Origin of the sequence: Sphingomonas suaedae, from assembly GCF_007833215.1 — a bacterium.
Classification (GTDB): Bacteria; Pseudomonadota; Alphaproteobacteria; order Sphingomonadales; family Sphingomonadaceae; genus Sphingomonas; species Sphingomonas suaedae.
The window spans coordinates 2941759-2996763 of the sequence record NZ_CP042239.1 but is presented as its reverse complement, the minus strand read 5'-3'; the positions used below and the strand labels follow the sequence as shown (position 1 = coordinate 2996763).

Here is a 55005-nt window from a genome sequence, read left to right as displayed (position 1 = left end):
TGTCGCCCATCGTTATGGAAGGACCATGAGGGACATTATGGGTCAGGTGGAGTCAGAAAGGCCGCCACGAGGAGGGGATCGTGACGGCCTTTCCCCGCGATGGGGAGGTTCAGGGGGCGCAAACCTCCCCGCGCGGATCTAGCGCAGAGTCCTGGCGATGTTAGTCGCGAGGGACTGTGCTGGTGCTAAAGTCATTGCGCGCGCCCAAACCCTCAGAGAAAAGCTTGTCACGATCGCCTCGCCTTCGCGAACCCGCGATCGGTCGCCATGAACTGGGCGATCATCGGCACGATCAATTTGGCCGGACCCTGCGACGTCTGGTTAGTCGCTACAGCATGCGCCTCGGCATAGGCTGTCAGATCTCGATACACTTCCGCCGGAACGTCGATCGTCACCTTGACCGGCTTGTCGTCCGCGAGCGGCCCCAGCTTGAGCGTCATTTTACATCTCCTGCTGGCGTCATCACGATGTCGCGGGTCACGATCACGCGGAGCTGGAATCCGGGCCGGATTGTAAGCGTGGGCTGCACGCTCATCTGGCGGCGGACGAGATCCTGGCCGGTGCGGCCGATCGATTCCGAGGTGCCTTGGCGAAGCGCGCGGATGAGATCGTCGTCGTTGCCGTTGCCGACCTCGGTGCCGACATTGAGCAGTGTCGAAATCAACGCTGCACGGAGTATCCCGCCCCAATGCTGGTTTACTCGATCCTGCAGCCCAGAATACCCCGCGGCATCCGCGCCGGGTAGCCGGTCAAGCTGGATCGAGCGCCCATCGGGACGAATCAGACGATCCCAAGCGAGCAGAACGCGGCTCTGACCGAACGAGACCTGCGAATCATATTCGCCGATGAGCCGGCTGCCTTGCGGGATAAGCAGGTGGCGACCGGTGACGCTGTCATAGATGTTTTGGGTCACCTGCGCGGTAATGATGCCGGGCAGGTCGGAACGGATGCCGGTGATCAATGCGGCGGGAATGACGCTTCCCGCTTGCACCACATAGGGTGAGGTCGGCTGGGTCACCCGATGGCCGCTCTCGGTCGGCGCACCTTCATAAGCGCGCAGGAAATTGCGCTTGCCGCTCTGATCGGAATCGCCGCTGGAGGGTGCTGTCGGCGCTGCGACGGCACTCACGACTGCCGGCAGTTGCACCGGCGGAGCGGCTCCGGCGCCGGTCGAGGCGGCTGCACCTTCTCCCCCGACAAATACCTTGCTGGTGCGCGCGGCGTCCCGCTCCTGACGAACACGCTCGCGTGCGGCTTGTGCCGCGTTGGCGGCAGGACCAGCGGGGGTCGGCGGTGCGGTACCCATTGGCGGCGGCGGGACATCGACGCCGCGCTGCTGCGCCGAGAGGATCGGCCGGCCAAGATCGCCTGGCAGTGGCGGGCCAAGCTTGGGCACCTGCGAATAGTCCTTCGGTGCACCAGCAAGGGTGTCGGACGCCGCGCGATTGTCAGTCGCATAGAGCTCGGTCTGGCTCTTCGGCGCTGAGGACTGAAGAGCGTAGACCAGCGCTCCGCCAATGCCGGCGGTCGTCACCAACCCGACAATTGCGAGAGCCTTGCGCGAGAGGCGCATCACGCGGGGCGGATCGCCGCGCAGCCGAAGGTCGGGCGCGCCCGCTGAAGCGGGTTCAGCAGCGGCGTTCATTTCACCTTCTCCACCGGCATGGCGCCGTCACGAAGGATGCGCACGCGCTTCTCGGACTTGCCGGCGCCAAGCCGCAGCTCAGCGCCAGCGAACAAGCGATCGACCACCAGATAGCGCCCGCGGATGCGATAGTTGACGAGCTCGCCCTCGCCCTTGGCGCCGGCGACGAACAGCGGCGGAAGGTCGCTCTGGCCGATGTTCGACGGAAGGTCGATGAAGACCTGACGGCCATCATCGAAGGCGCGCAGGGGTCGCCAGGACGGACGATCGCCTTCGATCCGATAGCGAAAATTGAGCGCATCGATGTCGATGTTTGGCACGACGGGCGCCTCAGCGGCTGCTTCGCGGCTGCGGGCGGCAAGTGCGATCAACGCATCTTGCGGATAGGTCCAGGACACTGAGGCCATATAGGTCTCGGGCGTCGAGCGCAGCTCGAGATGATAGGTGCGTCGGTCGGTGTTGATCACGACGTTGGTGAAGAGGCCGGCCCTGGTCGGCTTGATCAGGATGTGGACGCGTTGCCCCGGACCAGAGCCACTGATCGTGTCGCCGATGATCCAGCGGACGGTATCGCCCGCTGCTACTGGGCCAGGTCCCACCAATTGCTCGCCTTCCTGCAGCGCGATATCGGTGACCTGACCGGGCGCGGTGTAGAGTTGATAGAGCGCACCTTCCGCCCAGGGGTAGAGCTGGATCGCATTGAGAAAGCCGTCGCGCACGGGCTGCATGCGCGCCGCCGCATTGGCGGTGCCGATCCGGGTCTTGGGGTCGGCGGGCTCCGGCACGGATGCTGCCGAGATCGGTTTCAACTGCCCCGGTAGAGGGAGCGGTTCGGGGACGCGGATGATCTCGACTGTCTTTGGCTGCTCCGGTTCGGGTGCGGCGGCAGGCGCGGCCTCGAATGTCAGGGACCGTGTCTGAGCATGGGACGCGCTGCATGCGGCAAGCGGCAAGGCCGCGAGCGTCAGCAGGGCCGGCAGGATCGCCGTGCGGATCGGGGTCATTGCGTGAGCTCCTTTGACCAGTTGAGGGCGTTGACGAACACGCCGAGGGGATTCTTGCGGAGCGCCTCGGGCGTGCGTGGGGTCTGGATCACGACCGTTGCGATCGCCGACCAGCGCTCGGTCGCGGTGAGGCTCCCGTCCTGGTAGCGCCGCTCGGTCCACGAGATGCGGAAGCTACTGTCCGACGCGCGGATCACGCTGGAGACGTCGACCGCGACCTGGAACTTGCCGACCTGCGCGAAGGGGTCGTTGTTGCGGGCATAGTCGTTGAGCGCGAGCGCCCCCTTGGCGGTCGTGAAGTCATAGGCCCGCAGCCAGCTTTGGCGGAGAACGACCGGGTCGGCTGGAATCCCCCGGAAATTCTCGACGAAACGTGCCAGATGGTACGCGATCTGCGGGTCGCTCGGGCGATAGTCGGCGTCGGCGGGTGCAATGGCCTGAGCCTCACCCATCTTGTCGATCTGGACGACCCAGGGGGTGATCGTGCCGCGCATGGCCATGCCGATCAGTCCGGCGATGGACAGCGCCAACAGCGCGAGCGCGGCGAAGCAGGCCAGCCGCCAGTTCCGGGCCTGAACCCGGCTAGAGCCGATACGGTCATCCCATGCCTGCCCGGCCCGCTGATAGGGGGTCTCGGGCTCGGGGGTCGCGCCGTAGCGCACGGTCGATCGTCGAAACATGGCAATTCACTCCTTGTCGGTGACGCTGACGGAGGCGCCGGGACCTCGGCTGTCACCGCCGCGCAGGGTGTGGGTGGCGCCGCTGGCGCCGTGGACGATCGCCTGATGGCGGCGCATCGACCGGGCCCAGGCGGGAGGTTCGCTGCGGGGAGCTTCGGGCGGTGGTGAAGCCGCATTCGATGCTGGCTCGGAGACGGCGGACGCTGAGGCGCCCGGAGACGCTTCGGACTGGGGTAGCGGAACGCCGCCGCTGTCACGCTCGACGGGGCCTGCGCCAGTTTGAGGCTTGGGCACGCCGCCCGAGTCCCGCTCGACAGCCGCCGCTGGGCCACCACCAACCCCGCCGCCGCCAGATCCACCACCGGGGCCGGCGCCCGCTCCAGCAGATCCGCTGGACGATCCGCCAGCCGCGCGCCGAAGCGGCGACATGGCGCTTTGGGTAGCGGTGCGGCCGACATTGCCCAGGCCCGATGCGACACCGGACATGCCCGACTTGCCTGCGGCTCCAGCACGATAGGCGCTGGTCGCGGTGCTGACGGTTCGGCCTGCGCCCGCGAGCGCGCCGCCGGCAGCGCCGAGCGCCGTGCCCCCGGCAGCCGCGCCGGCTGCGATCACGCCACCTGCCGCGAGTGCGGTGCCGGCCGCGGCGCCTGCGCCAAGCTGCGGGCCTCCGGAGACGATGCCGCTGGCGATGCCTGGACCAAAGATACCGAGGCCCAGCAGGCATAGCGAACCCAGCACGATTGCCATCGCGTCCTCGATCGTCGGCTGTGCGTTGCCGATCGCGCCGACAAATTCAGAGAAGAGCGTCGAGCCGATGCCGACGATCACCGCGAGCACCAGAACCTTGATGCCCGAGGAGACGACATTGCCCAGCACGCGCTCGGCCATGAACGCGGTCTTCCCGAACAGCCCGAACGGGATCAGCACGAAGCCGCACAGCACCGTCAGCTTGAATTCGATGAGCGTCGCGAACAGCTGCACGGCCAGCACGAAGAAGGCGAGCAGCACGATCACCCAGGCGAACAGCAGGACGACGATCTGGATGAAATTCTCGAAGAAGCTGATGTAGCCCATCAATCCGGAGATCGAGTCGAGGATGGGACGTCCTGCGTCGAGTCCGACCTGCGCGACGCGGCCCGGTTGCAGCAGCTCGGCGGCCGTAAATCCGGTGCCGGAGGCCTTCAGGCCAAGCCCGGCAAAGCTCTCGAAGACAATCCTCGCGAGCATGTTCCAGTTGCCGATGATGTAGGCGAAGATGCCGACGAACAGCGTCTTCTTGACCAGCCTGGCGATGATGTCGTCGCCCTCGCCCAAGGTCCAGAACAGCGCCGCGAGCGTCACGTCGATGACGATCAACGTGGTCGCCAGGAACGCAACTTCGCCCTGAAGCAGGCCGAATCCGGAATCGATGTACGAGGTGAAGACCTGGAGAAACCGGTCGATGACGCCAGTGCCGCCCATGTCACTGCTCCTGCTGGGTGTTGGTGATCGGATCGTCTGCAAAGATCGCCGGCTCGGAGGATTTGCCGGGCGCATCGTCCGCATCCGGCACAACTGGGGGTGATCGCGATTGCCCGAGGAAGCGCTGGCGGTTCTCGGCCCAGGCTGCGAGGCAGCCCGGGTCCGAGCCCGCCGCCTGCCCGGCCAACTGGCAGCTCCGAAGCTTTGCCTGGAGCGGGTCTGTGGGCAGGTCGGTCGAGAAATTTTGAGGCGGCGATGCCGGCTTCGGCTCCTCGCGCAAGGCGAGCAGACCCATTGCGAGTGCGACGCCGATGCACGCAAATGCACCGATGCGAGCCGGAAGCCGGAGGTTCATCACCCAAGCCTCAGCGGTGGAACATCTGCACCGGGGTCGGCCGATAATCGGTCCCGGGCGTGAGGAAGCGGCGCAACTGCTCGCGGGCCTGGTCCTGCGCGGCCGCGCGCTGCGAGGCTTCGAGTGCCTGAGCCCGGCCCTGCGCCGCCACCACCGCGGTCAGGTCGGCAAGCTGCTGCGCCTGGAGAGCGAGCAACTGATTGCCGGCCTGTGTGGCCTGGAGCGCGCCCGATGCCGACTGGCTGGAGCCGACGATTCGCTCCATCGCGTCGCGCGAGCCCTCGATGTTGCCGACGACGCCGGCCTGGACCTTGAGCGCATCCTCGAAGCCGGCGACAGTGTCTTCCCAGCGGGCGCGTGCGTTATCGACCAGCGCCTTGTCAGTCGCCGACATGGGGGAACCGCGATACCGGCTGTTGAAGGCCTGATCGATCGACTGAACCGAATAGGCGATGCGCTGCGCGTTGCTCAGCAGCTGCTGGGTCTGCCGAACCTGGGACTGAAGCTCGGCGAGCGCGGATGTCGGCAGCGATGCGAGATTCCTGGCGTCGTTGATCAGCGACTCAGCTTCGTTCTGAAGCGATTTGATCTGGTTGTTGATCTGCTCGAGCGTGCGGGCCGCAGTCAGCACGTTTTGCGAATAGTTGGTCGGGTCGTAGACGACCCCGCCGAACTGAGCGTGGGCCGGTGCCGCGGCGAAGGCGATCAGCAGGGCGGAGCCGCATGAAAGCGCGAGGCGGCGAAGCGATGAAGAACGCATGACAATTACTCCTGGGCAGTGAGGGGGAGAAGATCTGCGGCCCAATCGAGACCGCGGGCGCGCAGCCACGCGGCGGCGAAACCGGCGCGGCCATGGGCCTCGAGAAGTTCGGCGATGCGGCGGTGGTCGGTGCGCGACGAAGCGGCCGTGAAAGCGAGCGCGACCTCGCCCAGTCCGAGATCGAACAGGCGGTTGCCGCGGCGCGACTGGCAGTAATAGTCGCGCTTGGGGGTCGCCCTGGCGAGGATCTCAATCTGGCGTTCGTTCAGCCCGAACCGGCGATAAATGGCTGCGATCTGCGGCTCGAACGCCCGCTCGTTGGGAAGGAAGATGCGGGTCGGGCAACTTTCGACGATCGCTGGCGCGATTGCCGACGTCTCGATATCGGCGAGGCTCTGGGTCGCGAACACGACGCTCGCATTCTTCTTGCGCAGCGTCTTCAGCCATTCGCGCAGCTGGTTCGCGAACGCCGGGCTGTCGAGGACGAGCCAGCCTTCGTCGATGATGATCATCGTCGGGGCGCCGTCGAGATGGGCTTCGATCCGGTGGAACAGGTAGGAAAGCACCGCGGGCGCTGCGGCGCTCCCGATCAATCCCTCGGTCTCGAAGGCCTGGACGCGGGCGTCGCCAAGATGCTCGGACTCCGCGTCGAGCAACTGGCCGTGGGGGCCGCCGACACAATAGGGGCCGAGCGCCTGTTTGAGCTGTTGCGACTGGAGCAGCACCGCAAGTCCGGTGAGCGTCCGCTCCGACACCGGCGCGGATGCCAGCGAGTTCAACGCAGCCCAGAGATGCTCCTTGCCTTGGGGGTCGAGCACCACGCCTTCGGCGGCAAAGATCGCGGCGAGCCATTCGGCGGCCCAGCTGCGCTCGGCTAGGTCGTCGATTCTGGCCAGGGGCTGCAGCCGAACACCATGCGCGCTCTCATCCTGCGGCGTAGCCCCAAGATTCTGCCAGTCGCCGCCCATCGCCAGCGCCGCGGCCCGGATTGATCCGCCAAAGTCGAACGCGAAGATCTGCGCATTCTCGTAGCGGCGGAACTGCATCGCCATCAGCGCCAGCAGGACCGACTTGCCGGCACCGGTCGGCCCGACGATCAGCGTGTGGCCGACATCGCCGACGTGCAGCGAGAAGCGGAACGGAGTCGAGCCCTCGGTCCGCGCGAAAAAAAGCGGCGGCGCGTTGAAATGCTCATCGGCCACCGGCCCGGCCCAGACCGCCGACAGCGGCACCATATGCGCCAGATTGAGCGTCGAGATCGGAGGCTGCCTAACATTGGCGTAGACATGGCCGGGCAAGCTTCCGAGCCACGCCTCGACTGCGTTCATGCCTTCGGCGATCACCGTGAAGTCGCGACCCTGGACGACCTTCTCGACCAACCTAAGCTTCTCGGCAGCGAGCCCCGGATCGGCGTCCCAGACGCTGATTGTCGCGGTCACATAGGCCTGCCCGACCATGTCGCTGCCAAGCTCTTGGAGCGCGAGATCGGCGTCTGCCGCCTTGTTCGAGGCATCGCTGTCGACCAGCACGGACGCCTCGTTGGTCATCACCTCCTTGAGGATCGCCGCAATCGACTTGCGCTTGGCGAACCATTGGCGGCGGATGCGAGAGAGCAGCTTGGTGGCGTCCGTCTTGTCGAGCGTGATCGCGCGCGTCACCCACCGATACGGGAAGGCCAACCGGTTGAGATCGTCGAGCAAGCCGGGAAAGGTCACGCTCGGAAACCCGGTAACCGTCAGGGTCCGAAGATGCTGGCTGCCCAGCCGTGGTTCGAGGCCGCCGACCAGCGGCTCGTCGGCCAGGATCGCGTCGAGGTACATCGGCGTCTCGGGGACGCGGACGCGCTGACGCTTGGTCGAAATCGTCGAGTGGAGATAGGTGAGCGTTTCGCCATCATCGAGCCAGTGCGCCTCGGGCAGAAAGCCCTCGAGCAGATGCAACAGGCGAGTGCTCCGATCGGCGAAATTGGCGAGCAACTCATTCGGATCGACACCGCTTCGAGACCGGCCCTCGTACAGCCAGCCTTCGGCGCGCGCGGCGTCCTCGGCGGGCGGCATCCATTGGAGCGTCAGGAAATAGGCGCTTTCGAAATGCGCTCCTTCCTCGGCGAACTGCGCACGGCGCTCGCGCTCGACCAGGGCCGAGGCCGGATCTGGGAAGTCACTGTCGGGATAGTCGTGCGCCGGCACGCGCTGTGCTTCGACGAAGATGGCCCAACCGGAACCGAGCCGGCGAAGCGCGCTGTTGAGACGTCCGGCGGTCGCGACCAGCTCGGCGGGCGTCGCCGAGTCCAGGTCTGCACCGCGGATCGCGGCGGTACGCTGGAACGAGCCGTCCTTGTTAAGCACGAGGCCCGGCGCGACCAACGCTGCCCAGGGCAGGAAGTCGGTAAGACTCGAACCGCGCGCGCGGTATTCGCGAAGGGACATCATGGCCGACTCACGCGCGCAGGAAGGCGGGGTAGCGCATGTGCCGCCGACCGACTTCGAGAAATTGGGGATCCCGGCGCGCCGCCCAGACCGCAGCGGCATGGCCGACTGCCCAGATGACTAGGCCGACCAACCACAGCCGCAGGCCGAGCCCGACGGCGCCGGCGAGCGTGCCGTTGACGATCGCGACCGAACGCGGTGCGCCGCCGAGCAGGATCTGCTCGGTCAGCGCACGATGGACGGGCGCGAAGTAGCCGGGGATGGCAGCACCGGAGTCGAGATGTTCCATCAGATCAGCGCCCCGCCGCCGAAGCTGAAGAAGCTGAGGAAGAATGAGCTGGCGGCGAACGCGATGCTCAACCCGAACACGATCTGGATGAGGCGGCGAAACCCGCCCGAGGTCTCGCCGAATGCGAGGGTCAGGCCGGTGACGATGATGATGATCACCGCGATGATCTTCGCGACCGGGCCTTCGATGCTCTCCAGGATCGACTGGAGCGGGCTTTCCCAAGGCATCGAAGATCCCGACGCCTGTGCCGGACCGGCGGTCAGCGCGACGAAGGCGCTGGTGTAGAGTGCCGCCCCGCAGGTGCGGGCAGCGGAAAGTGAGACGTTCATTCGGACTCTCCGTTGGTGAGGAAGTGGAGGCGGTATTCTCCCGAGGGCTCGAGACCCTGGACGCGGGCGAGTTCGGCGAGGCGGCGGCCGGCGCTTTCGCGGACCAGCACCGCGATCAGACCGATGGTCTCGGCGATCAGCGGACGGGGCACGGTGGTGACGGCTTCCTGGATGAGCTGCTCGAGCCGGCGCAGTGCGCCGAGCGCAGTGCCGGCATGGATGGTGCCGAAGCCGCCCGGATGCCCGGTGCCCCAGGCCTTGAGGAGATCGAGCGCTTCGGCACCGCGAACTTCCCCGATCGGAATCCGGTCGGGTCGGAGGCGAAGCGAGGAGCGCACCAGATCGGAGAGCGTCGCCACCCCTTCCTTGGTCCGCATCGCGACGAGGTTGGGCGCGGTGCACTGAAGCTCGCGCGTGTCCTCGATCAGCACGATCCGATCGCGAGTGTCGGAGATCTCGGCGAGCAGCGCGTTGGTGAGCGTGGTCTTGCCGGTGCCCGTGCCGCCGGCGACCAGGATATTCTCGCGTCCGGTCACCGCTTCGCGGAGTGACGCGCATTGCCCGGCGGAGATGATGCCTGACGCGACATAGTCGTCGAGGGTGAATACGGCGACGGCAGGCTTGCGGATTGCAAAGGCGGGTGCGGTCACCACGGGCGGCAGCAGCCCCTCGAAGCGTTCGCCCGATTCCGGCAGCTCGGCGGACACGCGCGGCGAGCGGGCATGGACCTCGGTGCCAACGTGATGCGCGACCAGGCGAATGATGCGTTCACCGTCGGCCGCCGGCACGGTCATCCCGGTGTCCGCCAGCCCAGCACCAAGCCGATCAATCCAAAGCCGGCCATCGGGATTGAGCATGACCTCGACGATCTCGGGATCGTCCAGCCAGGCAGCGATCGAGGTGCCGAGCGCGGTCCGCAGCATGCGCGCGCCGCGGCGCGAAGCTTCTGAACGGATTGTAGCAGCACTCACTGATCGGCACCCTGTTCTCAGGCCGGTGCTAAGTTGCTCCGGCGACAGGGGTGACTAAGGAGGCACCAAATTCACTCTTGGCAACAGGATGTTGCGTCAGGCGTACCGTAGCGAAAAGACAGGAAGGATCGGCTATTCGCAGATCCGGCACTCGGCATTTCCGAGAGTAAAATTGACTTGGATACCGTGCCTTGGAGAGCGACTCGCATTGAGTCGGTGGCCTAGCTGCCGATGATGATCGGGATTCCCTGATTCTGGGCGGTGATGCGGTCGTGGACCAGACCGGACTGAATCAGATCGGATCGAATTTCGGTCACTACCTCGTAGAGGCTCGACGCCAGCTGGGCGACGCCCGACATGTCGGTCTCATGGGAGCCTTCCAACTCGTACGCATAGCGATGCTTAACGAACAGGTCGGCATATCCTGGCAAATCGTCGGCGAGGGTTTTGCCATGGCGCTGCTGGTAACGTTCGGCGATCGCCGCCTGGGTTTCCGCGGACAGGCGACCATAGAGATCGCCGTGATGATGACCATGAAGATCCTTGCCGGTCTTGCCTTCGGCCGCGAGGAGCGACTTGAGGTAGATTTCCACGACGAACGCCAGCAGCACCAGCGCTGGCGGGAACAGAAATGTCTGACCGTCCCCCCGAAGCTCGAGACAGCGCAACGCGCATTCATGATAGTGGCGGCCGTGCTGAAACATCTGGTCGACCAGCGGCACGGGGCCACGCACACGCACCCGCGATTCAATCCATGCGAGAATGTCGTCGGGAATTTCGGAGGGTCCTGTTGTCATGCCGCCCTTGCCATCGCACGGAGGGTAGAGTCGCTTCGAACGAACGCATAGCGCAAAGTCGAGGATGCTTGGTTGCGCCCGCAGGTCAGCATATGTTGGAGGCATGAATGTAGCCGATCAACTCCCGCGAATATTCCAGGCCAATATCGACCGCTTCTTTCAGCGGATCGTCGTGCCGGTGCTCGAACAACTCCCTATGCACGACCCGCTTGTTAGCGGACAGGCCAGCAGCATGGATGAATTATTGAACCGCTGCTCGGAGCAAGTCGACAATCACACGGCCTTCGAAGCTGCGAGGGCATTCGCGCTGACGATGGATGGGCTGTTCGAGCGCCAGCTTTGCCGGTGGGCCCATACCCATGGTAAAAAGGCCAGCAGCATGGAGACGGCGCTCCCGACATGCGCGGGGATCGCATCTTTCGATCTGGCAACGGCGGGGCTCGTCGATGACCTTAAAGAACTCCATCTGGTCGCCAACGTGGTTCGCCATGGCGAAGGCCGCTCGTGTAAGGAACTACAGGTACTGGCGCCCCAACTCTGGGATGAGGAAGCGTCAGACTATCATGACCTTGCGCCAGGCGCGGCTCCGGCAAGCGACCTGCTTCGGATCAGCGGCGAGGATCTGAGCCGGTATGCACGAGCGATCATACGCTTCTGGGGGCATGCCGACCCTCTTCCTGTGGCGGCGCTGAATCCGCCTTGAAGCCACAGACGGTACACCCGGCTTTGCTCATTGCCGCTTGCCCCCGGCTCCCGCCACGTCTTCCGAAATCTCATTTTTCAGCCGCGGCCCGAACTCCATCCGGCGATTGAGCGTTTCGATGAACCGCTCCCAGCGATCCTTCCCCATCGCCTGCGCGGCCGCGAGGGCGGTGTCCGGCAGCGGCGGATTGTTGACGAGCCAGAAGCGCACGAACAGGGCCAGCGTCTCGTTGCTGAGCTCGACATGCCATGCCAGCCGATCGGCCTGGCGCGATAACCGATCGAGCCGGCGGCTCAGCACCGCCTCAAGATGCTCGCTGCTGTCGCCGGACAGGAAGGACGAAAGCGCGGTCTCCACGACCAGCGCCTGCGTAACGCGCTTTCGCGCAGCGTAGTCCGCGAGCTGCGCCGACAAGTCAGGCGGCAGGCGAAACGTGTGCTTGATCCGCAGCTTGCTCATAGTTCGATCCCGTCGTTCGGATCCAGCGATGCCTGCCGAGCATTGCCGCGCATCGTGTCATTGAGGCGCCGCGCCGTGGCCGCATCGTCGCCGGCGCTATCATCAAACTCGAATTCGCCGGGCGGCGGTGGCGATGGCGGAACGATCTCCTGTTCCTTGGGCAATGCTGGTTCCCGGCGGATGCCGCCATTAGCCGCGTCATCCGACTCGCGTTGCGCTTCGGTTGCGGAATGGGTCCGTCCGGGTATCGGCAGGCCGGTCCAGTCGTTGGCGCGAGCGCCCCGCTTCACCGCCGCTGGCGGGTCGCTGATTCGGGCGGTCAGGCGCCGATCGGCATAATAGCGAGCCTTCATCGCCCGGACCGGATGGACGCCCGCCACCATCACGATCTCGTCGTCGGGCGGCAGCTGCATGATTTCGCCCGGGGTGAGCAACGCGCGCGCGGTCTCGGTGCGCGACACCATGAGGTGGCCAAGCCAGGGCGACAGCCGATGCCCGGCATAGTTCTTCATCGCGCGCATCTCGGTGGCGGTGCCGAGTGCATCGGAGATCCGCTTGGCGGTACGTTCATCGTTGGTCGCGAAGCTCACCCGGACGTGGCAATTGTCGAGGATCGCGTTGTTGGGGCCGTACGCCTTTTCGATCTGGTTGAGCGACTGGGCGATCAGGAACGCCTTCAACCCGTAGCCGGCCATGAAGGCGAGCGCGGACTCGAAGAAATCCAACCGCCCCAGCGCCGGAAACTCGTCGAGCATCAGCAGCACCTTGTGGCGTCTGGTGCTGGGTTTCAGCTCCTCGGTCAGCCGCCGCCCGATCTGATTGAGGAGCAGGCGGATCAGGGGCTTGGTCCGGCTGATGTCGGAGGGCGGCACAACCAGGTACAACGTCGCCGGGCGATCGGCTTCGACCAGATCCGCGATCCGCCACTCGGATCTGCTGGTGACCCGGGCGACAACCGGATCGCGGTAGAGGCCGAGGAACGACATCGCAGTCGAGAGCACGCCCGATCGCTCGTTCTCGGATTTGTTGAGCAGCTCCCGCGCCGCCGACGCGACCACGGGGTGGACGCCGGCCCCGCCCAGGTGCTTGGTCGACATCATCGCGGCGAGCGTCGCCTCGATCGGACGTCGCGGATCGGAAAGGAATGCGGCGACGCCGGCAAGCGTCTTGTCGGGCTCGGCATAAAGGACGTGGAGGATGGCACCGACCAGCAGTGCGTGGCTGGTCTTCTCCCAATGGTTGCGGCGCTCGAGCGAGCCTTCGGGGTCCACGAGCACATCGGCGACATTCTGCACGTCGCGCACTTCCCACTCGCCTTTGCGGACCTCGAGCAACGGATTGTAGGCGGCGGAGGCCGGGTTGGTCGGGTCGAACAGCAGCACCTTGCCGACCCGTGCGCGAAAACCTGCGGTCAGCGTCCAGTTCTCGCCCTTGATGTCGTGGACGATCGCCGAGCCATGCCAGGTCAGCAGTGACGGGATGACGAGGCCGACGCCTTTGCCCGAGCGCGTCGGCGCGAAGCAGAGCACATGCTCGGGTCCGTCATGACGGAGATAGGCGTTGTCGAGCCGGCCGAGCACGACGCCGTCGTCGCCGAGCAGGCCAGCCTGTTCGACTTCGCGTGACGTCGCCCAGCGGGCCGAACCATAGGTCTGCGCGACCTTGAGTTCGCGGGCGCGCCACACCGACATGGCGATCGCCACGACTACCGCCGCGATCCCACCCGAGGCCGCGATATAGGCACCGCGAACGAAGACTGCTGGCGCATAGGCGTCGAAGCTGAACCACCACCAGAAAAAGGCTGGCGGCGGATAGACCGGATAGCGGCGGATGACGAACCAGGGCGGACCGAGTTCGCTCTGATATCCCAGCGCGTCGGCGGTCCATTGCGTGGCGCCCCACACGGCGCCGAGCACGATCAGTAAGACGATCGTGACCTGGCCCCAGAGGATCTTGGTCGATTGCACTTCGGGGTCTCCTATAGGCCAAGGCCGCGGCTGCGGCCGAAGGTCCAGTCGATGCCGCCGCCCGCGGCCATGGTGCCGGTCACGCTCTGGCCGAGCTGGCGATCAAGCGCGGGACGCCAGGGCACGAGCTGAAAGCCGAGCCCGTCGTCGATCATTGCAAAGCGGCCCGAGGCGAGCGTCACTCTTTCCCGGTACGTGCCGGCCACGGCCGATCCCGGCATGGGTTCGTAGGGGGTGAGCCCGGTGCGCTGCGCGATCCGCGCAGCCGCTTCGCGCAGATCGGCTGCGCGCAGCGTATCGACCAGGTTCGGGGCAAGGGCTGCGCGGCCGTCGCGCCGGGATGCCAAACCCTCGGCGATCAAATGCTCTTCGCGCGCCGCCATCGCCTGGCGCACCTCGGCCCCGAAGCCCTGGTTGGCGGGCGCAAAGTCGCGGGCCAGCAGCTGGCGATCGAGCCAGGTCGCACCGCGCGCGGTGACCTGCTGGTCGAGAGGCAAGTCGCTGCGCACCGCAAGCGCGCTGCGCTTTGCACCGCCGCGGTCCTGCCAACTGCGGAGTTCGACGATGGCGCCGGGAGCGGCGTCGCCGGTGAGCTCGAGGTCGCCGAGGCGCAGATGGTGATGTCGGCCATCGACCCCGTCGACGATCGCATAGGCGGTGCCCGTCAGCTCGTCCTGCAGCCCGCGCGCGACCAGCCGACCGATTACCGGAGCGTTGTCGCCGGACGGATGGATTGCGAGCCGCCCCTCGCCGATTGCGTGCCCGGCTTCGCGCATCGCGCGGTGCATCGTCTTGATGATGTCGCCGCGGTCGCCGAGCTCGCGCAGCCTCGACTCGATATCCGGCTTGAGAATCCAGCACGCGGGTCCTGCAGGCGCGGCGACACCGAGCCGCTCCAGCTTCTGGGCGCGGCCAGTCAAAAGTTGCGTGCGGCGGTCAGGGGTAGCTCCCGCCTCTGGCCGCAGGTTGACGATCCCATCCTCGCCGGCGCGCGCGCGCAACGAGCGATCGAGGCTGGTCCAGCGGTCGGCCTCGACTTCGCGCGCCAGGGCCTGGTCGATTTCGCGCGTGCTGCGGGGACCGAGCTCGAGCGTCACGCGAGCTTCGGCGCGATCGCGCATCCCATGGGAAATATAGTCGCGGTCGATCACCAGGTCGGTGCCGTCTTCGGCAACGCCGCGAACCAGGACATGGACGTGCGGATTGTCGGTGTTCCAATGATCGACCGCGACCCAGTCGAGCCGCGTGCCGAGATCCTTCGAGACGTCGTCCATCAGTTCGCGCGTGAACGCCTTCAGCTCGGCAAGCTCGCCGGCATCCTCGGGCGAGACGATGAAGCGGAAATGGTGCCGATCGTCGGTGCAGCGCCCGGCGAACGCGTCGCCGCTCGCCTGGTCGGACCGCGCGTCGAACATCGACGCATCGCGGCCGTCGCGTGTCACGCCGTCGCGCTCGAGATAGGCGATGTGCCGGGCAAGCGGCGCCGAGCGGTATCGCGGCCCCGCGTGCCGCACGACCCGTGCCTTGATCACCACCCGGCGCGACATGGCTGAACGGCGCCCGGTGAGCGCAGCCGAACGGCCGCGCCCCAGTCGTCCGGTGCCGGCGCCACGACGCGCCGACCGCCGCGCGAAGCCGGCACGGGCGGCCGCGCGCCTGACCTGCGCGGCCAGGCTCTGCGGTTTGACGCTGCCCGACCCCCGGCTTCGTCCCTTTCCGGGTTTGACCCGAAAGTCGTCCTCGTCGGTCACGAGTGCACTCCCGGCGAGGCTGCCAGCGCCTCAAGCTCTGATTTTCCAAGAAAAAATCGAGGAGGCGACGGCAGCAGGTGGCAGGCGACGGCGCAAATTCTGCAACAGGAACAACCACATGCGCCCCAGCCGACGGCGGCGCTTTTATCTCGCCATCCCCAGCTACCCTTACCTGCTGCCTTCCGACTGCTTCCCTCGGCCCCTTTCCTGAACTGACCAAGGACATAGATGGCCGCAAACCAGCGGGTCATTTCGGAACTCCTGTCCGAGGCACGAAGATGGAATTTCGCGGCAGCTCGGACGGACGTAAGTCGGGCTTCCGCTGCGGTTCGGGAGACGAAGTTTCGCTTGGTTGATCCGACGATTCCGCTGCAGGTTTGGGCGCGCGAACGAACAGGTCTCCGCGCCGCCACGCGTCGGGATCTGGCAATGCGCGAACGGGAACTGGAGCCGTCCCGCCCATCATCCGCCCCGATAATGTGGCGACATAGGCGATGGTTTCGGGCGGCAGCGGACGGCCGCCGAGATAGGCTTCGTACCGCCCCGGCCCTGCATTATACGCCGCGAGAAAGCCGGGATCGCCGTAGCGGTCGAGCAGTTCGCGAAGATAAGCGGTGCCGGCAAAGATGTTGTCGCATGGGTCGAACGGATCGGCGCCGAGTCCATAGCGCTGGCGCAGCTCGGCCCAGGTTCCAGGCATCAGCTGCATCAATCCCATCGCGCCTTTGGGCGAGACCGCGAAGACTGCGCCGCCGCTTTCGACCGCGATCACCGCGCGAATGAGGGTATCGGGCAAGACAAAGCGTTGGGAAGCGCGTGCGATCGGCGCGTCGAGAGCCATCCCCGACGAACAGGCCGCCGCAGCGGGACGTGCGTGCCCGCCCGCCAGGGCAGCGCCGAGGCATGCCAGCACAGCCAGAAAGCGCTGCTGTCGATGGCCGATCGCACGACGCATTATTGCTGCTCGGTTTCGCGGCGGCGCTGATTGCGCTGCCAGAAGAGCAGATGCGGCTGCCCTTCGATCGAAGGACGGAACAGATTGGCGCGGATCGGGCGGGGGAAAGCGGGATCGTCGATGACGATCGCGACATAAGCTCCGGCCTTCTCGCCGGTGCGCTTCCAGCCCGCGCCGACCTCGGGTCCGTCGCCATTCTCACCGACATGAACGCGGTAGTCGGGCGCATTCCTGATGTCGCCCCGCGTGGCGGGAACGATTGTCAAAGCCGCCCCGATCGTGAAGGTTTCGAGGCGCCCGGCAAAGCCGTCGCCGCGCTCGTGAAATTCACCGATGTTGATCATGAAAGCCTCCGTGAGTGCTCGGTTCAGGGGAGATTTCGCGTCCATCGGACGCGCTTGCCGAGGCGGCTGCGCCGCCGCCGGGAAGCCAAAGTGGATCGAGCACTGCGACAATTCCGCGCGCTGGCACCGGTCCGAAATATCGTCCGTCGAAGCTGGCGTTGGACGCGGGATTGAGGAGGAAAACCTCGCAAGTGCGCAGCAGCCGGCAGCCGCTCCAGCTCGGCAGCGGACGGCCGATGCGGTCGCGCGGCCGTGCCTCGGCGATCCGTTTACCGTCGATCAGAATGGTAAGGCCGGAGCGGCAAACCGTCTGCCCGGCGACCGCTGCGACATGCTTCAGCATGGGCACGCGCAGGGGCAGATAATGGCGTTCCGCCATCAGCCGCGCGACCGGCGCAGGCGCATACGCCGCGACCAGATCGCCAAGTCTGGCGCTGGCCGCAGGCCGCGTCGAATAGAGGCCGATCGGCACACTGGCGCTGGCGTTCCAGACGAGGCGCGGTGCCGGGCGAAGGAACGCCGGGAGGACGACCGCGGCGATCGCGCAATAGCCGGTGAGCATGATACCAAAGCGAGTCATGCCGTGAGCTCACGGCGAAGCAGCCAGGCGCGATGACGCGCCAGCGAATAGGCGCGGGGCGTGTGGCCCGCGATCAGGCGATTATGCGCGTGCCGCCAATAATCGGGCGCGACAGCGCACGGATCGACACCAAGATCCTCGATTTCGTCGATCAATTCCAGGCACGCACGCACCTTCGGCCAGCCGCCGAGGTGAAGGAGCAGTTCGCCGCCGGGAGAGACGCACGGCAAGGTCGAATAGGCTTCGCCGGGGCCGACCGTTCGGACGATATCGAGCCGCGACAGCAAGGTCCCATAGTCGTTGGACGCCCAGCGGACGAACGCGAAAACGTTGTCCGCGGCGAACGAAAGCAGGCGGCGGCGCCGATCGACAACCTGGTCAAGCACCGGAACACCGAAGCGGATCCAGCGCTCGGTGGCTTGCTCGACCCATGTCAGCTCGACCGTGGTTGTCCCCGAAAAGGGAGAGCGTTGTGCTTCCGCAGGGATAGCGACGCGCGGCGGCGCGGAGACGGTGGCCGCGCTCATCGCCGCACCGCGCCCTTCTGGTCGAGCACGCTCGTATCGATGCGCTTGGCGGGGTGGACGGTGCCGGCGGTGGTGTCCGAGGTCGAGCGGCGAACGCCCTGATCGGCCCAGCTCAGCAGGTCCTCGACCGAATAGACGACGCGCCCGCCGAGCTTGCGATAGGCGGGTCCGGTTCCGTAGCAGCGATGCTTCTCAAGCGTGCGCGCCGACAGGCCGACGAGCAGCGCGGCATCGGGTGTTCGCAGCAGGCGCTGTGCGGGCTGGGTGTTCATTCAGGCTCTCCGGGCGTTGGCCCGGCAAGTGCTGAGGGCCCGTTCCAATCACGGGCATCCAATGGCGGCAGATGGTGGGGCCGAGGGAGCGGCCAAAAGCGCCTCCCGGAAAATGTCGCCCCTAGGCTTTGAGCAGCGCGCGATAACCCGACGCGGCAATGTCGCGGGCCTCCGCGACGAGCCGCTGCACACGCCGGCGTTCGCTCGTCGCTTTCCACGAAAGTGCATCGGTTCCGGCAAGCCAGGGATAGACGATGCGAATGCCGATCTCGCGGTTGCTGGCGCCCGCCAGCGACGCGTCGAGGACGCACAGGAGCAACGCCAGCCGCTGGCGCTGCAAGGCGCTCGGCCGCATCGCCTGCGCCGGCTCGGCGAGGCTCAAGCCCGCGAACATGCGGCGCACGGCCTCGCATGAGGCGGCGCCCAGCGGATCGCAAAGCGGCGGCAAAAGGATCGCAAGCGGCGCCCTCTCCTCTGCCGCGCAGACGTGTAACCGATGCCGCACGTCGGCCATGTCGAGCACGAGCTGACGCGTGTAGCCGTCATGAAACTCGGCCAATGGCGCGGCATCGGGGAGCGGCGCGGCGCCGGGGAAATCGCCAGGCACCTGCGCAAGCGAGACGATTTGCGAGGTGCAGTCGGCGCGCCAGATCGCCGGCGTGGACCGCACGGAACGGGCAGGATCGAACAATGTGGTCAGGCCCCAGCGCCGCGCTTGGTCCTGTACAATTCCCGCTGTTCCAGCCGACAACGCATCGCGCGAGGCCGTCCAGGTCGCGCGATAGCGGAGGTTTCGCCGCAGGAATTCCTGCGCGAAATCGGCGCGATCATGCTTCGCGAACCGTTCGGCGGGATGCGCCGGCAGAGGCGGGCGGATGGCGACGGTGCAGGCTCCGGCTCGGGGCTATTCCCGACGCCAGCCCGCCATTTTGCGTCAGCCGGTCGAAGGCCCGGCGACGTCGAGCCCTTCTCCCCCGAAGCGGCCAACGCCGAAAACCACCAGCGAATCCCAGACAAGCGAAAGGCGCCCCGCCGGTCCGGCGGGGCGCCTTGGCCTCGATCAGTCGTTGCTGGAGCGCCGAGGGCGCGACCAGATCAGGCTGTGGGCCTCACCGCCTTCGTCCTCGAAGAGGTTCGCGAAGATGGGCTGGGTGAAGCTGGGATCGTCGAGCTTGACCGAGAGATAGTCGCGCTGCTCGGCGGAAGTCTTGGCCCAGGCGGCGCCGATTTCCGCGCGGCCGACATAGACCCGGTGGGTGGGTGCGTTCTCGTTGGCGCGATTGTCCTCCGGAACGATGCGGACGCCCTTTGCCTGGACGCTGAGGGTCACGATCGAGCCCTGAAACTCTTCGCCGACCTTCTTGAAGTTGCCGATATTCGCCATGGTACTAGTCCTTGATTTTCGGGACCGCCCCATGCGGCCTCGATGGCGTCCAAGGGCCGGGTGCGCATGACGCCGCAGCTTTGCCCGAAGCGAAGCGAAGGACTGAGGAAACGGGCTTTCTTGTCTCGCGAGGAATGGGCACAGCCCAGGGGAAGAAAGTTTGGAGACGCAGTTGCGGCTAGTCAGGCGAGGCGCAGCCGTCGCCCGGCCAGACAGCCATCAACGAGGCCACAGGGGCGGCCTGGCAGCACTGGACGAACGTGGCGAACCCACGCACATCACGGCCGTCGGCAAGGGAGGGGCCGCCTTGTGATCCCACGCCGGCATGGGTCCGAACCCCCCGGAGAAACCGCCTGTAACGAGAGGCCCCCTCACGGTCTAAGCTCCGCCGCGCATTTCGGTGCCCCACGACAAACCAGCCCTCGAAGTGCCGATCCGATGGGCAGCGGACACCCGCCAACCGCCGCGTCGACAATCTCTTCGGTGTCTAGAGCGATGAGGCATATGCCAAATTGCCCTCGCCCGGCGCTCAGGTCCTGACAGTTGAGGCCAAGGCGCTCCGCCCGGCCGGCGGCGCCAATGGCAGGGGGACCGAGCGATCAGCGGACGCCAGTGCCGAATGGATGACTGCGCGGTTCGCCAGCTGCGTCTCGACGATATTCGGATCGACGCGCTCGATATCGACGCGGTGATAGTCCCGGCGGGCCGCCACGTTGCGCGGCCAGGTCTTGAAGGACTTCTGTTCCTTGAGATCGAACACGGACAGCCAGCCGTCCTTCGAGCGCGGCGTCGCAAAGCCCTTCAGATAATACTGCGGCACGAAATGATGATTTCGCGCACCGCCGCGCGGGCCCTTGTCCATGAAGCCGCATCGCCGGGAAACGGACGCCCGGCCACGCCATCAGTGCATGATCAGCGCGCGAAGGGATCGTATTCGCGGACGATCAGCGATGGGTCACCGTCGAACTCTTGGGCTTCGGCGACGCCGAACTTGCCGCCGTCGATCCGGAAAACCACGACGATGGTCATGAGGGTCCGCGCGAGGCTCCAGGCGTTTCTTTGGGCGAGGTTCAGCGGCATTTCGAAGCTCCTGTCTCGGAGCGAGGACCGTCCCCGCTCGACAGGCGCCCGAAGTGTCCGGCGCACGGCCGCAATCACCGCGCAACCGCAGGCAAGCGGCCGCATGCACAGCATAGCGGACCCTTTACGGGTTGATGGCGTCAGGCCGTTCGCCGGGCCAAGGAAGTGCCTCCAAGAGCGGGGACGCGTGCGGAGCGAACAGCGGTCGAGGTGGAATAGCCCATCCTCAGAGCAACGAGCGCGGCGCTAAGCTGAGCCGATTTCGCGGCCTCTGGCTTGGCTTTCGAGGAGTGTGGAATCACCCGGCGTCGTTGTCGTGCACGCGGGATAGTCGTCGATGCCCCTGCCGATGCACCGTATCGCATCGGCCTGAATGAGGCGGAAGAGTGCCATATCGACCGCGCCGCGGCTGCTAAAGTCGAGGAAGTGCCTCGGCGTGAACACTCAGCCGCGTTCGTTGTCGCGGATGCGCTTCATGATCCCATCGGCCAATGCAGACATGGGTACGCCCGTCCCCGTTAGATAACAGCGTGGCTATTGCTAACAAGATACCCCTCCAGTGTTAGGATTAAGGTACGGATTTCATACAGCTTATCGGCACCCATCTACCCCCAAAGCGCCCTAATGTTTACGCGTACCCACGAGCATCGGTTTCGCGACCAGCGGTGGCTGAGCGAATGCCCACTGGGATCAGGCGCCTCGAGATCTCGAAACAGGCGCCGACATCACCTGATCCCCGTCGCAGGCCAACAAAAAGCGCACTCTCGCGAAAGGCCGGCCGGCAGGACGGCGTGCGCGCGGGCCTGTGGGCCAGCCGCCGTCCTGACCTCCGGCCGCGCGAGCGTGCCACGCGGCAACAAAAAGGAATGCGAACCCTGGTGGCGCCAAAGGCGCCGCCAGTGCGCGCTCCGCTGGTCCCCGCGTTCCATAGACGTGACCGAAATTGGGCCATGAAGAGACGGTCAGGTTCCGGGTGGCCAACACTGGAGAGCCGCCGTTCCCGTTCGCATCCTGAATTGTGCCATCGCGGCGGGCCCGGACTTCCGGCAAGTACAGATAGGGCAAGCGTCCGCGTTCTGTGCCGAGGTCTGCAAAGTCCTGCCAGCGCAAATCATGCGTGCCCGAAACAGCTACCGGTTTGGTGCATCCCTTGGTCACGCCCGCCCCGCGGCCGACCCAGCCCCGGGGGCTCCGCTCGAACCGCGTCGTGACGCTGACAGAAACAAGCACTCGTTGACGACCGCTCGCGATTCCGCCGCCGCGAAGCGTGAGCAGTTTTCGACACAATCTCTCCGAAACGGATGCAATTCCCGACCGTTCGATCTTTGCCTCGCGATACGCCGACATGATAGCGCGCCAAAAGCAGTCGGTTCTTTCCAATAGCGCGTAAGTCAGCGTAGGCTGCACGGGTGGTGCAAGGGGGGCTGCGGCGATGGCGACGTTGGTTGAGGAGCAATCGCATCATGTGCACGACGGCGAGGCGGTACCTCCGCTGCGCCAGCGCGCGCTGAACGGCTGTTCGCTGGTGACCGATCGCGCCGGGCGCTTCCTGCTCGGCGCGCCTGACTTTGCCAAGCGGCTGCGCGACCGTCGGCCGAGTGCAGCCGACAAAGTGCTACTCGAGGCGCATGGCCTTTGGCCCCGTTCACAGCTTGAACAGCTTGCCGCGCGGTTCGCGGCGCAACGACGGCAATGCGCGGCTGGACCGCTCGACTATCTCATCCTGGTGCCGACGCTGCGCTGCAATCTGAGCTGCAGCTATTGCCAGGTGTCGCGCGCCGCGCTCGATGCGAGCGGCCATGACTGGACGCCCGATACACTCGCGCAGGTGCTCACGCTTGTGCGCGGACTCGAAGCACCAACGGTCAAGATCGAGTTTCAGGGAGGCGAGCCGACGCTTCGCCCCGATCTCATTCGCGCCGTCATGAACGCAGTGCCGGACGGGGTCGAGGCCAGTTTCGTCATCTGCACCAATCTGCAGCGGCTGGACGCGGATCTGCTCGCGCTGTTCGACCGGCCTGATGTCCAGATCAGCACGTCGCTCGACGGCGCAGCCGATGTGCACGCGCGGCAGCGGCATGGCGAGAGGGATGCGATCACCCCGTTTCTCGCCAATCTCGACCTGGTGCTGCGCCGCTACGGACCGGGCAAGGTCTCGGCGCTGCCGACAGTCGATCCGGTGGCGCCACCTGTGATCGAAACACTGGTCGAGGCGTTCGTGGCGCGCGGGTTCACCTCGATCTATCTCCGCCCGATCAATTATCAGGGTTTCGCGCGCAAGCGCCATCCGCGCGCGATCGAAGTCGGCGCGGCGTGGCGAGACTATCATACAGCGTTCATCCGCCACCTGATCGAGCGCAACTGGGCGGACCGTAGCCAGCTGATTGAAGAAAGTTATTTTAGCTTGCTGTTGCGCCGCATCTTCCGGCCAGGTGAGGATCGGCACGTCGATCTGCGCAGCCCGAACCCAATGGGCCGCGACTATATCGTGATCGACCATGATGGACTGGCCTATCCCTCCGACGAGGCGCGCATGCTGACGCGGGCGGGGGTGATCGATCTGGCGATCGGCACCGCGGCGAATTGGGACACGCCGGCACGCGCTGCCCTCGAGGCCGCCGCGACCAATGCCGACAATCCCGATTGCGAACACTGCGTCTACCAGCCTTTTTGCGGGCGCGACATCTTCGACGATCTGTCACGCTACGGTACGATAGCCCTGCCGCGGCCCGATACCGACTTTTGCCGCCGCCACCTCGATTTGTTCGACCTCGCGTTCGAGCTCATCCATGACACCGACCCGGTCGTGCAATATTCGCTGCGGCGCTGGCTGGGCCTGCCCGGCGATGATCTAACGCTTGGACACCCGGCATGATCGCGCTCGCGCTGCCGGCGCAAAGCGACGCACGCGCGCCGTTCGTAACGCGGCTTGCGGCCACGCGATCGGACCGCACGACCGACAGCTTTTGCCTGTCGAGCAGCGCCGAACACAGCCTGTGGTGTGGCGCCAACGGCTTGATGGAGATCGCGCACCCGCGCGCGGCGCTACTGGGCGACATCGTGCTGGTCGATCCTGCCGCGCGCCGCGTCGAGCGGCTCATCCGCGCGACCTCGCGGCACAATACGCTGCTCGTGACCGAGCGCTGCGACCAGCTTTGCGTGATGTGTTCGCAGCCACCCAGAAAAACCCATGTCGATCGCTTCGATCTGCTGACCCAGGCGTGCCTGCTTGCCCCGCACGGGATGACGATCGGGATCAGCGGGGGCGAACCGACGCTGTATCTCCCGCAGTTGCTCGCGTTGGTCGAAACCGTGCGCGCCGCGCGCGACGATGTTCAGTTTCATATCCTCAGCAATGGCCAGCATTTTACGCAAGCTCATGTCGAACGGCTGCGCTCGCCCGTCTATCGCGGCGTCACCTGGGGCATCCCGCTTTATGCCGCTCAGCCTTACGATCATGACTCGATCGTCGGCAAGCAGGGTGCATATGACCGGCTCGAACAATCGCTCGTGCATCTGCTGCGCGCCGGCGCGCGGATCGAGCTGCGCACGGTCGTGACCCGCGACACGCTGCCGGGCTTGCTTTCGCTTGCACGCGCGGTCACGCTCAACCTCGCCCATATCGAGCAATGGTCGATCATGGGGCTCGAAAATATCGGCTTTGCGCGCCAGCGATGGGATGCACTGCAGGTTGATCTGCGCACGGGCTTTGCGCCCCTGGCTGCTGCGATCGACCGGGCGATCCTGCACGGGGTACCGGTGCGGCTGTTCAACATGCCGCTTTGCCAAGTGCCGCCCGCCTATCGCCATCTCGCGGTCGCCTCGATTTCGGACTGGAAGCAGCGGTTCGCCAAAGCCTGCGACGGCTGCAGCGCGAAGCCGGACTGTTCGGGCTTTTTCGAATGGCATCCCGATATACTCGTTGAGGAGGTCACGCCGCTATGAAGAAGGGACGCTTCCTCATCTCAACGCTGGTGATGGCCGGCATCGTCCCCGTTTCGCCGGCCCAGGCGGATACAAGCGGCATGGGTAGCGGCGCTGCGCCGCCCGATCCCGACGACGCGCTGGTCAAGCGTTTCACGCTTGAACATCGGTTCCTGCTCGCGCAGCACCGCTCGCATTCGAGCCATTCCTCCCACAGCAGCCATCGCTCGGGCTCGACAGGCCGCCCCCGTGCCCCCGCTTATACGCCGCCGCCGCCCCGTCGCCCGCGCGCGACGCCCGCCCCTGCGCCCGCGCCGTCGCGCAACGAGCGCAGCACGCCACGCCAGTCGATCCTGCCCGCTTCGCCCGAGACCGCGCCACGCGCGGTGGCGCCGAGCAGCGCGCAAATCAGCTCGGTGGTGCGCCAGGTGCAGATCGCATTGCTGGCGCGCAGTTATTATCGCGGTGCAATCGACGGCCTGGTCGGGCGCGAGACGCGCGCCGCACTCACGCGCTTCCAGACCGATAACGGCCTTGACGTGACTGGCACGATTACCCCCGAGACGCTCGATGCGCTTGGCATTGCCGCGCAATAGGTTCCTCACGCATGGCGTCGCGCTGGTCGCCGGGGTCATGGGCGCCTGGGTGGCGTTGCCGCTTTGGCGCGAAGCGGTCATGGCCCTCAACCAGACCCGCTATGGCGTGCTGGTCGAGCAATGCGATGGCGCGATGCGCGACCATTATCAGGCCAAGGCGCAGGCTGCCGAGGCGCCTTCGCGCGCGAGCGGGATGGCGCTGCAGGCAAGCGAGGTCGGGCTCATCATCTGCCAGGACTATGACCTGTACCAGAAGCGGCTGATGCAATGGGGATTGCGCGAGACCGAGCTCGGCCAGATGCGGCTCAAGGCGATTGAAGCGCGCGCCGATGATCTCGACGAGGTAGTGAGCACGCATGAAATTCGTTTCTAGTTGCTGCCTCGCACTCGCCGCGCTCCTGTTAACGGCTGCGGTGCTTGCCGCATGCGGGCGCCAGGACGATGCACAACAGACGCCGAGCCGCAGTTCGCCGCCAGCCGATCCGGTGCGCGAGGCGATGCGGCTCGCGACCTTGCGCCGCGTGGCGCTCGCCAATGGCTTCGTTCGCGCTAGCGAGCTGAGGATTCCGGTCGAGCAGGCCCGCCGCGAGGTCGGCGCGTTGATTTTCGATTCGACGATCATGAGTCTCAATGGCGATATCAGCTGCCGCGACTGTCACCGCGACGAGTTCGGCTCGACCGACGGGCTTCCCAATGCGTTCGGCGCCGGCGCCAAGGGCATCGGCCGCGAACGCATGCATAGCGGCGGCAAAATCCTTCCCCGCAACGTGCTCCCCTTCTGGGGCCGAGGCGGCAAGGGCTTTGACACGCTGTTCTGGGACGGCCGCGTCCGCCTGGATGGCGAGCGCATCATCAGCCAGTTCGGCGACAAGCCGCCATCACGCGACCCACTGATCGTGGCAGCGCATCTCCCGTCGGTGGAAATTCGCGAGATGGTGATCGACACGCCCGACATCCACGAGCGCCTGGTCCAGGAAGATGTGGCTGGCGCGCATCGTCTCCAGGCCGAGCTCGCGCGGCGCTTTGCTGGCGATCGAACGATCGGACCCAAACTCGCCGCAGCCTATGGCGTGGCACCTGAACACCTGACCTTCGGCGAGGTCGTCGATGCGCTCGCTGCGTTCATCCGCGACGAATTTCGCATTCGCCCGACGAAACTCGAGCGTTTCGTGTTCGAACAGGGCGCGATCTCCAAGGACGAGTTGGCTGGCGGGCTGCTCTTCTATGGCCGCGGCCGCTGCTCGGCCTGCCACGGCGGCCCCTATTTCAGCGATCTTGGCTTCCATGCGGTTGCCTTTCCGCAAGCAGGCTTCGGCAAGAATGGATTCGGGGTCGATGAAGGACGCTATAATGCGACGCTCGATCCCAAGGACCGCTTCCTGTTCCGCACCCCGCCGCTCTACAATGTGTCCAAGACCGCGCCCTATTCGCACTCGGGTTCGGTGGTGCGGCTTGAGGATGCGATCGTCGCCCATTTCGACCCCTTGCGCCTGGTCGACCCGGCCAAAATGAGCGCGCGTGCGCGGGCCGATCTGTATGCGCGAATGGGGCCGGCTTCGCGCGAGCCGCTGCCCAGCGCGCTTAGCGATGAAGAAGTGCGGCAGCTCGTCGCATTCCTGCGCATGCTCGACTTTGCACAGCGGTGAGTGGCGGGCGCCCGCCCGCGCTGGCAATTGCCAGCCTGCTGCTGGGCTCGTGCGCTCCAACGCCCGCGCAGAGCGGTTCGCAGCAGGTGACCGGTGTTGCGAAAGTCAGCGATGGCGACACGTTGGTGATCGCAGGCGAGCGCGTAAGGCTATTTGGCATTGACGCGCCGGAGCACGGGCAGCGCTGCGGGCCGGCACGCACGCCGTGTGACATCGAGGCGAGCGAGGCCCTGCGCCGTCTGACCGCTGGCAACCGGGTCACCTGCAACTGGCGCGAGCGCGACCGCTATGACCGGCCGCTCGGAACCTGCCGCGTCGGCAAGCGCGATCTGAACGCGGCGATGGTGGCCCAAGGGTGGGCGATCGCCTATCGCCGCTACAGCGAGGCTTATGTGCGCGAAGAAGCGACGGCGCGCGCCGCGCAGCTCGGCTTGTGGCGGACCGGTTTCGAGCCGCCCGAAGCCTATCGCGCAAGCAAGCGCCAGGCGCTGCCGCCACAAGTGCCGCCGCGCGCAGATTGTCCGATCAAGGGCAATATCGCCACATCCGGCGCCCGAATCTATCATCTGCCGAGCGCACAGGGCTATGATCAAGTGCGCATCAACCTTGGGGAAGGCGAGCGGTGGTTCTGCTCAGCCAGCGAGGCTGAAGCCGCTGGCTGGCGGCCGCGGCGCTAGCGGTTCGCTGCGGCGCGCCGCGACCGTCGTCGCTGCGGAGTAACTGGTCGAGCTGCTCGGGCAGCGGCGCAGCGTCCGCTGGCGCGTCCGTTGTCTCGTTCATCTCCTCAATCGCAGAATTCATGCCGGTCTCGTCCGTTTTGTTCGCATCCGGCGCCAGCGGTCCGACACCGGGGATATCCATCAGCCTACCTCCGAGCTAGGTCCGCCGCGCACTCGCGAGCACGCGACGGTCGTTCTCAAGGATCTGCTGCTTCACGACTTCGAGCTGCGCTGCCAGCATCTGCAGACAAAGGCGTGCATCCTCCGGGATGCGATCGTCGCCGGCATCGGCAACCACCTGGAGTAGGCGGTCGACGCCGAGCCTGCCGACTGGAGCAACCCCGCCGAACTCAGAGATGTGAGCGCGGATCGCGTTCGAGATCTGCGTACGCCGCCGGTTCAGCATCAGCCGCACCCGGTGCAACATCATCAAGCTCTGCTGCTCAGGGCTCTTCACCGCGACGAAACGCATTGTCGGGCGCGTCACTGCCTCGCAGATCGCCTCGGCATCGGCAGCGTCGTTCTTCCCGCGCTTGACGTAGGGCTTCACATACTGTGCCGGCATCAGCTTCAAATCGTGACCTAGCGCGGTCAGCTCGCGTGCCCAGTAATGTGAGTTGTTGCAGGCCTCGATGCCGACAAGACACGGCGGCAGCTTCGCAAAGAATGGCAGCATCCTCGCCCGTGTCAGCCGGCGGCGGATCAGAACCTCGCCATCCGCAGCAACTCCATGCACCTGGAACACCAACTTCGCGATATCTAGACCGATCGTCGCAACCTTGTCCATTGTGGCTCTCCTTCCAGCTCAACCCCGCGGACTATACCGCAGGAGGGGGTGGAGAGCCGTCCACAGCATCAGTTGCAGACGATGCGGTCGCGCCCAATCCAGACCTCCATCTGTCCCGGCGGCGTCGACGGTCTGAGGAGGGTTTTCTGTGCATCGGGGATAAGCCTGCTGAAGCACCTTGTCGGCCTGAGGAGAAACTACGCGTCCATGTGACCTCCCGCTGAATGACATCGGCGCTTTTTCCCAGATTCTGATGAGCTTTTCACCGATTCGATTCGGCCTAATGCCGATTCAGGGCGCCGAAACGCCGATACACCCCTCATTAAAACTTGCTGAATCGTCGACAGAGCGATATCAACGCCGGAAATCGAGTTGGTATTGGGATTTCGGCTTATGGAACATTTCGCGGTCGTACAGAGCATCGTGCGGGCAGCGCGTAGCGGTGACCGTGAAGGGCTCGAGCGGCAGGTTTCGCGGCTCCGTGAGCGGCTGGAGAAGGGCGGTGCGGTCAAGGAGGCTGCGGCGCTCCGCCGGCTCGAACGTCTAGAGTTTGAGGCGCAGGATCTGGCGCCAAGTCGGGTAGAAGTCTCGCGAGCGATGGTGTCTGGCGAGACACTGACCCGCGACGTCAGCCCGCCGATCGACCGGGAAACGGGCGCGGTGCTCTGCTCGATCAGCTTCGGCAGTCCGGACCTCGTTGTCCCGATCTACGGTGATGCGATCGGCTCGACTGTCGAGGGGCTCTTGCAGGAATGGAGCAACGAAGCCGCCCTGCGCGAGGTCGGCGTCGAGCCGACGCGTTCGCTGCTCATCTTCGGGCCGCCCGGATCGGGCAAGACCGTGACGGCGCATTATATCGCGGCGCGCCTGCAGTTGCCGCTCGTGACGGCTCGAATTGACGGGCTGATCTCGTCCTTTCTGGGGACGACCGCGCGCAATATCGCCAATCTCTTCGATTTCGCCAACCGCTACGCCTGCATCCTGCTCCTCGACGAGTTCGATGCGCTCGCGAAGCTGCGCGATGACGCGCAGGAGATCGGAGAGATCAAAAGGGTAGTGAATTCGCTGCTGCAAAATCTCGACCGCCGCCGTGAGCGGGGAATCACGATCGCGATCACAAACCATGACCGGCTGCTCGATCCGGCTGTCTGGCGACGCTTCGAAACGCAGGTGCATGTCGGCGAACCCGAGGCCGTGGCACGCGAGCGAATGATTGCCCCGCTTCCTGCAGCCGGTCCAGGCCGAGCTGTCGACGATACGAATCTTTTCTTACTGCCTGGATGGCAGTTCCGGCGCGGATATCGAGCGGCTTTGCGCGACCGTGAAGCGACACCTGGCGTTAAGCGGCGAGTCGCATGACGGCCCCGGACTGTTTCGCGCGCTCGGCGCGGTGCTGGCCAGGGCGCCTGCCCAGGGCGGTCGCCCGGCGCGGATACTTGCCTTCGATCCCGAAGCCTTTGTCAGCCTGATCGCCAATGATGCCGACCTGGGGCTGAAGCAGACCGAGATTGGTGAGGCGACGGGTTATGGCCAGTCGCGCATCAGCGATCTCAAGCGATCGCGCAAGCATGCCGCGCTGATGGACCAAGCCCATGGCTAACAACCCGGTCCAGATCATCCTCAACGATCGGGACTTTCATCAGGCCCCGGAACCGGCGCAGCCCCCGCGCAACAAGGATTTTTTCGAGAAGGCAGACGCGGCCTTTGCCGCCCACAGGGCGTCGCTGCTGGACGCAGTGGACGCGATCATCGCGCAGTTGCGGGCGAGCCCATACGGTCCGCTTGCCTATCTAAGGGTACAGATGCGCAGCGAGGCCCTGGCAAAATCCTACCGCCCGGTCTGGTGGCTCTTCAAACGTGACCAGTTTCCGTGCGTCGGGGCCGAGGGCGTCGGCACGCTCTATTTCGAGGCGCCGCTCATCTACTTGCCGGCGCTGCGCGCCCGGATCGAGGCCGCCGAGCTCGTCGTCGAGACCAAATACCGGCAGGCAGACGGCGCGCCCTACAAGGCTCCGACGGCGGCACGCGCCGAGGTGGGTGCGATCGAATCGCTCGAGATCGCCCCGCCCGAGCGCAAGCGCAGCTTCTCGGTATCGGCTGCGCTCGCCGCGCTCAACGATCCCCGCGCGGTTTCGGGCTATCAGATCGAGCTGTTCCACGCGCCTGCCGACCCGGTGATCGCCGACGATCCGATCGGCCGGGGCGCTCTGCTGAGAAGTTTTGAGGGAATGCTGATCGGCCTTGGACCTGGCGCGCGCGCGTTCATCCAGCGCTCGATCGGGCGCACGCCTGTTCTTGAGCTTCAGCTCACGACCGACGGCCAGCCGGCGCTCATCGACAACCGCTCCAGCCCCGTCGGCGGGGAGATCGCACCGGCCCTGCCAGCTACGAGCGTGGATCGAAGCCCGGACCGGCATGAGGCCGCGCTTAACGCGCTCCAAGCCCATCCGCTGGTGCGCGCAGTCCTGCCGCCGATTCTCCTTCAGATCGAGGACGAGCAGACCCCGCCACCCTCGGACCTCGGTCTCGACCTGACCCCGTATCCGATCGCGATCCCCGGGCCGGTCGCGGACGCAACCTATCCGATTGTCGGCGTGATCGACTCCGGGGTGGCGGCCGCGCTCGACGACTGGGTCGCGGGACGGTTTGACTATCTCGCCCCGGGCGAGTTCGACGCCGTTCACGGCACCGCCGTCGCCGGCCTCGTGAGCGTCCCGCGCCTCACCAATCCGGCCTCAGTCGTGGCCGATCCGGACGGTTGCAGAATCTTCGACGTGCCGCTGTTTCCCTCTGGGCCGTTCTCCGCGCGCTATCGCGGGTTCGTCGATTTTCTCGAGGAGGTCGAACAGGCGGTTTCCGAAGGCCAACGCGAACACGGCGTGCGCATCTTCAATCTGTCGATCAATGCAGTGTCCGATGTCGAGCGGTACCGGTACAGCATCTACGCTTCGCGGCTCGATCAGATCGCCGACGCGTACGGCGTTATCTTCGTCAACACCGTCGGCAATCTCGCCCGTGCTCAGGCCCGCGCGCCCTGGTCGAAAAAGCCCGGCGAGACCGTGCGGTATTTCTCGTCGCGGACCACATCAGATACGATCTACAAGCCTTCCGAAAGCGTGCGCGCTATTTCGGTCGGCGCGATCAATCCGCCGCAGACTGCGCATCTCGAAGGCGCGCCCACCGTGTACACAACCCGGGGACCCGGATTGCAGGTCGGCGTGAAGCCTGACGTCGTTGCCTATGGCGGCGCGGGCGTCACGGCTCCGGGCGCCTCGACGGGCCTCTCCTCAATTGACGTCGAGGGTCGGCGGCAGGATGTGGTCGGCACAAGCTTCGCAGCGCCTCTCGTCTCCCGGACTCTGGCCGGCCTCGATGCAGCAACTAACGGCGGACTCAACGTCGAGGCATTGCGCGCGATGCTGCTGCACCATTCAACCCTCCCCGAACCCCTCAGACGGCGAAGCCTGAAGGATCTCGCGCGGCAATTCGCGGGGTTCGGCCAGCCGGCTTCTGTCGTCGACATGCTCGAGACTGGCGATCACCAGATCACCTTGCTGTTCCAGAGCCGGCTGAGCATCGGCGAGCGCAAGCCGGTCATCCTGCGCTTTCCCTTCGCGTGGCCGGCAAGCATGGCGGACAGCGAGGGCAAATGCTCGGGGCGTGCGCGCATCACGCTCGTCTACGCTCCACCTCTCGACCCCGCGTTCGGCGCTGAGTTTGTGCGGGTAAACCTCGAGGCGTCGCTCAAACAGTTGCAGACCGAGCCCAGCAAGGATGGTAGCCCCCGTTTCCTCAATCAGATCGACCCGCTCTATTATCCAAAGTCGGCTCATCTCGCGGTCCCCGAGAAGGCTCTGATTGACCACGGGCTGAAATGGTGGCCGTCGAAACAATATCTCTCAACGTTCAGCGAGCTTGGCGCCTCCTCACAGTGGCGGCTCGAGGTTACCAGCCTCGTGCGGGCCGAAACCCGCTTCCCAGCAGAGGGGGTTCCATTCGCGGTGTTGCTCACGATCGAGGATCCCAAAGGCCAAGCCCCGGTGTTTCGGGAACTGCGTCAACATCTGCAGACGGGCCAGGCCAACGCGCAGGACGTGCGTACCGCGGTCCGCGTGCGCGCCTGACCCAAAATTACCGGAGGGTTTATCCACACGCTGCCCAGTCCCGGGAAAGGATTCGGATCCTGCGTCTTCACCGTCCCGAAGGAAAGTTGGGGGCTCTGCGGACCGACTCGCTGTCGATGACAAGGAGTCGACTTCAGTATAAGGACCGTCAGTCCGAGATCGCCGCCGGAAAACACCTGCTCGCAAACAAGACGAGCTGAAGGTGAGTTGCTATTCCGTCTGCCTCCGACTGTAGTTCTAAGCCGAAGCGGATTGCGCCGAAGCGCCCAACCAGCCAGCGCCCGTCCTGGCTCAGGCGCCTGAAGAAGCGCTTGTCACTAAACGTGCGCGTCGACGTTCCCGCACCATCTCTTTCGTCGAACTCGACATAAAGTTCATGCGTCTTAGCTCCGGGAAAGCCAACAATGGATGCGATCGATCAGATCGCCGTCGCCAGCGCATGATCGGATTTGGGCCTTTACGCATTGATTGAATCTGATCTTTCCCGCTTATTGCGTGCTGGCAGACTGGCTTCGACAAAGATTGCATGAGGAGTGGAGAATGACGAAAAGTCCACGGCCAGCAGCTTTTCGCGGGCCGCGTAATCTCGTGCTTTGCTGCGACGGCACCAGCAATGAGCCCGGGCCTGCCGCCACCAATGTCGTGCGGTTGTTCCGTGCGCTCGACAAAGACGACACTCAACTGGTTTATTATGATCCGGGAATCGGCACGACTGGCATCCTCAATTTATGGAAGCGGCGCACCGACAGGGCCAAAGCGCTTTTGGCTCAAGCAACAGGGTATGGCCTCGACGCCCACGTGACCGACGCTTATCGCTTCCTCTGCGAGCGCTATCTACCTGGCGACCGCATCAGCATCTTCGGGTTCAGCCGAGGCGCATATACAGCGCGCGTGGTAGCCGGGCTGGTCTATCTCGTTGGTTTGCTGCGCGCCGAGCAAACCAACATCGCGGAGTTTGCGCTAAAGGCCTACAAGCAGTCGGCAGATGAAGACGAACTAGCGGTAGGTTGGCGTTTTGCCCGATCGCTGGAAACTCGGCGCGTGCCAATTCATTTTCTCGGCCTATGGGATACGGTGGGGTCGATGATCGCGCCCCTCAAGGATCGCGTCGGGCTCGGACTTACTCACCTTCCGTACACCCGCACCAACCCTTCCGTCGCAATCGTACGCCACGCAATGGCAATTGACGAACGACGACGGATGTTTCGTTTGAACGGGTGGAGGGCTGGCCCTTATGCACCGGACCCATTTGCTTCGTCGACTGCGGCGCAGGATGCGCTGGAGGTCTGGTTTGCCGGTGGACATGGGGATGTTGGCGGAGGTCATCCGGAACTGGAAAGCGGCCTTGCCAAGCATTCCCTCTTATGGATGGCTGGCGAAGCGCATTCCGCAGGACTGCGCTTTGACACTGCGACTCTGAACCGCATTTGTCACGGCCAGAGACGTGCGAACGGGGAACTCGTTCACTGCCCGGCCGACGCCATGGGACCGATCCATCAGCAGCCGGCAGGTGGCTGGTGGATTCCTGAATGGATCCCGAAGCGCGCGCGAATGAAGGAATGGCCTGAACGCCGCGACTTGCTGGGCTATTATCTGCCTGCGGGAGAGCCGCGTGCGGTGCCCGATGACGCGGTCATCCATCGATCGGTGCAGGTCCGGTGCGATGCGGGCGACTACACGCCGACGAATTTGCCGCCACACGGCAAGTTGCGCGTGGTCGATACACAAGTCTTGAGCGGGAAAATGTCGTAGCAACGCCGCCCAGCCTCATGGCGAATACGGCCCGGGCAGCGCCCAGCTTTTTGCAAAAAACCGCTTCATCCCCGCAAAAGGCTGGGTTCGCCCCTGTTGGATCCGCAGCTCGTTGACGACTTGCTGGCGCGTGGAGGGATTAAGCGGCGTGAGCGTCATCGTGCGGAGCAGAGCGAAGGTGCGGTAGTCGTTGTATCGCTGCCGACGCAATTCCTCACGGTTAAGCCCAAGCACTGTCTCCACGGCGCTCAGCGCGCGATCGGCGCGATCGCCGCCGGCCGATCTCAGCCAGATTTCCTGATTGCCGTCATCCGGTTCGTATCGAAACAATGGCTCGGGGTCTTCCAGATAGGGATGGGGCAAGTCGGCACGCTCATCATCCCAAAGTGCTTTCAGATGATCATCGTCCACCGCCGTCGCATCAAGGATTAACGCTTCGAGGATGTCATCAAGATCCTGGCCGGCGGGAAGTGCGGGCGGCATCGCCGGGGCGCCGGCGAGTAGGCCGCTGATGGGAAAGCGATCTCCCTTGTAACTCTGATTGCAGATCTGGCAGCTGAACAGATAGTTGTCGAAAGCGAAGGCAAGCCACCAATAGACCGATTTGGGTCGAAAATGCTCGACATCACCATGGGCGACGATGGCGGTCGAAGCTTCACAATAGGCACATTTGCCGCCCGCGTCATCCTTGAGCCTGCCCTTGGCTGGCTTCCAGGCATTGCTCGAAAACTCCATCTTGCCGCTGAGAAGGCCCGCGTAATAGATTTCAGCAAGTTTGCCCGCTGTCACCGCGAGCTTCGGCGGCTGGAAGCTTTTCGGCACATGGGCCGCGGTTCGGCGACGCCTGAGACGGATCACGGGGGGCTAACCGTTTTCCGGATTTGAGGCTTGGGTGATTGCCTCCAAGGCTTCGCGACCTTCCACTTCCGGGAGCATTTTGTCGGCAAGCTTCTCGAGCAGACGATTGGTCCGTTGCAGATAGGGCGGCACGTCGCTCCAGTTTGAGGCGCTCTTCAGCTCGCGCTCGATCTCTCGCATCCGCGCGACCTTCTGCGTGGGTCGTCGGCTTGCAGACCCCGCCTGCAGTTGCCGAAGCTCTTCGCGCAGATCTTGCACCTGAGGGGAATCGAGCGAGCTCAGTCCGAATAGCGGACTTTGAATGAGCTCTGGCAACAGGAGGCGGTTTGGAGCGCCTTCATAGGGTTGGATCGTCGCGCCTTCGTCATTGCGCTTGAGGACGAAGAGCTCTCCTTCTCCAGCCTGGTGGACAGTGAGAGGCGAATGCGTCGTTGCGACAATCTGGACGTTGGGCAATGTTTCCTGAAGGAAGGACATCAGCCGGCGCTGCCACAAGGGGTGGAGGTGAATATCAACTTCGTCGATCAACAGGAGCCCACGAGCATTGAGCGGTTCCTTGTAATCGCCGAAAGTCTCGGTGATCTGCCACAGCAAATCACCGCACCACGCGGCCATGGCCTGATAGCCGTCCGACAGCGCATTGAGCGGCAGACTTCCATCCTGCGTTTTGAACATGAGTCGGCGTTGCTCACGGTCGATGCCTTCGAATTTCACGTCGGGCAGCAAAGTGTCGAGTGCCTTGCGAACAGCGGAAAGGCCTGAACGCCCTCGCCGATATTCGAGATCCATCGCCCATTGTTCAAGCGAGATCAGGGTGACTTCGGAGCTAAACAGCGTCGCGACCGATCTCGCCCGCGGTGATCGAAAGAGCGAGGTCGCCTCACCGAAAGAGTGCCGTGAGCCCTGTGGGCGGCGGGTCACGCCATACCCGACAACAAAATAGTTGCGGTCGGCTTTGGCCACGGCGGCATCGATTTGCTGGAGGTGAGAGCGATTGTGATCAACGAAGTCGAGCGCGCTCATGCCGCGGCGGAGGATCAACGCCGATTGGCGCATCTGGCCTTCGATATTGGCAAATTCGACCCGAATCTGCGCTTCGTCCCGGCCAAGTTTTATCCAGCTATCGGGTTCTCCCACGAGCTCGGCGGCGGCATCGCTTCCCGCCAGGGCGAGCGCCAGACAGCGCAAAATCGAACTTTTCCCGGTGCCATTTTCGCCGAGGAGGTAGGTCCATTTCCGCGCCGTCTGGTCATCACTGACAAAACTCATGTCGAGTTCGCGAATCGAGCGCAAATTGGTGACGGCGAGATGGCGAAGGAACATCGTTCAAGTCTAAACGCAGGACCTTGGAAAGGCTAGAGAGGAGGTTTGCTGGGATCGCGCATGGCCCGGCGCTAATTTGGGCATGCAGAAGCACTGCAGTGCGGCCCAACGATCGGCGTCATCAGCCTCTTTTTCGGCCAGCGCCCTCAATCATGACAAAACGCGTCAGGGCGTTGGTCGCCGGCTAAGCGTTGGATCCGAGCGACAAAGCCAGTTGTCTTGTGCCCGTGTGATGGACACTGGTGTATAGCTGTCCAATGACGGGTGCGAGCCGAACCACGGCGGCGATTTCGAACTCGGGCGGCTCGGTTATCGGTGATACGATTGCCGAGTCGAGGCTGAGCCAGAGCACAAAGTCAGGCTCACCGACAGATTGATTTTCCCGGAAGATATCTAAGAGGTCTTCATAATGAGCCGCAATGAGTGAGGCGGGTAAGCCAATTTCGTCGGTCGCGCGGCTTAAAACCGCGAGCAGGGCTACCTCCTCGAAGGTCACGATGCCTCGACGCGACGCTCGCGTCTTCAAGCCAGGAATTTCGCGGCGCCAATGGCGCAGGCGTTCCTGCGTCATCCCTGTCAGCTCGAGAATTTGGGCGTGGGTGAAGTTCATTGGCGGCCCATGGAAATGCGGTATACGGAACTCAGTTGGGGTTGAGCCCGTTTAAACTTGGTGTTAACCCCAAGTTGCGAGATATGCCAGATGGAGGGAGCTATGGCCAACCGTTACGAACGTGCTGAGCTTCTGGCGGCTATCTGGAAGCTGGGCGCCCAGGATGAGCGCATGCCCACCTCTCATGGCATTCTTGATCGGGCGCTCAGCGACGAACTGGACAATCTCCCGTCGGCGCTTACCGAAGGGCTGACCTTTTCCGTCACCGGCGTCGGTCTGCGCTGTCTGGAACTGCCGGATATCCTGCTCGCCGCCCAGGAAGCGATGCTGACGAGCGAGCCGAACCCGACCTATTTGTCCACGATCGTCACGCTCGACAATGAGGAAGCGCGCCAGACGGTGCTTTCCTACAACCTGTCGACAGCCGAGGCAGCGGAGATTGGGGGTCGATTGCGCGACGCTGTATTGCGGGCGCACGAGCCGGCCGAGGAGGTTCTGGCGGAGGCCTGATTTTTGGCAGATATGCCTATTCGAAGCGCACTACGTGACGCATCGCCTTCCCTAGCCGAACAGATCGACAGCCTTTGCGAGGAGTGGCTGGGAACCCTGCGCGCGAGTCTCGACGAGGCCCCACAACGGTTTCGACCAAAGCAGCTCAACGATCCGATCTGGGGCACCATCGAACTGCATCCCCGCGAGGTGGCGCTTCTCGATTCACGGATGCTGCAGCGCATGCGCGGGGTGCGCCAGCTCGGACTGGCACAGCTTGTCTTTCCTGGCGCGTCTCATGACCGGCTGGAGCACATCATGGGGGTGGTCGGCGCTGTCGACAGGATGGCGGATGCGTTGGAGCGCCAAGTCGCGCGTCGCAATGGCGAGTTCAAGCGAGACCAGAATGGTGAAATGATTCCCGGGGTGGATGAGGATGAGCGGGCGACGCTGCGCCTTGCCGCGATGTTCCACGACCTAGGCCATGGTCCGTTCAGCCACGCACTGGAACCCGTGCTGGAGCTGACTTCTCCCCTCGACAGCACTGCACGTGACGGTGGCGAATGGCGGCGGGAACTGCAGGGTGCGAGCGCCCTCCTGTCCAAGCGGTACAGCCTCAACAGTCGTCCGGCGACGTCGGAAGTGATCGCGGTAATGATCGTCACGTCGGAGCCGGTTACGGAGCTACTGCGTTCTGGCGCCTTTCGGCTCGGGAACCTCGACGCGATCGAGGTGCAGGAACGCATTATCGCCTGCATCATCGGAGGTGTGGCGGGGCCTGGCGTCACTCATCTCTCGACTGTTATTTCGGGGCAAGTGGATGCCGACCGGCTCGATTTCCTGCAGCGGGATGCGCATCATTCGGGTCTTGAGATAGGATTCGATACCGAACGGCTCTTGTCGAAGCTTGAGATCCTGCAGATACGGGACAGCAATCTGGAGAGCGCCGACCCCTCCATGCGGCAGCGCATTGCGAGTGCGAAGAACAACGTCATCCACCAAGTGGGGATCGCGGCATCCGGCTATGGTTCGTTCGAGCAAATGCTGATCGGGCGAACATTCCTCTATGATCGTCTTTATCATCATCACAAGGTCAGGGCCGCCGAAGCGATGGCACAGCGCATGCTGCTTGTCGCGGAACGCGACCGAGGTCGGCGATTCGATCTCGCCGAGATATTTCTGTCGGTGGGCGATGACACGTTCCTTCGACTCGTTGCCGGCGAAATCACCCATCCCAAGCTGAATCTTTCATCAGCACCGGCTTCGGCTCTTGCGAAAGGCATTCTCGAGCGAGACTTGCTGCACCGTGCCTTCGCGTTCCGCGGCCGATTTATCGCCGCGCCGCCGGGTTTGGGGGCGGAGAACGCCGACGCCAACCGGCACGCGCAGTGGAAAGAGGTGGTAAAGCGGCTCGACGGACTGCACGCGCGCTATGACCTCGGCGCCGAAATTTACGCGCTCGCGCGCGATATCACGGAGGTCTTGTCATCCGCCGATATCGACCGTGCCGAGATGGAGGTGATGGCGCAGGCTTTGGAGGAGACCGGACCGGAGCAGATCATCGTGGATCTGCCCGGGCGCAAGGCGGGGGCAATCCGGATCCTCGCGCGCTATCCCGATGGTTCGCTAAAGCTGCCGGAATTCTCCTTCAATCCTCAGAAATGGGCCGACGCCTACGATCTGCAAAAGCGGACGGGGTATGTATTCTGCGCCAGAACGGTGCTCCCTGTCGTCGCGCTTGCGAGCCGCATCGCCTTTTTGAGGCGCTTTGGCATTGTCATGGCCAAGGATGCAGACGCTTATATCAAGGCGGGGCAGACGATCGATACTGCCTGGCTGAAAGGGCTGATCGCCGCCGGCCTCATCGACGTCGATACCTCCGCGCTGCTGACTTCGGAAAGACATTCGCTCCTCCGCGTCCGAGCGGAGGATCTCGCCGTGCCTGATGCGTGGCTGGCCGAAGACCCGGATTTCGCGTCTCGAATGGCTGGCCAACTGAACCGTCATCTTAAAGGTGGCCTCATGGCCGCCGGCCGTGACGCGCTCACCAAGACGCTGGAGGCCCTCTGGCGTTTTGTCGATGGATGGTATGTCGGCCCACGCACAACATCGGAATTGGCTAGTGAGGCCGAACTGCAAAAATTGCTCACAGAACATCTGCGGGTTACTTTGCAGGTGGATGAAGGGACCGAAGTCGCCGGGGGCGAGCTCGATTTGCTCGTTGAACGGCAGGTCCTGATCGAGAACAAGTATCATGGCACGGCGGCAAATCCCGACAAGGTCGGCAAGGGGGCCGGGGCTCAAGGGCGGCGATATGGCCTGGCACTCTCGTCGCAACTGGTGGTCGTGGCGGCGGCCAGACGCATGACGGTCAAGGGACCGGTGCCGGCGAAAACGAAAGCGGTCATTGTGAAGGCAATTTCAGATGACAATGACAATCGCGTGGAGATCCGCATCGACCTACCCTTCGGTGCGAAGCTGCCGTCTCGGGAGCACGGCTAAGATCTCAAACCTTGGATCGTCGGACGGGCTCTCCGCAGCGTGTCACAACTTAACTCTTTGGCGAGGCGCGAAACGCCTTACTCCAGCGGGGGATCGAAGCCGTCAGGCGGCTACCTCTGACCGCAATTGCGCCAACCGCTCCTTGCACAACAACTCGACAACATCGCGTAGCCGCTTCACGGATGCGGCGAGCGCAGCCAGATCTTCAGTTCCAATTACGTAGCTTGGCGAATATCGCGCCTCGACGTAAGCGCGCTTTAGCAATTCGAAGCGGCGGCGATCAATTCGCGTTTCGCGGGGAAAAGCGCTTATCAGGCGAGATTCCTTGTCCTCCGCCAGAGAGCGCAAGAACTTGATGTTGTGGGATCGAGGAAAGTACAACGTCCGCACCAGCAGAAAGCAAGCATATGCGGCCTCCGTCGCCTGATGTAGGTTGAACGCTGCGTGGCGGCGATAGCGAACTGAGTCATCAGTTCGCGAACGTTGCGCTTCCGCAGTTTCAAGCCAAACTCCAATATCGCCAAGCTTCTCTTCGAAATAGCGTTCTGCCATCTCGTACGCATCTGCAGCCGTTAGCGGCTTCGGAGAGGCGAGCGCATGCTGGGGCAGCTCGTACAGCACCACCCCGTCCCGAACGATATCGACCCAGAAATACTCTCCGCGCTGGAGCGCCTTGTTCACCTCATCCAGCGTATGAACGATGATGTTGACCGGGCGCTGCACGGCGGGGTCGCGCAGAATCTTGTCCTCGGCGATATACCAGTAGGCGGCGATATCGGTCAGGTCTTCATGGCTGACGATTACCAGCAGGTCGAAATCGGACTGATAGCCGTTGTCGGGCTCATCAACCCAGTCGTCACGCGCGTAGCTGCCGAACAGGATGATCTTGAGGATCTTGCCGTTCTTCTTCCACGGCTGAGTAGAGGTGGATATGGCCTGCGCAAATTCCGCCATGAGCGTGTCGCGCACGCGAGCAAGTTCGGCCTGCTGGGTATCCGGGAGGTGATCGAGATCAACGCGCATGATCGAAGCCTAGCTGTGCTGGAGAGTTTCCTCAATGTTCCTGCCAGTCGCTATTTCCAGCCGACAAGATGCCGCATCGCGCTCGACAAGCGGCGCTGAACCTCGGCGACGCTGATGTCGAGTTCGGCTGCGATCTGGATGTAATCAAGGTCGCGATAGCGGGCTCGATCGAACACCGCGCGTTCGGGCTCAGGCATGGTCTGGAGCCTGTAGCGAAGTCTGCGATTCATGACACATCTCCTTGTCATCGAGGGCGAAGCCGGGCGGCAGACCCCGCGCGGGTCCGCGAAGGAGGTGGGGCGCACCCCTGGGCTGGAACGCAGTGGAGGACTGGGGCCCCCGGGCCCCATGTTGCGGCCCGCCGGCGCGGGCCCAGTACGGGGTCGCCAGGCTTTGCCCATCGTGAGAGTGGGAACATCATCGCCGCCGATGATCGATCACGGCGATGCCGGCGGTGCGCGCCTTGTCGAACAGATTGTCCTGGATGCCGCCACCCGGGAAAATGATGATGCCGCGGGGCATGATCGAAATCACACGGTCGTTGCGTTTGAACGGGGCGGATGCGCGGTTGTGCTTCACGAAGTCGGGCTTGAACGGCACCTGCGGAATCTTGCGCTTGCCCGCCCAGAGGGCAGCGATATGCTCGGCGCCTTTGCTCGACCCGCCATGGATCAGGACCATCGTGGGATGGCGACCATGGACCTTGTCGAGCACCTGCCAGATCGCCCGATGATCCATGTAATCGGTACCGCCGCTCACATAGATGCGCTCACCGGGCGGAACGAGAAGCTGAGCATCGGTCCAGCGTCGCTCGTTCACGAATTCCCGGCTCTCGATCACCGCTGCGGTCATCGCGCTGCGATTGAGCATAGACCCGCTCTTGGGCAGCCAGGGCTTGTGGAAATAGTGACGGAACTGCTCGGCGAAGGCCTCGCGGTACGCTTCCATCGCATCGCGGCGTTCGATCATCGACCGGCCTTCGGCGATCAGCGTCTCCAGCTCGACCGACTTGACCTCCGAGCCGTCCTGCTCGCGCTGCAAGCGCTTCTGCGTCAGCTCGTTGCTATCCAGCTGCCGATCGACCCTTTCGGTCGCGCGGTGGAAGACGTTGGTGAAACCCCAGAGGAGTTCCTCGAGTTCGGGCTCGAGGCGGGTGTCGGTGAGGCTCGCACCCATCGCATCGAAGGTGTCGGCGGCGGCCGCCTCGACCAGACGGCCCTCGGGTAGCGGTCTTGGATCGAGCTCGTCGTCGAACGGCCGCCGGCCGAACAGTTCCAGCTCCTCCAGCAAATGGGCGAACTGCGATCCGCCTTCGCCCGTCATGTCGTGAAAATCGTCCATCCGAAGTGCTCCAAGCTGAGGCCGCGTCCTTGCGGCCTTCCTGGCGACAAGAGGCGGTGGCGCCCGCGACCGCGCACGCCCGAGCGAAGCGGCCGGCAAAGCCGGCGGGCGCCGAAGCGCAAGCGGAGGACCCGGGAGCGCGGCTATTTTGCTTCGCGATGCAAAGCGGGCCCCAAGCCCGCGGCGGAAAATAGCTGCACGGACGGGTTGCGTGATCGCGGGCGATGCCGACCCGTCGCCCTCTGGGAAGGCGCATGGCGCGGACTCTCGTCGGCGGAGCAACGGCGGCGATGCATCGCGACCATCGCGTATCAGGGCCGGTCTTCGGGTCGCATCTGCGCGAGGAGATCGCTGCGCACCGCCTCTAGGCCAATCGTGCGCAGGTCTGTGTTGAGGTCGCCAAGCCGGGAGTCGAGCGGGCAGACGTCGATCCCGAATTGCACGGCGCGGCGCATAAGCGTGGCAAACGCCTTGTGCCCGGCGCGATCAGCCTCACGGGCAATATAGAGCCGGCGCAGCGTCGGCGGGAATATGAGGGCTGCAAGGTGCGCCGACGAGAGGGCCGCGATCGACGGCAGCGTCGGAACGGCGGCACAGAGCGAAAGTGTGGACTCGATACCTTCGCCTGCGGCCATGACCGGACCAGCGATGCCAAAGCGGACACCGTGCCCAAGCAGATGACCCATCGCGCGACGCGGATACGCAACGGGGGCTTTGTCGGAACCGTCCGAAGTCAGCCAGGTGCGATGCGCACCGGTGATATTGCCGGCGATGTCGGTCACCGCGGCAATCATCGCCGGCATGGCGGACGCAACATCGCCGCTGTCATCAATCGAGCGACGATACCAGCAGCGTGGATGGAACTGCAGGGCATCCAGTCCGGGCATCGGCGGAATGCCGCGACCGCGCAGATAGGTTTCGACCTGCGTGCCGGCGATCGACTTGCAAATCGCCAGCAGGCGCCGAGCTGCTCCAGGAGATCCTGTCGAAACGTCGCGGGTCGCCTTCATGCCGGCGGAGACCGGGGTGTCGGGCTGGCTGAGAAAGCGCCGCGCTTCGACCAGGGCTTCAGCGAGCGTTCCGGTCAGCGTCGATGCGCGGATGATGTCGAGCAGGTCGCCATGTTCGCCCGACTGCGCGTCGGTCCATTTGCCCGCCCGGCCGGTGCCGTCGGGACTATCGCGGAGGCGAACATAGAGGCTGCGGCCCGGCGTATTGCGAACATCGCCGACCTGCCAGTAATTGCCTTCGCGGCGTCCGTTGGAAAGATAGCGCCGGCATAGCCGTTCGGCTTGGTCGGCCAGTTCGCGTGCGATCGCGCTCGCAGGATGCTCCATGGCCAAATCTCGCATGCAGCGTCGGAGATCCAGGAGCTGCCGACGCGGAAAGAAAAAGGGCGAGACGCGAAGCGCCCCGCCCCAGTCGGTCATTCGGCCGCGATCGCCAGCGGCTCGTCCTCGCCGGACGCGTCCGGGCCGGAGGGCGCTTCGGTGACAGTCGCGGCCTCCGCGACGACACCGGGCAGCTCGGCCTGCGCCGGCAGCTCGGGAGTGCGGAGAGGCTCGGGCAGCCAGCTGGCATCCGCCATCAGCTGCTCGGCCTCCTGCGCCATTTCCGGCTTCTTGAGATGGTCGATCCGGCCCGCGACCTCGCTGCCCTTCGCTTCGGTCACGGCCTCGAGGATGCTCGCCTTGGTCACCTTGCCGAAAAAATTCTCGGCGGTGGGTTTCCAGCCGGCTGCGACCATGTCGAGCCCGACGGCGCGGGCGAGGACGTGGCTATGCGCGAGTCGCCGCTCGACGGTGTGCGCCGAGATGCGCCCATTATCGTATCTGGGCGCGACTTCGAACAGCGCGTTGACCGAATAGGCGGCGCAGTGTGCGAAGAGCTCGGCCTGCTCGTCGCCGTCGAGCTTTTGGAGGGCGTCCCAGAGGTCACGATCGGACTCCGGCAGCCGTTCGTTCCACCGCTCGTGCCGGGCCTCGATCGCGGTCGCGGTCGCGCTGTGTCTCATGCCCGCAGATTGAACCCCGAAGCTGACCCTGGAGAGATTGACCGTCAGGCAGCTCTCCGCGCGACCATGATAAAAGCAAGCGAGCACGAAATTGTGCAGCACCGCCGCGAACGCCACTTTGGGATTGCAGGCGAGCGCCTCCTGGAGCGCGAGCGTGCGCTCGGCAGTGAGCTCGGAGACTAGCCGGTCGGGCAAGGGCTTCAGTCCGTCGTCCTCCTCCTCACTCTGCGACGGTGCCTCATCCCCGCCCGCAGGCGCCGCCGGCTCCTCGTCTGCATCGTCGGGACGCTCGCCCTCGTTCGCGGCGGGTTCGGACTCGATCGCCAGTTTGTCCTCGGCACGTACCCAGCCAGCCTCGATTTCGAACGACCCGATTCTGTCGAACGACACGAACACACCGGCGATCGCCATTTCGGCAGGGTCGTAAGCCCAGCTGCCGCCGGCGAGCGCGCCGATGCGCTCGTCGAGCTCGGTCACCCGCGAATCGACTTCGTCCGGGATGGCATCTTCACCCGACCATTGGGCCTCGAGCGCGTCGGCCTCAGCCTGAAGCGTCGCAACCTCGGCGAGCTCGGCCTCGGTCGGCGGGGTGTGGATCGGCTCGATCTGCCGCATGACGTGATTGAAGCCATAGGGCAGGTCGATTGCGGTCTCGACCCACTTCCAGCCTTCGCCGCGGATGCGCTCGGCTGCGGCGCCGAGCTTCTCGAGCACCAGGCGATCGAGCAGGGCGGCATCCTGCAGCCATCCGCCGCGATCCTCCTCGAACAGGTCGCGCAGCACGCAGCCGCCGGCCTCGACATAGGCGTCGATGCCGACGAAGCGAACGCGGGGATCGGTGGCGGCGACGGTCGCCTCGGTCAGCCGGGAGCGAATGAACCAGGCCGACTGATTGGGGTGCTGCTGAACTAGCTCCCAGACCTGCTCCTGGCGCGTATGGTCCTCGGAGACGCTGAACGCCATGAGCTGCTCGAGCGTCATGCCGTCGCTGGCATAGACCTCGTGCAGTGCCGGCGACACCGAAGCCAGCTTTAGACGCTGGCGCACGACCGCAGGGGTCACGCGGAAGCGCGCGGCGACGGTCTCGATGTCGTCGCCCTGGTCGACCAGCAGCTTCATGCCGCGGAATTCGTCGAGCGGGTGGAGCGCTTCGCGGAACACATTCTCCGCATAGCTGTCCTCCTCCGCCGAAACCTGGCTGTCGGCGGGCTTGATCACGCAGGGCACGATCGCGTCGTTGGCCAGACGCTTGCGCTTGACGAGGATTTCGAGCGCACGGAAGCGGCGGCCGCCGGCCGGGACCTCGAACTTGCCGGTCTCCTGCCCCTCGGCGTCCAGCTCGGGCCGGACGTTGAGTCCATTCAGAAGTCCACGTCGCTCGATGTCGGCGGCGAGATCGTTTATGGTGACGCCGTTCTTGACCCGCCGGACGTTGGACTGGGACAGGACCAGCTGATTGAAGGGAATCCCCTGCGCGGGCGCAAGGACGAGCTTGGGTTGGCGCTTTGCCATGTCGGTTCTCCACATGGCGGGTGACCGGGAGACTCTCCTCCGGCCTTCATCCCGCCATGGAAACGGCGCAGCCCTCTACCTCTAGGAGGAGGGCTGCGCCGCCTGGCGAAACGGGTGTGGATCAGTGCGCGGCCGCGAGGAGTTTCGAGGCCTTCCCTTCGAGTTCGAGCCGAGCATCCTGGTGCGGCTTGTCGCGCGCCAGCGCGGTGATCCCCTGGACGAAGTCGAAGACCGAGGCGGGCGGATGCCCCTCCTCGTCGAGCACCGTTGCGATGATCCTGCCGGTCTCCACCTTGGAGAAGCCGCGCTTGCGCAGGAAGTCCTGCCGGTCCTCATCGGTCCGGGCGACGATGCGCTGCCGAGCGGCCATGATGCCGGACAGAAAGGGCTGCGGCGACGAGGTCGCAAAATTCTCCAGCGCCGGCGCCGCCTCATGCGCGAAGCGGTTAGCGGCGAACTTCGAATGCCGGATGCTGATCTCCTCGAAGCCTTCGGCGCCCCAGATGTTGCGGTTCATACAGACCGCACGAAGATAGAAGGACGCCATGCCGAGCGTCTTTGCGCCAACCTCGCTGTTCCAGCAGTAGAAGCCGCGGAAGAACAGGTCCGGGTCGCCATTGGGCAGCCGGCCGGCCTCGATTGGATGGGCGTCGTCGACGAGGAACAGGAACACGTCGCGATCGCTCGCATAAAGCGTGGTGGTGTCCTTGGTGATCTCGACATTCGGGTTGTGCATCATCGTCGACCAGTCGAGCAGCCCCGGCACCTTCCAGCGGGTGTCGCCAGTGCCGTTGCCGGCGATCTTCATGACCGCCGCGACCAGCTCATGATCCCAGATCCGGCCGTAATCGGGACCCGTCACAGCGCGCAGTTCGGTACGCCCATCCTCGGTTTCGAGCGTCTTCATCAGCTCGACGCGGTGGTTGAGCAGCCCGTGCTGCAGGTTGATGCCCGCGAGCGGCTCGGGCAGCGCGCGCAGATAACCCGAGGGCGCCCCGACCAGGCTGCAGAGCTGGCCGAACGACCAGTGGGTCGGCGCGATCGGCTCGTCACGGCCCGGCACGATCAAGGCGAGGCGTTCGGCATTGTCGCGGCTCGCCTCCACCCTGACCTCACGGGTCTCGACGGTGCGGGTCGTGGCGCGCCGTGCGCGCGCCAGCGTGGCGGCATGGAGCTCGCGCAGCGAGAGATAGCGCTCGTCGTCGGGGCGCGAGAACCATTCGGACGAGACGCGCCCGATGCGAGACCCTCGCGAGATATCGACCTTGTAGGGACCCGGACGCCGGGGCGGCGCGGATACGTGGTTGAGGACAGTCGCCATGGAAATTCTCCGCGACGGGCGCCGAGAGACTCTCTCTCAGCCCTGACCCGTCACGGCCGACCGGCCGCTCTCTTCCTCTCCGGGGGCGTTGCGGGGGCGAAGCGCCCCCGCAGAAGGGGTATGGCTAGACACGGCTGGCCATCAGGGGAAGGCTTTCCCCCTACCGGATCTGTCGCTGCAGACCCGGTTGGCTGCGGTTCAATTTCAAAGCGTGCCGGACGCCAGCGTTTCAATCCGTTCAGGCATATCTAGCAGTTTCAGCGCAGCCGCCGTGATCGCCTCTGGAATGGTGGGGTAGGATTCGGCCGAACTCATCGACACACCGGAGGGAAAGGTGACGGTCGCCTGGTAACCGTTGCCCTTGAGGGTGGCGGACAGTTTGACTTCGCTCATCGGACGCTCCCGTTGTGGCTGAACGGAGATTCGCGCAACACCTCGGCAGTTGAACCGTCTTGGGATCGACACCTTTAATACTTGTCCGAAATTTGTTGTTGTTTTTCGGACAACCGGATAACAGCTCAGTCCGAAATATGTAGGCAAGTTTCGGACATGGTCACACCAGATCTAAAGGCTCAGATCGTGCGACGCGTCGCCAAGGCAGCGCCGCGCAAGGTTTGGACGCCCGTCGATTTTCTCGATCTCGGCACGCGCGACGCGGTCGACAAAGCCCTGCAGCGCCTGGCTATAGCGGGCGACCTGCGGCGCATCGATCGTGGCCTGTACGACAAGCCGAGCATCAACAGCCTCACCCGTCAGCCAACCGCGCCCGACCCGCGCGAGGTGATCGATGCGATCGCACGGCGCGATCAGATCCGGGTGCTGGTCGACGGGATGACCGCTGCGAACGATCTCGGCCTCACCAACGCGGTGCCGTCCAAGATCGTCGTGCATACCGACGCACGGCTTCGCTCGGTCCATCTCGGCAACATGACCATCATGTTCAAGCCGGCCGCAGCAAGCAAGCTCTATTGGGCGGGCCGACCGGCCATGCGGATCGTGCAGGCGCTGCACTGGCTGCGGGACACGCTGGGCGATCCCGACAGCCGGGACGATCTGCGCGACCGGCTCGACGACATTCTGCACAGCGGCCCGAACGCGACCAGGGTCCGCAACGATTTGCGCGACGGCCTATCGACCCTGCCCACCTGGATGCACGACTTTCTGAAACCCCTGCTGACCGCGAGGCGCACCAAATGAACCCCGCCTATGACACGATCCTCTCCGCCGATGCCGAAACCCGCGCCGGTCTGTTCGCGGCCACCGCGCAGCGGATCGGCACGACGCCGCAGAATGTCGAGAAGGATTTCTGGGTGTGTTGGGCACTCGATGCGTTGTTCAATGGTCTGCCCGAAGGTCCGCGCCTGTTGTTCAAGGGCGGCACCTCACTTTCGAAGGGATTCGGCCTGATCCGCCGCTTCTCGGAAGATATCGACGTCACGGTGTTTCGCGACGATCTTGGTGAAGGCTATTCGGTCGAGGACCTGCAGGGGATGACCGGCAAGAAACGGGAAAAGGCGCTCGATGCCATTCGCGAAGCGTGCGAGGCTTTCATCAACGGCCCCCTGCTCGACAACCTCACGCGGATCGCCGTCGAGGCATCGGCCCGATGTGGCATCGCCGCCGGCCAGCTGAAAATCACGCCGGGTCCCAAGGACAGGCAGACCCTGCTTGTCCAGTATCCGACCGCGACGGAGTATGACGTCTATATCCCGAAGGCCGTGAAGATCGAATCCGGCGCCAAGTCGGCGCTCGACCCGAACTCGATCCGCTCGATCCGCCCTTATCTGGAGCAGGATGCACCAGGGCTCGATCTCGGGGTTCCGAACGTCACGGTGGTCGATGCCGAACGGACCTTCTGGGACAAGATCGTCATTCTGCACGGCTTGCGCCACTGGTATGAATCGAAGGGCGTTCTGCGCGGTGGCGGCAACCGCATCTCGCGGCATTATTATGATCTCCACGAACTGATGCAGGCGCCGCTGGGCGCGCAGGCAATCGCCGATCCCGCGCTGGGCGCAGCCTGCGTCGCGCACGCGCGCATGTTCTTCAACCGGCCGGCCTTCGACCTGGCGAGCGCGGTCCCGCCGACTTTCACGCTAATGCCCGAAGGCGAGATGTACGATGCGCTAAGGCAGGACTATGGGGCGATGTCCGGTATGATCTTCGGCGCCGCGCCCAGTTTCGAGGCGGTGACGGAAAGCATCGCCGATCTTGAGCAGCGCGTAAACGAAGGGAAGCCGAACTGAGCAGGCGCAGCCTCGAATGGCTGATTGGAGGTGATATGCGGCAGCATTAACGGCCCCGCCCCATGATCGGTGACAAATCCGCAACTCACGGCGTCCGCCTGCAGTCTTGTCGAGTGGATGACGAATGGCGTGGATTACCGGGGCATCGGGAAACAGCGCCTTGATCAACGGCAGATAACGATAATTTTCCGACATCTTGTCGACGATATAGCGCGTGCCGATGCGTCGAAACCGCAACATCTCCTGAAAGCGTTGCGCCACTTCGTCCAGCACAGCCCGCGTCGGAAACTGGAATTGCGGTCGTCCGAACCCAAGCGACGCAATTGCGGAGGGTACCAGCGATAATTCCCCCATATCCGTGCAGTCTGGATGGCCGCCCAGGACGAAGTCCAGCAGCGTCGTACCGGATCGCGGCATTCCGACGACGAAGATCGGGGTGACGTCGCCCCGTTCTCGCGCACCATCCCGGAAGCCCTCAACGCCATGAGGTCGTGCATGACGCGCTGATACCGCTGCCGCTGGGGCTCGAGATCATGTGGATGATCCACCCGCACAAGGCGATTGGCGGTTTCAGCCTGCGCAAATACCTCGTCATAGCGGCCGCTTCGATCGAACGCGGACGCCAGCGCATAGGCAACTGCGGCACGCGGTGCCTTGAGCTGGGCATCGTCTTTGATCACGGCGGACGCGGCGGTAATGATAGCCTTATCGTCGTCGGCGGTGCGGCTGATCAACAGGCTGGCAAGTACGTTCGGGTGGTTTTGCTGCTTTTCCAGCACCTCACGCAGATGCGTCGCGGCCTCTTCGGCGCGACCGTCGTCCTGATACATGCTGGCGATCCGCATCAGCGCCGCAGTCGGCCGCCCCTGCTTCAGCGCGTTGGCGACGAACTCGTAAGCCAGTTCACGGCGGCCGAGCTTTTGATACACGTTGACGATCGCCAGCAACGTCGCGACGTTCGCAGGGTCGCGCGCATATGCGCGCTCAAGCCATTCCATCTCCTTCAGGTCATGCCCGGTCTCGAACAGGAACGCCGCAAGACCACGTGCCGCGGCAACGTTGCGCTTGGCCAGGGGGTGAGTTTCGCGATAAGCTGGCGTACGTCGTCCGGCCTTCGTTGCGCGACGCGTAGCTGCATTTCCAGCAGGATCAGCCGCGCCGGGGGAAAAATTTGCGACGTCATCGCCTTCATGCGCGTCAGCAGTGCGTCGGCGTCGTCAAGACGGCGCTGCTCGATCGCCAAGGTGAGAGCCGAATGCCATTTCGAGCGACCTGATCTGCTATCGAGCACGGTGCCTCAGTCGATGCGGCGATCGCGCATGCCCCAGGGTGATCGGACTGATCGTCAGCAAGCAGCGTCGCGCCCATGCCGGTCATCCGATTACCCCGGCGCACCGACACTTACGCTGATGTCCAGAATATTGCTGTCGCCACAGCGACGAAGCGGGTGATACCCAACCGTGATAGGCTTCGGCAGAACACCACCTTTATTCACCACCTGCCGGCCTCCAGGGGCCCTCGATGGCTGGCATGACCTGGAAATAGGCATGCTCGTGGTCATCCGACACGCGCCCTCCCCATTTGATGCCTTCGCTGTAGCTAATCAGAAAGATTTGCTGGCCCGTTTCGAAGACAATCGCCCGTACCAGGCCGTGACTGGGCCGCGGCGCGCCGCACGTAACGCCGCTCTTCGACGGGCGCCATTCTGCGCAGCGTATGTCCCCACCCTGTTTTTCGTCGCGGAATGTGAGAGCCATGCGCGCGCGCGCCGGATCGATATAGCCGCTCAATGGCGAGAACTTACGCCCGGTGCTGAGTTCGATGTTGATCCAGAACATTCGCGCGGGCGGGCGCAAATTCGCGGTCACCAGATCGGGCTTGCCGTCGCCGTCGATATCCGCATGCAGCGTTACAGTCTGTGTTACCGAGCGGGTCGATTGCTGCGCCATCGCCAGCCCCGGCGTTATCATAGCCGTTGCTGTCGTAAGAAACCATCCGGCGGCTTTCAGCAGGCGTCGTGTCCGATGCATTTCTTCCTCCGCAAGTTCACCGAGATGGGCATAGTTGGAACGGCGCGGATCCAGCCACCCGCCGTTCGCCAAAGCCATATCTTCTGAATTGAACAACGACATCGCCGACCCCCTCCTAGCGTTACGCCTGTTCGCGTGACGCGACCGCTGCGAGTTTCCCCGGCAGCTCTATGAAACATCTCATTCACACAATCGAAGATCAAGATGATAAATCGTATATAACAGATTGAGATAGTTAAGGTACTGCAGGATCTTCTAGGCCGCCGCCCAACGCGCAGATGCGCAGCAGGTCGGCGAGAGGTATTAATCTAGCTGGACACGAGCAACGGCGAGGGAATAGCGCCGTAGCGCGTGCAATCCGGATCGGGTGCGTGTCGCTTTAGTTGCCAGCGAATTCGATCATGTTGCCTTCGATCGCCGACATGACCTTAAAATAGGCAAGTTCGTGATCGGGAGGCGAGCCATCCAGGTGGCGATTGGTTTCGGTGTAGTAAATCAGGAACATCTGCGGGCCGGTGTCGAAGGCGATCAGACGATAGGGTCCGGCGTCTGTTCCCCCCGCGCCGCAGCTTGCGCCGAATTTGGTCGGGCGCCATTCGGCACAGCGAATATCTCCCCTCTGGCCGCCGCGATAACTAAGCGAAATACGAGCGCGTCTTGGATCGATATACCCGCTCAACGGCCTGAACTCCCGCCCGGTGCTCAGCTTGATATGGACCCAGTACATCCTTTGAGCAGGCCGCAGATAGGCTGTGATTCTGTCCGGTCGGCCATCGAGGTCAAGATCGGCCTCAATGGAAACCTCCTTGGGAGACGCTGGCTTGCCCTGCTGTGCAGATGCCGTTCCGTGTCCCAGCGCAAGCGCGCAAAGAAATAAGGAAACTAGCGGTCTAGCTTGCTTAAGCTGACGCATAAATTCGGTTCCTCAAATTGAAAAAGGGCTGATTGCCTTCAGCGCCTTTCCCTCGTTGAAATGCGATCGCCGTATGCGACCTGTCGCCTTTCGGCGCCATTACTCCTCTAGGCACCACGAGTTCAGGATACGAAAGAGACATCCAGGCGCCACCCGCCAGGTCCCTTTCAACCAACTCAGTCGTCGATCTGCAGGACGACCAAATCCACGAGATGACCCGGCCGATCGGCACAGACATGCTCTAAGTGAATCGCGTAGCCGTCGCCTTCGTTCGCCCGAACGCGGCGCACCAGATTCTGAAACGAAGCAATGTCTGCGTCACGGTCGCTGGCCGGACTGAGCGAAGCGCCCCCCTCCGTCCGCTTGAAAACGAAATTTCCGCCGTCCTCAACGAGCTCATCGATAAACGCCAACACCGATTCCCTTCCGACCCTGTTTCAGACGGGCTGGCGGCCTTGTCCAGTGGCGTGATGGGCACTTGGTACCGGAGTTCATGCTTATCCTGCTGAGATGGCGCATCGCAATCTGCGCACGATCACGGACCATTGGCGCGAAAATTGATGACCGATCCACGTGGCAAGCAGGTGGCGATCGACCCTTGCGCTTACTCGAAAGACGGTGCGGCCGGATGACTGCACAACCGGTCGCTGATGTCAGGGCCGTCCCAATCCCTAAAGCTGGCAAGCATGTGTGGCAGGGGTGGCATTCGACGGTCGACGGCCGGTTGAGATCGCTGCAAGCGAAGATCGCCCGTGCTTACTTTCGACGAAAATGGATATGGCGGCTGCTTTTGTCCCGGGGTTGGCGCCGTCCGCCTCCGCCGCACGGACGATGCCCCGCCGGTCGCTAGTGGAGTCACAACTCGCCTCCTTTCCGGCATGCGCTTCACCCTTCGGAGCGGGGCGGCACGCTGGCGATTCTGCCCGACAGCCGCTTTCGCCTGACCCCGCCCTGCGGTGTCACCGCTGGGCGCTGGCGTGCTGTCCCACGTGAGCGGGACGGCGCCGTTGGCTTTGGCGGAAAGGCCACCGAGTCCTGCGACCGCAATCCCGCCGCGCGGCCCCTGCAGCGCGCGTTTCTCGGCAATGTCGACGTGGCAATCGGGCCAATCGCGACATTGCCCTGTTCGTCGGCCGCTTCGGCGCCGTGCGCGCCCGGTTGGAGCGCTGAGTGACGTAGGCCTTCAGTAATTTAGTACCTTTCGAGCATCCGTCGGCGGGGACAGTTGTTCGAACCCCAGTCCAGCTGGGAGCAGCGAAGCGCGGATGGGGCACTAGTGGATGGTCACGTCCTCTGTCCGGGGCGGCGCGCGCGGGGAGCCAGGCTTGCAAATTTGGAGCTGGCCTGCCCCGCGTGCTGCGCCACCTCGACATTGTCGATATGCTCGCGGTACCGAAGCCCGACGCCTTTCCCCGCTCCTTTTGCGGCATAGAGCGCCTCGTCGGAGCGGAGCCGCAGATCAACCGTCGTCGTTGCATCCTCGGGCGTGCAGGCGAAACCAATGCTCGCGCCGATGCGCACGACCGCTCCGCTGCCCAGTTCATAGGGCCGATGCGAAATTGCTACGATCAAGCTTTCCACGGATGCACGCACTTCGGCAGGTGCGACGTTGCGCATTACCACCATGAATTCATCGCCCCCCATTCGCCCCAGCAGGTGGTCGCCCGAGAGTCCTGCCTCGATGCGTTGCGCCACCTGGATCAGGAGGAGGTCACCGGCGCCATGGCCATGGCTGTCATTGACCTGCTTGAAGCCATCGAGGTCGATCGCGAGAAGGGCCATCGTGCGCTCATTGTCAGGCACGATCTCGCTGAGAGCCGCGTCCATGCCTTGCCGATTGAGAACGCCGGTGAGCGAGTCATGTTGCGCAAGGCGGAGGTTCCGGGCCTCAGCGGCGAGCGACCGCAGCATCGTCCGGTGAAAGGTTATAATAATCTGCGTGGCACCGAGGAGAAACGCTGGCGTGATAAGGAGGATGATTGCCAGCCAAGGCTCGCGAGACGCGAGAGCACCGGCGACGAACGGCAGATCGCACAGGAGAATGAGCAGGAAGGCGAACCGGGGCGCCGCGTAGTTGCGCGCGCAAATAGGACCGAGCAGTGCCATTACGAGCGTGGCCGACAGCACGCGCAGCACCGGATCGTCGTCCGACATGATCACAAATGCGGAGGCGCCTTGCAGCAAGCACCAAAGAGCGGAAAGAAGTACCGATGTGTCGATGGTCGGCACATGTGCGGTATCTACCTTGAGATTGCGCTCGCGACGCTTCCAGTCGGTAAAGCGCCAGACGATCAGCGCACATTCCAGACCCACCAGGATTCCATAGACGGAGTGGCCACTGCGCAGCAGCGCCGCCGTCACGACGACGATTGCGCAAAACGATCCCATAATCGCGGCGGCCGGCGCACTGAGCAGTTGCCCAAGCAGGAACGACCGTCCGGCGTCGTTGACCTCGCCCGCAGGCTCGAACAACCACCGAACGGATATAGCGCCGGGGCCGAGTTTACCGCGCGTCGCGGTGTCCATCGCA

The 55005-nt window shown here is 64.3% G+C and carries 57 protein-coding genes and 1 pseudogene (1 of these 58 only partly in view); 17 read left to right on the top strand and 41 right to left on the bottom strand.

Features of this window, described 5'->3' with window-relative positions; all coding sequences use genetic code 11:
- Window positions 1-142: the end of a LysR family transcriptional regulator gene (locus tag FPZ54_RS14125; RefSeq protein WP_145848204.1), read on the top strand. It extends 863 nt beyond the left edge of the window; 142 of the gene's 1005 nt are visible here — the last part of the coding sequence; its start codon lies off the left edge, out of view; it ends in the stop codon at window positions 140-142.
- Between the two features lie 85 nt (window positions 143-227).
- Here the strand turns inward: FPZ54_RS14125 and FPZ54_RS14120 are convergent, their stop codons facing one another.
- The 12 genes from FPZ54_RS14120 to FPZ54_RS14065 form a co-directional block, all read right to left on the bottom strand.
- Window positions 228-440: a DUF2274 domain-containing protein gene (locus tag FPZ54_RS14120; RefSeq protein ID WP_145848202.1), complete on the bottom strand. Its 213-nt coding sequence runs from the start codon at window positions 438-440 to the stop codon at window positions 228-230.
- Window positions 437-1645 carry a TraB/TrbI/VirB10 family type IV secretion system protein gene (locus tag FPZ54_RS14115; RefSeq protein WP_145848200.1) on the bottom strand — a complete coding sequence of 403 codons (1209 nt, stop codon included), beginning with the start codon at window positions 1643-1645 and terminating at the stop codon, window positions 437-439. The genes FPZ54_RS14120 and FPZ54_RS14115 overlap by 4 nt, the downstream gene beginning before the upstream one ends.
- Complete coding sequence (gene trbG / locus FPZ54_RS14110; RefSeq protein WP_145848197.1) at window positions 1642-2649, bottom strand: P-type conjugative transfer protein TrbG; 1008 nt, start codon at window positions 2647-2649, stop codon at window positions 1642-1644. Before trbG ends, FPZ54_RS14115 begins: the two co-directional genes overlap by 4 nt.
- Complete coding sequence (gene trbF / locus FPZ54_RS14105) at window positions 2646-3329, bottom strand: conjugal transfer protein TrbF (RefSeq protein ID WP_145848195.1); 684 nt, start codon at window positions 3327-3329, stop codon at window positions 2646-2648. Before trbF ends, trbG begins: the two co-directional genes overlap by 4 nt.
- 6 nt (window positions 3330-3335) lie before the next feature.
- A complete protein-coding gene (trbL, locus tag FPZ54_RS14100; protein ID WP_145848193.1) occupies window positions 3336-4793 on the bottom strand; it encodes a P-type conjugative transfer protein TrbL in 1458 nt (485 codons plus the stop codon).
- Window position 4794: 1 nt separating this feature from the next.
- The gene (gene trbK-alt, locus FPZ54_RS14095; protein ID WP_145848191.1) at window positions 4795-5148 is read right to left on the bottom strand and encodes a putative entry exclusion protein TrbK-alt; all 354 of its coding nucleotides are present in this window, start codon (window positions 5146-5148) and stop codon (window positions 4795-4797) included.
- Between the two features lie 10 nt (window positions 5149-5158).
- On the bottom strand, window positions 5159-5908 hold the full coding sequence (trbJ, locus tag FPZ54_RS14090; protein WP_145848189.1) for a P-type conjugative transfer protein TrbJ: 750 nt from the start codon (window positions 5906-5908) through the stop codon (window positions 5159-5161).
- Between the two features lie 5 nt (window positions 5909-5913).
- Window positions 5914-8340 carry a conjugal transfer protein TrbE gene (gene trbE, locus FPZ54_RS14085; protein ID WP_145848187.1) on the bottom strand — a complete coding sequence of 809 codons (2427 nt, stop codon included), beginning with the start codon at window positions 8338-8340 and terminating at the stop codon, window positions 5914-5916.
- A gap of 7 nt (window positions 8341-8347) precedes the next feature.
- Window positions 8348-8626: a VirB3 family type IV secretion system protein gene (locus FPZ54_RS14080; RefSeq protein WP_145848186.1), complete on the bottom strand. Its 279-nt coding sequence runs from the start codon at window positions 8624-8626 to the stop codon at window positions 8348-8350.
- Window positions 8626-8955 (bottom strand): TrbC/VirB2 family type IV secretion system protein, encoded by a 330-nt coding sequence (locus FPZ54_RS14075; protein WP_145848184.1) that lies wholly within the window; start codon window positions 8953-8955, stop codon window positions 8626-8628. The genes FPZ54_RS14080 and FPZ54_RS14075 overlap by 1 nt, the downstream gene beginning before the upstream one ends.
- Window positions 8952-9878, bottom strand: a complete 927-nt coding sequence (trbB, locus tag FPZ54_RS14070) for a P-type conjugative transfer ATPase TrbB (RefSeq protein WP_422396537.1) — start codon at window positions 9876-9878, stop codon at window positions 8952-8954. Before trbB ends, FPZ54_RS14075 begins: the two co-directional genes overlap by 4 nt.
- Before the next feature lie 269 nt (window positions 9879-10147).
- Complete coding sequence (locus tag FPZ54_RS14065) at window positions 10148-10828, bottom strand: hypothetical protein (RefSeq protein WP_186456778.1); 681 nt, start codon at window positions 10826-10828, stop codon at window positions 10148-10150.
- Here FPZ54_RS14065 and FPZ54_RS14060 point away from each other — a divergent pair.
- Window positions 10827-11426, top strand: coding sequence for a hypothetical protein (locus tag FPZ54_RS14060; protein ID WP_239019589.1), 600 nt, complete (start codon window positions 10827-10829; stop codon window positions 11424-11426). The two genes, FPZ54_RS14065 and FPZ54_RS14060, sit on opposite strands and share 2 nt — an antisense overlap.
- A 27-nt stretch (window positions 11427-11453) precedes the next feature.
- Here the strand turns inward: FPZ54_RS14060 and FPZ54_RS14055 are convergent, their stop codons facing one another.
- The 13 genes and pseudogenes from FPZ54_RS14055 to FPZ54_RS19925 form a co-directional block, all read right to left on the bottom strand.
- Window positions 11454-11885, bottom strand: a complete 432-nt coding sequence (locus FPZ54_RS14055) for a CopG family transcriptional regulator (protein WP_145848178.1) — start codon at window positions 11883-11885, stop codon at window positions 11454-11456.
- Window positions 11882-13852: a conjugal transfer protein TraG gene (locus tag FPZ54_RS14050; RefSeq protein WP_145848176.1), complete on the bottom strand. Its 1971-nt coding sequence runs from the start codon at window positions 13850-13852 to the stop codon at window positions 11882-11884. Before FPZ54_RS14050 ends, FPZ54_RS14055 begins: the two co-directional genes overlap by 4 nt.
- A gap of 11 nt (window positions 13853-13863) precedes the next feature.
- Entirely contained in the window at window positions 13864-15603 is a 1740-nt protein-coding gene (locus FPZ54_RS14045) for a relaxase/mobilization nuclease domain-containing protein (protein ID WP_145848175.1), read from the bottom strand.
- Between the two features lie 247 nt (window positions 15604-15850).
- Window positions 15851-16558, bottom strand: a complete 708-nt coding sequence (locus FPZ54_RS14040; protein ID WP_145848173.1) for a lytic transglycosylase domain-containing protein — start codon at window positions 16556-16558, stop codon at window positions 15851-15853.
- On the bottom strand, window positions 16558-16902 hold the full coding sequence (locus FPZ54_RS14035) for a DUF736 domain-containing protein (RefSeq protein ID WP_145848171.1): 345 nt from the start codon (window positions 16900-16902) through the stop codon (window positions 16558-16560). The genes FPZ54_RS14040 and FPZ54_RS14035 overlap by 1 nt, the downstream gene beginning before the upstream one ends.
- Window positions 16886-17482, bottom strand: coding sequence for a S26 family signal peptidase (locus tag FPZ54_RS14030; RefSeq protein ID WP_145848169.1), 597 nt, complete (start codon window positions 17480-17482; stop codon window positions 16886-16888). The genes FPZ54_RS14035 and FPZ54_RS14030 overlap by 17 nt, the downstream gene beginning before the upstream one ends.
- Window positions 17479-18009 (bottom strand): DUF2840 domain-containing protein, encoded by a 531-nt coding sequence (locus FPZ54_RS14025; protein WP_145848167.1) that lies wholly within the window; start codon window positions 18007-18009, stop codon window positions 17479-17481. Before FPZ54_RS14025 ends, FPZ54_RS14030 begins: the two co-directional genes overlap by 4 nt.
- Entirely contained in the window at window positions 18006-18281 is a 276-nt protein-coding gene (locus FPZ54_RS14020) for a helix-turn-helix transcriptional regulator (protein ID WP_145848165.1), read from the bottom strand. The genes FPZ54_RS14025 and FPZ54_RS14020 overlap by 4 nt, the downstream gene beginning before the upstream one ends.
- 121 nt (window positions 18282-18402) lie before the next feature.
- Entirely contained in the window at window positions 18403-18972 is a 570-nt protein-coding gene (locus FPZ54_RS14015) for a DNA -binding domain-containing protein (RefSeq protein ID WP_145848163.1), read from the bottom strand.
- Window positions 18973-18990: 18 nt separating this feature from the next.
- Window positions 18991-19146: pseudogene (locus FPZ54_RS20360) on the bottom strand (transcriptional regulator domain-containing protein); the annotation flags it as partial.
- Between the two features lie 195 nt (window positions 19147-19341).
- Complete coding sequence (locus tag FPZ54_RS14010; RefSeq protein ID WP_145848161.1) at window positions 19342-19665, bottom strand: DUF736 domain-containing protein; 324 nt, start codon at window positions 19663-19665, stop codon at window positions 19342-19344.
- Window positions 19666-20194: 529 nt separating this feature from the next.
- Window positions 20195-20527, bottom strand: coding sequence for a DUF4238 domain-containing protein (locus FPZ54_RS14005; protein WP_145848159.1), 333 nt, complete (start codon window positions 20525-20527; stop codon window positions 20195-20197).
- Between the two features lie 50 nt (window positions 20528-20577).
- A complete protein-coding gene (locus tag FPZ54_RS19925; RefSeq protein WP_186456777.1) occupies window positions 20578-20745 on the bottom strand; it encodes a hypothetical protein in 168 nt (55 codons plus the stop codon).
- Window positions 20746-22177: 1432 nt separating this feature from the next.
- Between FPZ54_RS19925 and FPZ54_RS14000 the strand changes: the two genes are divergently transcribed.
- The 6 genes from FPZ54_RS14000 (at window position 22178) to FPZ54_RS13975 (ending at window position 27588) form a co-directional block, all read left to right on the top strand.
- Window positions 22178-23620, top strand: coding sequence for a radical SAM protein (locus tag FPZ54_RS14000; RefSeq protein ID WP_145848157.1), 1443 nt, complete (start codon window positions 22178-22180; stop codon window positions 23618-23620).
- Window positions 23617-24690 carry a His-Xaa-Ser system radical SAM maturase HxsC gene (gene hxsC / locus FPZ54_RS13995; RefSeq protein ID WP_145848155.1) on the top strand — a complete coding sequence of 358 codons (1074 nt, stop codon included), beginning with the start codon at window positions 23617-23619 and terminating at the stop codon, window positions 24688-24690. Before FPZ54_RS14000 ends, hxsC begins: the two co-directional genes overlap by 4 nt.
- Window positions 24687-25265, top strand: coding sequence for a His-Xaa-Ser repeat protein HxsA (hxsA, locus tag FPZ54_RS13990; protein WP_145848154.1), 579 nt, complete (start codon window positions 24687-24689; stop codon window positions 25263-25265). The genes hxsC and hxsA overlap by 4 nt, the downstream gene beginning before the upstream one ends.
- Entirely contained in the window at window positions 25240-25638 is a 399-nt protein-coding gene (locus FPZ54_RS13985) for a TIGR03982 family His-Xaa-Ser system protein (RefSeq protein ID WP_145848152.1), read from the top strand. Before hxsA ends, FPZ54_RS13985 begins: the two co-directional genes overlap by 26 nt.
- On the top strand, window positions 25622-26911 hold the full coding sequence (locus FPZ54_RS13980) for a His-Xaa-Ser system-associated MauG-like protein (RefSeq protein WP_222428318.1): 1290 nt from the start codon (window positions 25622-25624) through the stop codon (window positions 26909-26911). The genes FPZ54_RS13985 and FPZ54_RS13980 overlap by 17 nt, the downstream gene beginning before the upstream one ends.
- An 86-nt stretch (window positions 26912-26997) precedes the next feature.
- Complete coding sequence (locus FPZ54_RS13975) at window positions 26998-27588, top strand: thermonuclease family protein (RefSeq protein ID WP_222428317.1); 591 nt, start codon at window positions 26998-27000, stop codon at window positions 27586-27588.
- Window positions 27589-27787: 199 nt separating this feature from the next.
- Here FPZ54_RS13975 and FPZ54_RS13970 read toward each other — a convergent pair whose 3' ends face one another.
- Window positions 27788-28417, bottom strand: coding sequence for an IS110 family RNA-guided transposase (locus FPZ54_RS13970; protein ID WP_222428316.1), 630 nt, complete (start codon window positions 28415-28417; stop codon window positions 27788-27790).
- Between the two features lie 393 nt (window positions 28418-28810).
- Between FPZ54_RS13970 and FPZ54_RS13965 the strand changes: the two genes are divergently transcribed.
- The 4 genes from FPZ54_RS13965 (at window position 28811) to FPZ54_RS13955 (ending at window position 34293) form a co-directional block, all read left to right on the top strand.
- Window positions 28811-29776, top strand: coding sequence for an AAA family ATPase (locus FPZ54_RS13965; protein WP_222428315.1), 966 nt, complete (start codon window positions 28811-28813; stop codon window positions 29774-29776).
- Window positions 29739-30017 carry a hypothetical protein gene (locus FPZ54_RS20060; protein ID WP_222428314.1) on the top strand — a complete coding sequence of 93 codons (279 nt, stop codon included), beginning with the start codon at window positions 29739-29741 and terminating at the stop codon, window positions 30015-30017. The genes FPZ54_RS13965 and FPZ54_RS20060 overlap by 38 nt, the downstream gene beginning before the upstream one ends.
- Window positions 30010-32541: a S8 family peptidase gene (locus tag FPZ54_RS13960; RefSeq protein ID WP_145848150.1), complete on the top strand. Its 2532-nt coding sequence runs from the start codon at window positions 30010-30012 to the stop codon at window positions 32539-32541. Before FPZ54_RS20060 ends, FPZ54_RS13960 begins: the two co-directional genes overlap by 8 nt.
- 540 nt (window positions 32542-33081) lie before the next feature.
- On the top strand, window positions 33082-34293 hold the full coding sequence (locus FPZ54_RS13955) for a DUF2235 domain-containing protein (RefSeq protein ID WP_145848149.1): 1212 nt from the start codon (window positions 33082-33084) through the stop codon (window positions 34291-34293).
- Between the two features lie 15 nt (window positions 34294-34308).
- Here the strand turns inward: FPZ54_RS13955 and FPZ54_RS13950 are convergent, their stop codons facing one another.
- The 3 genes from FPZ54_RS13950 to FPZ54_RS13940 all read right to left on the bottom strand — a co-directional run bounded on the left by FPZ54_RS13950 (window position 34309) and on the right by FPZ54_RS13940 (window position 37084).
- Window positions 34309-35115: an HNH endonuclease family protein gene (locus FPZ54_RS13950; protein ID WP_145848148.1), complete on the bottom strand. Its 807-nt coding sequence runs from the start codon at window positions 35113-35115 to the stop codon at window positions 34309-34311.
- A 42-nt stretch (window positions 35116-35157) separates the two neighbouring features.
- Window positions 35158-36474, bottom strand: a complete 1317-nt coding sequence (locus FPZ54_RS13945; protein ID WP_145848147.1) for an AAA family ATPase — start codon at window positions 36472-36474, stop codon at window positions 35158-35160.
- 184 nt (window positions 36475-36658) lie between these two features.
- Window positions 36659-37084 (bottom strand): hypothetical protein, encoded by a 426-nt coding sequence (locus FPZ54_RS13940; RefSeq protein WP_145848146.1) that lies wholly within the window; start codon window positions 37082-37084, stop codon window positions 36659-36661.
- Window positions 37085-37186: 102 nt separating this feature from the next.
- On the opposite strand from FPZ54_RS13940, the gene FPZ54_RS13935 reads away from it, so the two are divergent.
- The gene (locus tag FPZ54_RS13935) at window positions 37187-37594 is read left to right on the top strand and encodes a hypothetical protein (RefSeq protein WP_145848145.1); all 408 of its coding nucleotides are present in this window, start codon (window positions 37187-37189) and stop codon (window positions 37592-37594) included.
- A 12-nt stretch (window positions 37595-37606) separates the two neighbouring features.
- On the top strand, window positions 37607-40075 hold the full coding sequence (locus FPZ54_RS13930; protein WP_239019819.1) for an HD domain-containing protein: 2469 nt from the start codon (window positions 37607-37609) through the stop codon (window positions 40073-40075).
- Between the two features lie 102 nt (window positions 40076-40177).
- On the opposite strand, the gene FPZ54_RS13925 is transcribed toward FPZ54_RS13930, so the two are convergent.
- The 7 genes from FPZ54_RS13925 to FPZ54_RS13895 all read right to left on the bottom strand — a co-directional run bounded on the left by FPZ54_RS13925 (window position 40178) and on the right by FPZ54_RS13895 (window position 47679).
- The gene (locus FPZ54_RS13925; protein ID WP_145848143.1) at window positions 40178-41098 is read right to left on the bottom strand and encodes a HEPN domain-containing protein; all 921 of its coding nucleotides are present in this window, start codon (window positions 41096-41098) and stop codon (window positions 40178-40180) included.
- A gap of 50 nt (window positions 41099-41148) precedes the next feature.
- The gene (locus FPZ54_RS19920; protein WP_186456776.1) at window positions 41149-41328 is read right to left on the bottom strand and encodes a sigma factor-like helix-turn-helix DNA-binding protein; all 180 of its coding nucleotides are present in this window, start codon (window positions 41326-41328) and stop codon (window positions 41149-41151) included.
- A gap of 187 nt (window positions 41329-41515) precedes the next feature.
- Window positions 41516-42439: a DUF2493 domain-containing protein gene (locus tag FPZ54_RS13915; RefSeq protein WP_145848140.1), complete on the bottom strand. Its 924-nt coding sequence runs from the start codon at window positions 42437-42439 to the stop codon at window positions 41516-41518.
- Window positions 42440-42750: 311 nt separating this feature from the next.
- Window positions 42751-43776, bottom strand: coding sequence for a DUF7146 domain-containing protein (locus tag FPZ54_RS13910; protein WP_145849865.1), 1026 nt, complete (start codon window positions 43774-43776; stop codon window positions 42751-42753).
- 89 nt (window positions 43777-43865) lie between these two features.
- Window positions 43866-45965, bottom strand: a complete 2100-nt coding sequence (locus FPZ54_RS13905) for a ParB/RepB/Spo0J family partition protein (protein WP_145848138.1) — start codon at window positions 45963-45965, stop codon at window positions 43866-43868.
- Window positions 45966-46086: 121 nt separating this feature from the next.
- On the bottom strand, window positions 46087-47286 hold the full coding sequence (locus FPZ54_RS13900) for a DUF932 domain-containing protein (protein ID WP_145848136.1): 1200 nt from the start codon (window positions 47284-47286) through the stop codon (window positions 46087-46089).
- A 204-nt stretch (window positions 47287-47490) separates the two neighbouring features.
- Window positions 47491-47679 (bottom strand): hypothetical protein, encoded by a 189-nt coding sequence (locus tag FPZ54_RS13895; RefSeq protein ID WP_145848134.1) that lies wholly within the window; start codon window positions 47677-47679, stop codon window positions 47491-47493.
- 186 nt (window positions 47680-47865) lie between these two features.
- Here FPZ54_RS13895 and FPZ54_RS13890 point away from each other — a divergent pair, with 186 nt between their 5' ends.
- Window positions 47866-48483: a DUF6088 family protein gene (locus tag FPZ54_RS13890; protein ID WP_239019588.1), complete on the top strand. Its 618-nt coding sequence runs from the start codon at window positions 47866-47868 to the stop codon at window positions 48481-48483.
- Window positions 48480-49532 carry a nucleotidyl transferase AbiEii/AbiGii toxin family protein gene (locus FPZ54_RS13885; RefSeq protein WP_145848129.1) on the top strand — a complete coding sequence of 351 codons (1053 nt, stop codon included), beginning with the start codon at window positions 48480-48482 and terminating at the stop codon, window positions 49530-49532. The genes FPZ54_RS13890 and FPZ54_RS13885 overlap by 4 nt, the downstream gene beginning before the upstream one ends.
- Here the strand turns inward: FPZ54_RS13885 and FPZ54_RS20495 are convergent.
- Complete coding sequence (locus FPZ54_RS20495) at window positions 49413-49949, bottom strand: sulfotransferase family protein (protein ID WP_145848127.1); 537 nt, start codon at window positions 49947-49949, stop codon at window positions 49413-49415. The two genes, FPZ54_RS13885 and FPZ54_RS20495, sit on opposite strands and share 120 nt — an antisense overlap.
- A gap of 74 nt (window positions 49950-50023) precedes the next feature.
- Here FPZ54_RS20495 and FPZ54_RS20490 point away from each other — a divergent pair, with 74 nt between their 5' ends.
- On the top strand, window positions 50024-50983 hold the full coding sequence (locus tag FPZ54_RS20490) for a hypothetical protein (RefSeq protein WP_422396535.1): 960 nt from the start codon (window positions 50024-50026) through the stop codon (window positions 50981-50983).
- 36 nt (window positions 50984-51019) lie between these two features.
- Here the strand turns inward: FPZ54_RS20490 and FPZ54_RS13865 are convergent, their stop codons facing one another.
- The 4 genes from FPZ54_RS13865 to FPZ54_RS13850 all read right to left on the bottom strand — a co-directional run bounded on the left by FPZ54_RS13865 (window position 51020) and on the right by FPZ54_RS13850 (window position 55001).
- Window positions 51020-51664, bottom strand: coding sequence for a hypothetical protein (locus FPZ54_RS13865; protein ID WP_145848122.1), 645 nt, complete (start codon window positions 51662-51664; stop codon window positions 51020-51022).
- Between the two features lie 277 nt (window positions 51665-51941).
- Entirely contained in the window at window positions 51942-52475 is a 534-nt protein-coding gene (locus FPZ54_RS13860; protein ID WP_145848120.1) for a hypothetical protein, read from the bottom strand.
- A 176-nt stretch (window positions 52476-52651) separates the two neighbouring features.
- Window positions 52652-52888, bottom strand: coding sequence for a hypothetical protein (locus FPZ54_RS13855; protein WP_145848118.1), 237 nt, complete (start codon window positions 52886-52888; stop codon window positions 52652-52654).
- Between the two features lie 871 nt (window positions 52889-53759).
- Window positions 53760-55001 carry a GGDEF domain-containing protein gene (locus FPZ54_RS13850; RefSeq protein ID WP_145848116.1) on the bottom strand — a complete coding sequence of 414 codons (1242 nt, stop codon included), beginning with the start codon at window positions 54999-55001 and terminating at the stop codon, window positions 53760-53762.
- Window positions 55002-55005: the final 4 nt, after the last annotated feature.

Excerpts from the sequence above, each read along its gene's own strand:
- FPZ54_RS14060 (WP_239019589.1), top strand. The coding sequence starts at position 10,827 with ATGAATGTAGCCGATCAACTCCCGCGAATATTCCAGGCCAATATCGAC.
- FPZ54_RS13985 (WP_145848152.1), top strand. The coding sequence starts at position 25,240 with ATGCGCTTGGCATTGCCGCGCAATAGGTTCCTCACGCATGGCGTCGCG.
- FPZ54_RS13925 (WP_145848143.1), bottom strand. The coding sequence starts at position 41,098 with ATGCGCGTTGATCTCGATCACCTCCCGGATACCCAGCAGGCCGAACTT.
- FPZ54_RS13980 (WP_222428318.1), top strand. The coding sequence starts at position 25,622 with ATGAAATTCGTTTCTAGTTGCTGCCTCGCACTCGCCGCGCTCCTGTTA.
- FPZ54_RS13955 (WP_145848149.1), top strand. The coding sequence starts at position 33,082 with ATGACGAAAAGTCCACGGCCAGCAGCTTTTCGCGGGCCGCGTAATCTC.
- trbE (WP_145848187.1), bottom strand. The coding sequence starts at position 8,340 with ATGATGTCCCTTCGCGAATACCGCGCGCGCGGTTCGAGTCTTACCGAC.
- FPZ54_RS13850 (WP_145848116.1), bottom strand. The coding sequence starts at position 55,001 with ATGGACACCGCGACGCGCGGTAAACTCGGCCCCGGCGCTATATCCGTT.
- trbG (WP_145848197.1), bottom strand. The coding sequence starts at position 2,649 with ATGACCCCGATCCGCACGGCGATCCTGCCGGCCCTGCTGACGCTCGCG.
- FPZ54_RS13965 (WP_222428315.1), top strand. The coding sequence starts at position 28,811 with ATGGAACATTTCGCGGTCGTACAGAGCATCGTGCGGGCAGCGCGTAGC.
- FPZ54_RS14000 (WP_145848157.1), top strand. The coding sequence starts at position 22,178 with ATGGCGACGTTGGTTGAGGAGCAATCGCATCATGTGCACGACGGCGAG.
- FPZ54_RS13935 (WP_145848145.1), top strand. The coding sequence starts at position 37,187 with ATGGCCAACCGTTACGAACGTGCTGAGCTTCTGGCGGCTATCTGGAAG.
- FPZ54_RS13900 (WP_145848136.1), bottom strand. The coding sequence starts at position 47,286 with ATGGCGACTGTCCTCAACCACGTATCCGCGCCGCCCCGGCGTCCGGGT.
- trbL (WP_145848193.1), bottom strand. The coding sequence starts at position 4,793 with ATGGGCGGCACTGGCGTCATCGACCGGTTTCTCCAGGTCTTCACCTCG.
- FPZ54_RS13860 (WP_145848120.1), bottom strand. The coding sequence starts at position 52,475 with ATGCGTCAGCTTAAGCAAGCTAGACCGCTAGTTTCCTTATTTCTTTGC.
- FPZ54_RS13970 (WP_222428316.1), bottom strand. The coding sequence starts at position 28,417 with ATGGACAAGGTTGCGACGATCGGTCTAGATATCGCGAAGTTGGTGTTC.
- FPZ54_RS13865 (WP_145848122.1), bottom strand. The coding sequence starts at position 51,664 with ATGTCGTTGTTCAATTCAGAAGATATGGCTTTGGCGAACGGCGGGTGG.
- FPZ54_RS14080 (WP_145848186.1), bottom strand. The coding sequence starts at position 8,626 with ATGGAACATCTCGACTCCGGTGCTGCCATCCCCGGCTACTTCGCGCCC.
- trbJ (WP_145848189.1), bottom strand. The coding sequence starts at position 5,908 with ATGCGTTCTTCATCGCTTCGCCGCCTCGCGCTTTCATGCGGCTCCGCC.
- FPZ54_RS13945 (WP_145848147.1), bottom strand. The coding sequence starts at position 36,474 with ATGTTCCTTCGCCATCTCGCCGTCACCAATTTGCGCTCGATTCGCGAA.
- FPZ54_RS19925 (WP_186456777.1), bottom strand. The coding sequence starts at position 20,745 with ATGCCGCTGAACCTCGCCCAAAGAAACGCCTGGAGCCTCGCGCGGACC.
- FPZ54_RS14020 (WP_145848165.1), bottom strand. The coding sequence starts at position 18,281 with ATGAACACCCAGCCCGCACAGCGCCTGCTGCGAACACCCGATGCCGCG.
- FPZ54_RS14075 (WP_145848184.1), bottom strand. The coding sequence starts at position 8,955 with ATGAACGTCTCACTTTCCGCTGCCCGCACCTGCGGGGCGGCACTCTAC.
- FPZ54_RS13915 (WP_145848140.1), bottom strand. The coding sequence starts at position 42,439 with ATGGACGATTTTCACGACATGACGGGCGAAGGCGGATCGCAGTTCGCC.
- FPZ54_RS13895 (WP_145848134.1), bottom strand. The coding sequence starts at position 47,679 with ATGAGCGAAGTCAAACTGTCCGCCACCCTCAAGGGCAACGGTTACCAG.
- FPZ54_RS14055 (WP_145848178.1), bottom strand. The coding sequence starts at position 11,885 with ATGAGCAAGCTGCGGATCAAGCACACGTTTCGCCTGCCGCCTGACTTG.
- FPZ54_RS14065 (WP_186456778.1), bottom strand. The coding sequence starts at position 10,828 with ATGCCTCCAACATATGCTGACCTGCGGGCGCAACCAAGCATCCTCGAC.
- FPZ54_RS14010 (WP_145848161.1), bottom strand. The coding sequence starts at position 19,665 with ATGGCGAATATCGGCAACTTCAAGAAGGTCGGCGAAGAGTTTCAGGGC.
- FPZ54_RS13910 (WP_145849865.1), bottom strand. The coding sequence starts at position 43,776 with ATGGAGCATCCTGCGAGCGCGATCGCACGCGAACTGGCCGACCAAGCC.
- FPZ54_RS13885 (WP_145848129.1), top strand. The coding sequence starts at position 48,480 with ATGAACCCCGCCTATGACACGATCCTCTCCGCCGATGCCGAAACCCGC.
- FPZ54_RS14115 (WP_145848200.1), bottom strand. The coding sequence starts at position 1,645 with ATGAACGCCGCTGCTGAACCCGCTTCAGCGGGCGCGCCCGACCTTCGG.
- FPZ54_RS19920 (WP_186456776.1), bottom strand. The coding sequence starts at position 41,328 with ATGAATCGCAGACTTCGCTACAGGCTCCAGACCATGCCTGAGCCCGAA.
- FPZ54_RS20495 (WP_145848127.1), bottom strand. The coding sequence starts at position 49,949 with ATGCCGCGATCCGGTACGACGCTGCTGGACTTCGTCCTGGGCGGCCAT.
- hxsA (WP_145848154.1), top strand. The coding sequence starts at position 24,687 with ATGAAGAAGGGACGCTTCCTCATCTCAACGCTGGTGATGGCCGGCATC.
- FPZ54_RS14040 (WP_145848173.1), bottom strand. The coding sequence starts at position 16,558 with ATGCGTCGTGCGATCGGCCATCGACAGCAGCGCTTTCTGGCTGTGCTG.
- FPZ54_RS13960 (WP_145848150.1), top strand. The coding sequence starts at position 30,010 with ATGGCTAACAACCCGGTCCAGATCATCCTCAACGATCGGGACTTTCAT.
- FPZ54_RS13930 (WP_239019819.1), top strand. The coding sequence starts at position 37,607 with ATGCCTATTCGAAGCGCACTACGTGACGCATCGCCTTCCCTAGCCGAA.
- trbF (WP_145848195.1), bottom strand. The coding sequence starts at position 3,329 with ATGTTTCGACGATCGACCGTGCGCTACGGCGCGACCCCCGAGCCCGAG.
- FPZ54_RS14030 (WP_145848169.1), bottom strand. The coding sequence starts at position 17,482 with ATGACTCGCTTTGGTATCATGCTCACCGGCTATTGCGCGATCGCCGCG.
- FPZ54_RS14120 (WP_145848202.1), bottom strand. The coding sequence starts at position 440 with ATGACGCTCAAGCTGGGGCCGCTCGCGGACGACAAGCCGGTCAAGGTG.
- trbK-alt (WP_145848191.1), bottom strand. The coding sequence starts at position 5,148 with ATGAACCTCCGGCTTCCGGCTCGCATCGGTGCATTTGCGTGCATCGGC.
- hxsC (WP_145848155.1), top strand. The coding sequence starts at position 23,617 with ATGATCGCGCTCGCGCTGCCGGCGCAAAGCGACGCACGCGCGCCGTTC.
- FPZ54_RS13940 (WP_145848146.1), bottom strand. The coding sequence starts at position 37,084 with ATGAACTTCACCCACGCCCAAATTCTCGAGCTGACAGGGATGACGCAG.
- FPZ54_RS14005 (WP_145848159.1), bottom strand. The coding sequence starts at position 20,527 with ATGGACAAGGGCCCGCGCGGCGGTGCGCGAAATCATCATTTCGTGCCG.
- FPZ54_RS13905 (WP_145848138.1), bottom strand. The coding sequence starts at position 45,965 with ATGGCAAAGCGCCAACCCAAGCTCGTCCTTGCGCCCGCGCAGGGGATT.
- FPZ54_RS14025 (WP_145848167.1), bottom strand. The coding sequence starts at position 18,009 with ATGAGCGCGGCCACCGTCTCCGCGCCGCCGCGCGTCGCTATCCCTGCG.
- trbB (WP_422396537.1), bottom strand. The coding sequence starts at position 9,878 with ATGCTGCGGACCGCGCTCGGCACCTCGATCGCTGCCTGGCTGGACGAT.
- FPZ54_RS14035 (WP_145848171.1), bottom strand. The coding sequence starts at position 16,902 with ATGATCAACATCGGTGAATTTCACGAGCGCGGCGACGGCTTTGCCGGG.